Genomic DNA, 57671 nt, shown 5'->3' with positions numbered 1-57671 from the left:
GTCGGCCAGGAGCGGGGATGAACCGAGGGCAAGAAGGGAAGCAAGGGTGAGCAGGGTTAGGCGCATAGTGTTCCTCAGGCGGATCTAATGATGCTTCTGAAGGAAGAGGAAGCAATCCCGAGACCAAAAGCAAATCATGCATTTTCTTGCATATTTGCACGCTTCTTTCTTTTTTCGGCCGGGAGTGGAAAATGTTTACCCTTGCTGTGGAAAACGATTTTCAATTCGTCATACCAAGATGACCCTGCGCCGATAAGACTATAAGGAGGCCGAATGGGCGCATCGTATGAAGTATCTGTGGTGGTTCGTGCTCGATTGGCGCTGCGAAGGTGCAGCGGGGCAGCTTAGAGTGGAAGATGTGGGTTGGAGAGAACAAGGGAACAATGGTAACCATCGTGGGTAATGTTAGGCGGGCGATGGTTGTCGCCATTTTGATTGGGATCATGTCGCCTGCGGGGGACGGGCTGTTCGCACAGACTCCGAGTCAGACGCAGACACCGCCTGCCGCGCATGCCAAAAAGCCGGCGTCCAAAACTGGGACCCAGTCTTCGGCTGCGGGGGCTAAGGCGAAGGGCCCGACTGCGAAGAGCGGGGCTTCGGGTAAGGGGGCAAAAAAGAAGAGCGCTCCGACTGGGAAGAAACATATCGTTTCCCGGAAGCCGACGGCGCAGACAATTCATTTGACCAGCGCGTTCAAGGCTTCGGAGCAGCTTCGTCCGATGGCTCAGCAGTTGGCGTCGACGCGATCGCCGGCGGCCTACAGTGGCGTGCAGGCTTATGCGCGGCAGCATCCGGGGGAGGGGGCCGCTGCGGCGTACCTGGCACTGGGACATGCTGCGACGCTCGATCATCGGTACGACGATGCGGTGCACAGCTTCCTGCTGGCGAATACGAGCGGTACAGCGTTGGATGACTACGCGGATTATCTTGGAGCGCAGGCGGCGGTGCAGGCGGGACATGGAGCGGATGCGTATGGGTTGCTGGACAACTTCGCAGCGCGACATCCGGAGAGCATCTTCGATGCGAATGCTCCGGTTCTGTTGGCGAACGCTCATCTGCAACAGAACGATCCTCAGGGGGCGTTGAAGGTTCTTGTGCCGTTGGCTGACTCGGCGCAGGCGTCCCATGTAGATTTTCGCTATGCGCTGGGACGGGCTTATCAGACGTCGGGGGATACGACGCATGCGGCTTCTATCTATCGGAATATATATGTCGGCTTTCCTCTGAGTGTGGAGGCGGGGCAGGCATCGTCGCAGTTGCAGGCAATGAATATGCCGCTAACGGCTGCGGAGCGTAAGGTTCATGCCGATCAGCTGTTCAATGCCAAGCGATATGCCGAGGCAGGGGAGGAGTATCACTCGATTGAACGGGATGGTTCGTTGAGCGCGGCGGATCACGATGCTCTGCTGATCTATGCGGCGGCCTGCGATATGAGGATGAAGCATATCAGCCGGCGAGAGGTGGAGAAGCTGCCGGACACGAAAGATGACAGCGCGGCGTTGAAGCTGTATCTGCTTGCGGAGTTGTCACGGACTGAGAATGATCAGACTGCGCATGATGCGTTGATTGCGCAGATGGTGAGGGATTTTCCAAATAGCAGATGGTTGGAAGAGGCGTTGTACTCGGGCGGCAACATGTATCTGTTGAAGCACGATCCGCAACAGGCAACTTATCACTATGCTCTGCTGGTGAAGTTGTTTCCGAAGAGTACGTATGCGGCTTCGGCGCACTGGCGTGCGGCGTGGATGAACTATCGGCTCCACAACTATTCGGAAGCGGCGCGGTTGATGGATGAGCAGATTGAGATGTTCCCGGCGGGGATTGAGGCTCCGGGAGCTCTCTACTGGCGAGGGCGAATCTTCGAGGACGAAGAGAAGAACTTTGGGCAGGCGGTGAACTACTATCAGGCGCTGACGGCCTCTTATGTCAACTCGTACTATGCGGGACTGGCGAGGCAACGGCTCAGTGTGCTGAAGACGCAGGCGACGGATGTTGCTCCTGCGGCGGCTTTGAGCTCGGTGCGGGTGCCGGTGATTCCGGAGTTGACTGGAGAGTTGCCCGAGAATGAGCCTCACCTGATCAAGGCGAGGTTGCTGGCGAATGCAGCGCTTAATGAGTACATCGGGCCAGAGATTCAGGCGAGCTCCACTTCGAGTGAGTGGGGGGCACTGGCCCAGGCTGAGATCTACTCATCCTATGGTGAGACGACTCGGGCGATTCAGTCGATGAAGCATAGCGGTATCTCCTTCTTTTCGATTCCGCTCGATCAGGTTCCGACGGTGTATTGGAAGCTCTTGTTTCCACAGCCGTATTGGACGGATTTGACAGCGAACGCACAGAAGAACGGGCTCGATCCTTATCTGGTGGCATCGCTGATTCGGCAGGAGTCGGAGTTCAATGCCGGAGTTGTGAGTCATGCGAATGCGTGGGGATTGATGCAGCTGTTGCCTTCGGTGGGGAAGGCTGAAGCAAAGAAGCAGAAGATGAAGGGGTTCAATGCGAATGAGCTGTTAAATCCTTCGGTGAATCTCGAGCTGGGAACGGCGAATCTGCGACAGGTGCTGGATAGATTTGGCGGCCAGGCTGAGTATGCGCTGGCGGCTTATAACGCAGGCGATGTGCCGGTACGGCAGTGGATGGCGATCGGTGATTACAAAGATATTCCGGAGTTTGTGGAGTCGATTCCATACACCGAGACGCGGGAGTATGTGCAGGCGATTCTACGGAACCGTGAGATCTACCATGCTCTCTATGCGACGCACTAGAAGCGAACCTTGCTTGCTCCTTGTGTGCAAAATGTGGGATTGACAGGGACGGGAAATCCGTTATTCTTTGCACCAGAAGTAGTGCATGGGCGACCAGGCACCAAGTCATCCAGGAGGTCTCTTCCGCAACCTAAGTGATCAGCATTGGCGCTAGAACGTGAGTCATGAATGCAGACAACCGTTGGAAGAAGAGGCAAGCATGGTAGCGGAATTAAATCTTCTTGAAGTGTGGATCCCGGAGCAGATGCAGCCGGGTACGTTGTTTCTGCTAGAGCAGGCGGGTGACCTGGGGAAGGCGGATAACCCTTACTGGGCGGTGCTTGCGTGCCCATCTTGCGGCTCGCTGGGATTGATTACGAGACAGCAGTGTGCTGGGCTAGAGGCTATGATCTGTGGCGCTTCGGATTGCTCGGCAGAGTATTTTCTTGAAGATCAGACGATTCGGTATCGATTAGCGAACTGACGTTTTGGCCTCGATCGTGATTGTGTAGTGATCGTTGATGTCATTCGTGTCTTAGGGCGACGACGGGGTCCATGCGCGAGGCGCGCACTGCGGGGAGAAGCCCGGAGATGATGCCGACTGCAGCGAGGATGGCGAACGAGACGAGCATGATGGCCGGTGAGGCGCGAAGAACGATATCGCCTTCGTGGTTGGCGGTCTTGTAGATGTCGGAGTAAAGCGGCATCGGTGGGATCAGATACGCGACGATAACGGCGACGACCATCCCGATGACGCCTGCGAGAAAGGTCAGGGTCAGGCTCTCGAGGAGAAACTGCGTGAGGATGTCTTTGCGGCGGGCTCCGAGTGCTTTGAGAAGGCCGATCTCGCGTGTGCGCTCGGTGACTGAGACAAGCATGATGTTCATGACGCCGACGCCGCCGACGCCGAGCGTCATGGCACCGATGATGCCGAGAAGAAGATCTAGCGCAGTGCTGAACTGCATGATCTCGGCTGAGTCGGCGACTGTGTCCCAGGTGGGAACGGCTTTGTCGTCTTTGGGATCGAAGTGGTGTCGCTGGGCGAGGACGGCGCGTACGGCTTGTAGTGCTTTGAGGTGGAGTTCGGGCGCGCTGGGTTGGAAGACAATACTGCCGGGGTCACGTTCGTTGCGAAGAAGGCGCATCATGTCGAAGGGGACGAAGGCGTTTTCGTTGTCGGGGCCGTTGTTGGACGAGTCCTGGATTTTATTTTTGAGGACGCCGATGACTTGAAAGACGTGGCCTTCAATCTCGACGGACTCGCCGACGGGTGGGTAGCCGTTGAAGAGTTTTTGGGCGGCGTGTGGGCCGAAGATGACGACCTGGCGATGATCGGTGAAATCGGCAGCTTCGAAGTAGCGGCCCTGTTCGATGTTGAGTCTACGCATACCGCCGTACGGGAAGTCGATGGCTTTGCTCTGAATGTTGACGACCTTTGAGCCGTACTTGAAGCTGAAGCCATCGTCGGTCTCGGAGCTGACCGCTTTGAGGAAGGGAACTGCATCGCGCACTGCTTCTGTATCGCCATCGAGGAACTTAACTTTTTTGCCTGACCGCTCGCCGCCGGCCTGCATGCTGGTCTGGCCGCCCCATATCATGATGACGTTGTCACCAAGGCCCATGAAGCCGTTGAGCACGCCTTCGCCAAGGCTTTTGCCATAGCTGAGCAGAAGGACTACGGTCACGAGTCCCCAGACGATGCCGAGCATGGTGAGACCCGAGCGGAGGCGGTTGCGGAGGAGTGAGTCGAGGCTTTGGCGAATGATTTCACGCAGGTTCATCTCTACTCTGTCCTCAGGCATTCCATGGGGCTAAGGTTGGCGGCTCGCAATGCCGGATACATTCCTGCGAAGACGGTGATGGCTGCAAGAGTGGTGAGCGATGCGGCGATGGCCAACGGAGAGATTACCGGGTGCGGAACGAAGTCCGGGAGTGGGACGTAACGCATCACGATGCAGACGCCCACCCCTAGAGCCAAGCCAGCGAACCCGCTCACCAGGGTAATGATTGCGGACTCGACAAGGAATTGGCGTTTGATGTCGATAGCGGTGGCTCCGAGAGCCTTCCGGACACCTATTTCGCGGGTGCGTTCGGTAACTGCGACCAACATGATGTTCATGACGCCGATGCCTCCGAGAGCGAGGGTGAGGAGCGCTACTGCTCCAAAGAATAGTGTCATGACACTGAAGATGCGCTCGGTGAACTTCGAGCCTTCCAGTGTGTCCCAAACCCAGAGGGCTTCCTTGTCATCAGGGTTATAGTGGTGGCGCTCGGCGATGATTTTCGAGACCTGAGCTAGTGCTTTTTCGTGCAGATCGGGTGATATCGGTTGGACGACGATGTTGTTGACGTATCCGCGGATGACTCCGGGGCCTTCGGTCGGCGGAAAGTCGCGCGCCATGGCGGAGTAGGTGGTAAAGAGTTGCGTATTGTCGGGCCCGCTACCGTAGCTGCCATTTTGTTTCTTTTTCGCGAGGACTCCGATGACGGTGTATTGGTAGCCGCTTACCATCAGTGGTTGTCCGATGACGGCTTTACCGGGGAAGAGCTGGCGGTTTGCTTCGGCGCCGAGAAGGATGACGCGGGCTCCCTCGGCTTCATCCTGATCGGTCATGAGGCGTCCCTGCTCGACGGTGAGCGAGCGGAATTGCTGATACTGCGGCCATACTCCGCGAACTGCGCGATTGGCTGCGTTCCACTGACTGACCTCCGAGACGCTGCGGCGTAGTTCGGGGCTTACCGTCTTGACCAGGTTGGCCTGTTGTTGGATGGCGATGGCGTCATCGATGGTGAGGTAGATGTCGCGGCCAGCCGCGTATCCTCCGGCCTGGGCACCAGTCTTTCCGCCGAAGATGATGGCGATGTCGGTTCCGATGGTCCGGAGATGTTCCTTTTGGTCGATGTTGAACCCGATGCCGAGGCCGACGAGAAGGATCACCGAAGTGATCCCCCAGACGATGCCGAACATCGTCAGGAAGCTGCGCAGTTTCGTGTCCCAGAGTGCAGACAGCGTTTGCATCAGAATTTCGTGAAGAGGCATAGCTGCGGATCGACCCCGGGATAAGATGCGAGCTTCGTTGGGGAGATACGCAGGAATGGTCGTAGATGTTCCTTTGCCGGGGATGCTGGAAGAATGCGTTAAGATGGTGCAGGTGGGATAATTTCTCGCAAGCCCGGATGGTGAAATCGGCAGACACAGCGGACTTAAAATCCGCAGACCTTAACCGGTCGTGGGGGTTCAAGTCCCCCTCCGGGCACCATAGAGACTAATTAATATGAATACTTTGAGTCGACTTGTATCCGTCCTGATCACGCCCTCAGCGAGCTCATGAGACTGCTGGGGGATATAGTGGCAGGTTTCATGTTAGTGTTGACTGCTCGATATCCTGTTCACAAATGACTGTGTGTGCTTCGGGTTGCTATGCGTATATCGCGCCGAAACAGTTGTTGAGACGCTGAAGTCTTCGTGCCGGATCGTCGCGATGTGCCGAAATTCCATAGGAATGAACTGAACTATCACCGAAACGGACAAGTCCACTTTGCGATTGACACTCCGGGAGAGGCGATAGGCTCGCTGGCGAATGGGAGGATCGAAACGACTATGCCAACAATATATAGGATCATCGGAATGTTGACGGTTCGTGGGAACAGCTCACATCCTGGTGTTGGACAGACGATTTTCTTTAACTTTGAGCTTGAGTACTCGCAGGCGATTGATCCGACCGTTGTTGGAACACCGATAGTTGCTTCATTCGGTCCTCTCGGAGAATTTTCCTTAAAGACGCACTCTGCGTTGGGGTATTTCGGATTTTTCAGCCCTGTTGCGGAGATAGACTTGTTATTTAGCTCTGTGTCCCGTCGTCCGGTCATAAGTGGACAATCGTGGCTCTACAGCTGCACTAACGCGCCGACCGGTCCCTGCGCCCCTTTTTATATTGCTCCAGGCACGAATATTTACGGAACGGCCTGTGCCGAGATATTTGAGGTTCCGACACCTGAGCCCAGACCACGCTGTCTGAGTGTGAGCAGCATTTCATCTCGGTAGTTGCATCTTCAATTTTCAACCGCAATTCGGCCAGGAGCCATTCGAACCCAGCATGAAGCACGTTAGTTTTAGACTGTTTTTTGGAGCCTGCCCGGCTAATTGACTGTCCACTTTTCGAGTGGGTGGGCCGATCTACCCGCCGCTGGAATTTGAACTTGGACTATCTGCCAAAGCCTCGGTGTGACCCAAAGTCGTTTGCCAAATTCAAACTTCGAGAGATCGCTTCCAGGACTTCCTTGGGCGCCGACTGAACAAAAAAATGATCTCCGAGAAACAGTTTGGTCTCGAAGCGGGAGTTGGTGTGTGCACGCCAGCCCTCCAGGTCTTCTATCCGCAGGCCGCTATCCTCCACTCCTCCAAAGGCAGTTATCGGGCAATCGAGAGGAAGTCCGGGCTCATAAGCGTAGGTTTCAATCATTTGCACATCAGCGCGAAGCATCGGCAGCAACAGTTCCATTAACTCCGTATTGGCCAACACTTCGCGCGGGAGTCCGTTGTATCGGCGGTTAATTTCCGCGATAAACCGGGCGTCCCGGAGGAGGTGAAGCGGAGGCTGCGGATCAGCAAACTGGGGCGCCCGCCTGGCCGAAACGAAGAGATGAATTGGCCCTACCCCGTAACGACTGCGCAACAGCCGCGCCAGCTCAAAACAAAGTATCGCTCCCATGCTGTGGCCGAAAAGCACATACGGCAGGTCCAGCTGGGGTTCAAGAGCTTCGGCGGCGCGCTCAACGGCATCTGACATTCGGATGAATGGTGCCTCTCGGAGCCGACTCTCGCGACCGGGCAGTTGGATCGCGCACAATTCCATTTCGGAACCGCTGAACTCCGGCCAGCCACGATACAGCGCAGCACCCCGCCCGGCGCATGGCACACAAAAAAGGCGTAGGCGCGGCTCCGAGGCCGACCGCGAGCGAACAAGCCATGGATCGGGAGTGGGCACTCTCCTCAGCCTAACTCAAGTTAGCCATCTGCTTGAGAAGCGAATCGACCTCTTGGTCGGAGAGCTCGGGCAGCCGGTGCAGGAGCTGGTGTGCCGACTCGCTGTCAATTGCGTTCCGGGTGAGTCCGTCTCGCGAGCCATTGGCCGGTACGCCGTCAGAAGGGTCTTCCGCGGCTTCGACCAGTGTCTCGAGTATTGACACCAGGTTCGTTACGGAAGGCCCGTTCAAAATACTAACCAGCGGTACGGCTATGCCCCATTGGGTTTGCATACGATTCTTCAGTTCGAGTGCCATCAGGGAGTCCAAGCCAAACTGGTTCAGCGGACGCGTCACATCGAACTCAGCGGAGGGAAGCCGTAACACTCGCGCCGCCTCCGCCTGAAGTTTGTTAGTGAGCGTCTGACGCCGCTGCGCGGGATCCATGGCCCGGAGCAGTTCGGGGCTCAACGAGTTTTTTCCGGCGGGGGCTCGCTCGCCTTTTTCTGGCGCCCTCGCGACTAGCTCTTTGAGAAACGGGGAACGCCCCAGCGACGGAACTGCAGACTCGAGCTGAACCCAGCTCATGGGCAATACGGAAATCTGCACGGTCCCCTGCCTTATTACCTCCTCCAACGCCCTAATAGCTACGTCCGGTGGAATCGTGCTCATGCCGTGTTCACTCCAGCGGCTTGCATCGAGGTCGGTCACGCTGCGCACCATTCCCAAGTCGGCCCACGGCCCCCAGTTGATGCTCGCAGCTTTCAAGCCGATGGCTTGCCTACAGTGCGCGAGTGCATCCAGGAAAGCATTCGCCGCCGCATAGTCGCCGAGGCCGGCAGCTCCGAGTACGGACGCTCCGGACGAGAAACATACGAAGAAGTCGAGCGCCATTGAACGTGTGAGGTCATGGAGGTTCCACGTTCCCTGAACCTTCGGAGCCAGAACGCCGACAAACCGATCCCAGTCCTGCTGGAGGATGACGCCGCCTTCCCAGATACCCGCTGCATGAATGATTCCCCGCAACGGCGGCATTGAACCATCAATCTGAGCGAGAAGCGCGGTAACATCCTCTCTCCGGGCAACGTCGCCCTGGAACTGTGTTATCTCAACGCCGGCTTCCTGCATCTTTTTGATCTGTTCGTCCGCGCTGGCGGAAGCACCACGACGGCCCATCAGGATGAGGTGTCGAGCACCCGCATGCGCCATCGACTGCGCAACGTATATACCGAGGTCCCCGAATCCTCCGGTTATCAGATATGTTCCGTCGGGATTGTACACAGTTGCGTGCGGGGCAGGCGCTGTGCCAAGACTGGCACGCCTCAGCCTCGCGACATGGCGAACTCCTTTTCTAAAGGCGACCTGGTCTTCATTGTCCGTAACGAACAATTCGCGATGTAGCGAGACAACGTTCTGCTCGCAGTCGAGTGGATCCAGATCGATGCCGATACACCGCAGTTCGGGATACTCCATAGCGACGACTCGACACAGTCCGCGGAGGGGCGCCTGCGCCACTGCGACTGGCTCTGGATGTGATCCAACTGGCTGGACACCCCGCGTGACCACCCACATCCGAGGCACTTTGACGCTTGTGGCGTTTTTCAGCGACTGGATCAGGTGCAGAATGCTGCCGCAATTGCTGGTCTGTGCCTCCCGGAGCGTATCAATTGTCAGGTGATCGTTGGGCGGAGAGTCGAGGCTCCAGAGATGGACGATCCCATCCCAGGAAGAACCGTGGGCCTCGCAGATCCGGCGATACAGGAGCTGTACCTCTTCGGGTCGCGAGGGATCTGCGGTGAATATCGAAGCGTCGGAATCCGCCCCTGGACTGCACGCCATCGCCAGAACACAATCGTGACCGCTCGATTTGAGTAATGAGGCCAATGAAGCACCAAATCCTTGAGAATCGGCAAAGATCAGCCACTTCTTTGTGGGAGTGTGTGCAGAAGCCCTGGTCTCTTCAGGCGGCTGCGGCTCCCACTGAACTTCATAGAGCCAATCCTTGAATCCCGTTTCCTTTTCTTCTTTGCTCTCCCGCGATCGAGTGAGGCTTTGTTGGCCGCTGGCGATTTCCGCAACAATATTATTGTGCTCGTCGAGAAGGCGCACTACACCAAATCCACCCTCGTCGGGCGAAGCGGACCATTCGGCTCGCAACGACACTCCTTTCTGCGCCGCAGCTTGCAGCCTCTCCTTGCCTACGGGAACGCTGATGATCAACGCACGGTTGCTTGCAGATGGATGCGCTGAAGAGTCGAGAGAGAATCGGTCTCGCTGGAATGGATAAGCTGGCAAAACTACCCGCCGGCGCGAATGGTTCTTATCGACTTCAATCCAGTTGATGTTGACCCCGTTGACGTAAAGGCTTCCGAGGGTTTCCATGATTTGTTCCCAGTCGTGGTCTGGGCGGAGGGAGGGAAGCCAGAGGGTATCGCCTTGTGGGAGACACTGTGCGCCCATGGTGACCAGGATGGGCGAGGGGCCGATCTCCAGAAATACCCGGTAGCCCTGCTCGTACACGGCTGCGATGGCATCGTGGAAGCGCACTGTGTTCCTCAGGTTGTGGCGCCAATAGGCGGCGTCCAATAGCTCGTCCCCAGTCACCCATTTCAACCGCATGCTGGAGAACTGCGGGATCTCCGGCTCGCGATAGGTGGCTCGCGCCGCCGCTCGCTCGAATTCCTCCAGCACCGGCTCCACCAGCGGCGAGTGAAACGAGTTCGATACCTTCAACGGCTTGGTCTTGACTCCCTGCGCCTCGAGATGATGCAACACTTCGTGGACCGCCGTCCGCTCTCCGGAGATTACCGTGCTCTGCGGACCGTTCAAGGCCGCGATGCTGACCCGGTCGCGATATGGCTCCAGCGCCTTGGCCACCTCTGGTTCCCCCGTCATCAGTGACGCCATCAGACCGATTCGAGGAAGGCTGCTCATCAAGCGCCCGCGCTCCCGCATGATCATCAACCCGTCTTCCATGCTGATCATCCCGGCCACCGTCGCTGCCACAATCTCCCCCACGCTGTGGCCCATCACCATGCCGGGTTCCACTCCCCAGGACCGCCACAACTGCGCCAGGCCGTATTGGATCGCGAACATCGCCACATGCGTGTATTCGGTCTCGTCCAAAGGGGTCGTCTCGCTTGGCGGCGGATAGAGCACCGAACGCAGCGATCGTGCCAGATGCGGCTTCAGCAACTCGTCGCAACGATCCACCACCTCGCGAAAGACAGGCTCGCTCTCATAGAAAGACCGTCCCATGTTCAGGTACTGGCCGCCCTGCCCGGTGAAAAGAAAAACCACCTCCGGGCGGCGAGTCAGATCCGCATGTGCCTGGAAGACGCCCACCGGATCCTGGCCTTCGGCACACGCGGCCAGCCTTTCCCGCAATTGCTCAGAGGAGGCAGCCACCACCGAAAACCGATGCTCGAAATGCGATCTCCCCGAATTCGCCGTGTGGCACACATCCGCAAACGAAAGTTCAGGATGTTCTCCCAAGTGTGCCGCGTAACGCACGATGCTCTCCTGCAACGCTCCACTCGTCTTCGCAGAAAGAGTCAATACATCATGCGTCCGCTGCGCTTTTGTATTGGCCTCGCTCGGCTCGGGGTATTCGGCGACTAGGATGTGAGCGTTCGTTCCGCTGAAGCCGAACGAGCTGACCGCAGCGACACGCGGCGTGGTTCTCGCCGGCCACGGTCGTAACTGCGTTGGGACTTCGAGTGGGATCTCATCCCACTGAATGTAGGGGTTGAGGGTTTTGAGGTTGAGATGCGGCGGTATCTGCCGGGATTGCAGGGACAAAACCAGCTTCATCAGACCGGCAATCCCGGCCGCACCCTCCGTGTGGCCGATATTGGTTTTGACCGAGCCGATATACAACGGATCGCTCTTCGTACGGCCATCGCCGTAAACCGCACTGAGTGCGCCGACTTCGATTGGATCTCCCAGAGACGTGCCTGTGCCGTGCGTTTCGACGTAGTCTACTTCGTGCGGCTCTATGTGTGCCGCAGCCAGTGCTTCACGGATCACGGCCTGCTGCGCCAGCCCGTTCGGTGCCGTGATTCCGCCGCTTCGGCCATCCTGGTTCACTGCCGAACCTCGAATCACCGCCATAACCCGATCGCCATCGGCGAGCGCGTCGGAAAGTCGCTTCAGCAGCACCATACCGCAGCCTTCGCCCCGTGCGTAGCCGTCGGCTGCGGCATCGAAGGTTTTGCAGCGACCGTCCTTTGCCAGCAACCCTGATCGCGAGAACATGATGGTCGAATCAGGCGCGAGCATGAGGCTTACACCACCGGCCAGCGCCGCCTTGCACTCCCTCGTGCGCAGGCTGAGACAGGCGAGATGAACAGCGACCAGCGAAGAAGAACACGCCGTATCCAAACAGATGCTGGGACCGTGCAGACCCAGGAAATACGAGATCCGCCCAGGGATGATCGAATGCGAGGCTCCCGTAGCAAGGTACATATCCAGTTGCTCAGGGTCCAACTCGGACATCAGCCGCAAATGGTCGCTGTTGCAGGCTCCGACAAAAACGCCGACCTTCGAGCCTGCCAATTTCTCTGGCGATTGGCCTGCATTCTCCAACGTTTCCCAGGCAACCTCCAGTAACAATCTCTGTTGCGGATCCATGCTGGCCGTTTCCCGCGGCGAAATGCTGAAGAAGAGGGGATCGAACCGGTCGACAGAGCCGAGAAATCCACCGTAACGGGTGCATATCTTTCCAGGCTTCCCGGGTTCCGGATCGTAAATCGAATCGAGATCCCAGCGGTCCGGAGGAACCTCGGAAATGGTATCTACCCCGTCGCGGAGAAGTCGCCAGAACTGTTCCGAGCTATCGGCACCGCCGGGAAATCGGCAGCCCATACCGACGATGGCGATAGGCTCCCGCTTGTCTTTTTCGAGTGACTCTAACCTGTCTTGAAGCTCTTTGACCAATAGAGCCAGTTTTCTAGGTGGTAGTTTGGAGATCCTGTCGAGGAAATCGCTCATCGTATTTAGTCCGCTTTCTGCTCTTGTGAAATCATTTATTCCTCGCTGTAGACGCGATCGACTTCTTCATTCGAAAGACCTTCGATCCGATCCAAAATCCCGGCCAGAGTTTCTTCTGGCGAAGTCTCTACCTTGGGCGCCGATGCGCTGCCCCACATGAAGACCTCTTCGGCAAGATAGGTCGTAAGTGCAGCTATAGTCGGGTAGTCAAATACCAGAGTGGCGGGCAAGGTTCGCGCAACCCCTAGCTCGGTACTCAATAGGCTTTTCAACTCCACCGCCATCAAGGAATCGAGGCCAAGATCATTCAGCGGTTGGTCGGAATCGATCGGGGATGCGGGATCGAGACCAAGTACCTTCATCGCCTGCGCCCGCACATAATCGGTCAATAGTGTTTGCCGTTTGGTGGGCGGGGCTCCATTCAAACGCTGTATCACCGCCTGAGACGATTCTTTTTTCTCTTGAGACTTTGAGGCAGCGGCGAATCTCGGACGGCTGAGCTCGGAAAGGAGTGTCGAATTCGATCCGCGGGAAAAGGAATCGGAGTATTGACGCCAATCCACCGACATGACCCCGATTCGCGGCGGAGCCTGCTCCAGCAGGCGCGCGAGGATGCGGAATCCCTGCTCCGGCTGGATGGATTGAAAGCCCTTCAACCGCGCACGCTGAGTAGCGTTGCCCCGTGTTGCGGCGCCTGCTTCGGCCCATGGTCCCCAGTCAATGGTCAAAGCCGGCAATCCCAGCGCACGGCGGTAGTGGGCAAGACCATCTTGAAAGGCGCAGGCAGCCGAATGGTTGGCTTGACCCGCCGAACCTAACAACGATACCGCCGAGGAAAACATAACAAAAAAGTCCAACGGTAGGTGCTGTGTCAATTCGTGAAGGTGCCACGATCCCGCGACCTTTGGGGAAAGTACTCTGCGGAAGCGTTCGCCGTTCTGATGCAGAAGAACGCCATCATCGAGAACGCCCGCGGAATGGATTATGCCTACGAGCGGCGGTAGCGCGCTACCGAACTTTGCAAAGACCTGTTCGAGATGATTGCGATCAGAGACATCGCCCGGGGCGATCAACACCTGGGCACCCTCGCGCTCCATTGCGCGGATTATTTCAAGTGCTTGCGTGGAAGGTTCGCTTCGGCCTGTGAGGACCAAGTGACGGGCGCCCTCCCGTACCAGCCATTCCGCCGTCAGCAGACCCAGCCCTGCCAATCCGCCGGTGATCATGTAGCTGGCATCCGGGTCGAACGTGTTAGTCTTCCGTGCTCCCGTGTCCACCTTCCGTCGTACGTACGGCGCAGCATGATGTGTGAGGACAATTTTTCCGATGTGCTTCGCCTGGGCCATGTATCGAAAGGTATCCGTGACCTGCTCCATGGGAAATACAGTTACGGGCAAAGGTTTCAAAAGGCCGTTTTCGAAGTCCTTCATCAGCTCTGCCATGAGACCTTGGATGAGTTGCGGATCCTCGCGGAAAGTCGCCGCGAGGTTGATCGGGTAATAGGAAATGTTCCGGCTCAGTTGCGAGACTCGATCCTGGTCCCAGATTCCGGTCATCCCGATTTCGAGGAAGCGGCCGTTTACCGCCAGCACGGAGAAGCTCTTCTCGATGAACTCTCCGGCGAGGGAATTAAGCACGAGGTCAACACCTTCCCCAGCAGTTGCCCGTTCGATTTCGGAGGCGAAATCGAGAGATCGTGAGTCCATCACGTGAGCGACACCTAACGATCTGAGGTACTCCCGCTTTTGCGGGCTGCCGGCGGTTGCGAATATCTCCGCTCCCGCCCTTTGTGCCAGTTGCACTGCCGCCAACCCCACGCCTCCAGCCGCAGCGTGAATGAGTATTCGGTCGCCGGCGCCTATGTGCCCCAAATAGCAGAGTGCATAGTGCGCCGTAAGGAATGCGCTGGTAATGCCCGCCGCCTGGTTATCACTGAGAGACTTCGGCGCCGGCACGGCATGATCGGCCGGGACCGTTATATGAGAAGCAAAACTTCCCGGACCCAGCACCACTACCCGCTGCCCTAGATGAAGATGATGAACGTCTTCGCCCAGAGCGACGATGTTGCCGAAGCATTCGTAGCCGAACACCTGCGAGTCGCCTGGATATCGTCCCATCGCGATCAGGACATCGCGGAAGTTCAAGCCCGTCGCCCTGACCGAGACCTCTACTTCCCCAGGTGCAGGATTCCGACGTTCCAACGGTTGGAGTGCGAGATTGTCCAGAAGCCCCGGCGATAATGTCTGCAGCTGGTACGGCCGGGAAATGGCTCCGCCGCCCTGATCTATCGGAGCAGCATTCAAAAGTGCACGGTTCAGCCGCGCTATATGCCGGAGTCCGTGACGAAAGGCAACTAAGTCCTCACTTCCAGCTCGAAGTTCTGCGACGAGGTCGCTCGCTTCACCTGGCGAGTGGTCGAGATCCAAGTCGATTCTGCGACAGGGCAGTTCGGGGTATTCCAGCGCGATGGTGCTTCCCACGGCGGACACAGGAGCCTGTGAGAGCGAGACCAAGCCGGCGAATGGATCAATCGAGTGCGCGCCCCGGGTGACAATCGATAGGCCGCCCGTCTTGATCCCTTCCTGCTCCAGCGCTTTTACCAGGTGGAGCAAGGTCACGCATCCGTTTTGGATACGCGCGTTCAAATCGTCGCAGCTGTCGATCCGGCCTTCTGGAATATCGAGCGGCCATAGATAGACGATTTTTTCGATCGAGGGCCCATGCGCCAGAGCGGCCTCGCGCATCACCCGCTGAAAGTGATCTGGGTTACTGACGTTGATCTTATAGCTCGCATCAACCAGTTTTTCAAACTCCTCTCCCGGCGTTACAGTCAAGCAGTTTTCGCCGCCTTTTCTTAGAAAGGCACGAACGCTCTCTCCGAGTCCGCCGCGGTCCGCAAAGATGATCCACGGACGACTCTCTTGTCCGGCGAGCCCACGCGACTGAGTCTGCGTGGCCGCGGCACGAGGTCCACGTGAAAGGATTAACGCCTGATTCGCAAGGACGCCGTCGCTTTCGGGACTAATAATTACATCGCTGAATCCAGAGTCTGCCAGAAGCTCCTGCCATTTTCGTCCAGATATCAGCGGGTGCGAAGGGCGCAGCTCTGTGTCGGTAAACCTCCACCACCCGTCGGTGAGTCCGACGATCAAGTCGCCGAAACGAAGCGGCTGCGTGCCTTCGAGGAGCAGAAGTAAACCTTCGGAGGCGAGGAGCGTCTGCACATTCGCGAGTGTCTGACGGAGATCCTGCGTCGCATGCAGTACATTCGCGGCAACTATGATGTCATACGAATGAGCGTCGAAGCCCTGCGTGGACGGATTTTTCTCGATGTCGAGAAGCTCGTACTTGAGAAACGGATACTCGCCAAATTTCTCCCGAGCTTTTGATAAGAACAGAGGACTGGCGTCCGTGAACGCATATGCGGTATGTCCGGAAGGAAGTTCAGGCAGTACAGAGGCCGTGGTGCTCCCCGTTCCCCCGCCGATCTCGAGTATCCTCAGGGGCCGTTCGGGCGAAAATTTTGCGAGAAGAGCCTGAACCGCGGTCTTGACGAGCCCGTTGTAGAAACGCGCGAACGGTGAATCGCTGTAGAGCTTTTCGATATCCTGCGTGGAACCGTCGGGAAAGAGCAGACCCAGCGGCTCACACTCTCCCCGGATGACCTCGGCCAGATGCTCTCCGCACCGGATCGCCATCTTCAGCTCAGCGGAGCAATCCGGGTATCGTCGCAGGAGGTCATCGCCGGAGACTTCGTCTTCCTTAGCGTAAGGGAGTTGGCAGACCACCCAACCCCCATGGCCTCTCTTAAGAAGGCCGTCGGTTGCCAACATTTCCAACATTCTCGCGAAGAGCCGCAGGTACTTTTCAGGAATTCTCAGGTCGGCAGCTTTCGCTTCTGTCGTGAAACGTTCACGCAACTGAATGCTCCAGCCTAATTGCCCAAGAGCTCGACAGACATATTGCGTACTCAGTTTTTCCAGCTGCGGAAATAGAGACGCAAACTCGGCCAGCGCAGCATCACCGCGATGCTGTGCGGCATAAACGCGAAGCTCCCCGGCGATTTCGAGAGGGTTAGCGACAGTGGTAGGCCCGGCGCGCCCCGCTTCCTGCTGCAACGGCACGACTTTCCAATTCATTTCGTACAGCCAGTCTCGAAGAGGTTCCTCCTGGAGCTTTGTGAGTGCGTGTCGATCCACTCGCCGTAGCGATAGTCCCCTCAGCTCCGCGACGAGCGCGCCAGCGGAATCGAAAACTAAGGTGTCGACCTCTAGAGAGTTTGTCGAGTGTGTCATTCCGTTACCCCGCGAAACAACCACGTGACTCCACAACTTCTCGCCGGGGTCCCGATAGACCGTATAACTGGCCACTCCCACCGGCATATAGATGGCATTGCCTGACGCGAGTTCCTCGATACTCAACGCCGCGGCAGCAAACGGCTGGAGGCACGGATCCAATAGTCCGGGGTGGATTCGGTAAAACTGCGCTTCTGCCGCGATCTCCGGTACGAGTTGTACCTCGCCCAGGACTTCATTCGTGCCGATCCACAACCTATGCAAACCCTTGAAGCTAGGCCCCAGATACATTCCCAAAGCCTGAAACTGACCGTGGTAAGTCTCGATGGGAATCTCTTTCGAGCATCGGGATCTTACGTCGTTCAGTGATTCGGTACTCCCGCGTTCCTGCTTCGCGTGTGCTTCTATGTGAAGCCTGCCTGCCGCATGAACCTTCCACTTCGAACCCGCACCCGGCTCGCCGATGGCGACGCTGGCGAGTTGGAAGGACGCTTTTTCTCCGTCTTCGGACTTGATGGAGATCTGAACCTTCCGGATCATTTCATCCTCGATGACCATTGCCTCGCGAATATCCATATCGCGGATGGTGAACGCGTAGGATCCGAGGGCCTCTGTTGCTGCCGCCAGAATCATCTCCAGAAACGCGGTGGCGGGGAAGACAGTCGCGCCGAAAACCTGATGATCTTTTAGCCACGGCAACCCCGCTGTCGAAATCAGTGATTCAATCAGGATGTCTTTCAGGAACGGCGAATCGATGCGGTGGTTCAGCAGTGGATGTCCGAGGGTCTTGAGTTGCGAATCTGCGGTGTCGTTCTTTGCAGCCGCTCCTTCCGGAAGATCGATCCAGTACCGTGTCCTCTGGAATGGATACGTGGGGAATACAACAGGATGCCGTTGATAATCGCGGTCGAAACCTTTCCAGTCCACGTCGGCTCCGTGGACGTACAACGTTGCCAGGCTCTCCAATAGCTGCTGCCAGTCGTCGCGTCCTTTGCGGAGCGATGGGAGCCACGTGCCCAAGCCCTCGGGCAAGCACTTTGCGCCCATCCCCAACAATGTTGGAGCTGGCCCTAGTTCCAGGAACACCTGGCACCCTTTGTGCTGCAACGTCTTCATCGAGGTAGAGAAGTTTACTGGATGGCGGACGTGACGCATCCAGTAGCCGGCGTCTGGAATTTCATGAGGGGCGACCATCTGCCCTGAGATATTCGAGATCAGAGGAATGCGGGGCGCAACGTACTTCACGGTTTCCGCGATTTTTCTGAAGTCCTCGAGCATGGGCTCCATTAGGGGAGAATGGAACGCGTGGGAGACGGTGAGCCGTTTAGTTTTGATGCCGTCCCGGGCGAACTTCGCGAGGAGTTCTTCTACTGCTTCAGTTCGCCCCGAAATGACAGTGTTCCCCGGGCCGTTGAACGCTGCGATCGAGACATCCCTGCGATAGCCTTCCATTTCGGCGGCCACGAGTCCTTCTTCCGCAGCCACTGCAGCCATCGCGCCCTTTTCGCATTTTTGCTGCATCAGCCGGCCACGGGCCGCAATCAGCTTCAGGCCATCTTCGAGACTGAAGACTCCGGCGACGCAGGCGGCGACATATTCTCCAACGCTGTGACCCATGACCGCAGCGGGGCGGATTCCCCACGAGAGCCACAATTGCGCAAGCGCGTACTCCAGGCTAAACAACGAAGGCTGCGTGAAGGCAGTCTCATCCAGTAGCGAGATCTCACCCGGCGCCGGGTACAACACGTCGAGCAACGATGGTTGAAGCTCATCCCGCAAGATCTCGTTGCACCGGTCAATCGCTTCTCGAAATCCTGGCTGGGTGTCATACAGCCCTCGCCCCATTCCGACAAACTGTGAACCCTGGCCGGTGAACAGAAACGCCAGCTTCAGCGGCTCCGAAGTTTTCTTTTGCCCTCTGATTACTCCAGCCGGCAGGGCGTCGCCGAAAGCGACTTTGTGGAGCTTTGCGCACATCTCGGCTGTCGATTCTCCCGAAACAGCCATCCGGTGTGGCCAATGCGCCCGGCCCGAATTCGCGGTGTAGCATATGTTGCTGATGGCATCATCCGAGTGTGACTCCAAATACTCATGGCACTTTTTGACAAGCGAATGCAGCGCCTCCTCGGTCATCGCGGAAAGCGTCAGCAGGTGTTTCGGGCGCTCTACTCCGGCTCGCACGGCCTGCGGCACGGGAGCTTCCTGGACGACAACGTGAGCATTCGTCCCGCTGAATCCAAACGAGCTCAATCCTGCCATGCGCGTGCCACCGGCAGCGTCCCATAGAGTCGGTTGAGTCGTTACCTTCACGGCCAGTCCCTCCCACGGGATGAATGGATTGGGATTCTTGACGTGCAGGCTCGGCGGAATCTCTCGGTTTTGAATTGCCAAGACCAGCTTGATCAGGCCTGCGACTCCTGCCGCTCCCTCCAGGTGACCGATATTGCTCTTTAGCGCGCCGATGAGTAGAGGATTGCTGTGCGTTCGGCCCTGGCAATAAGCCACTCCAAGCGCCTGCACCTCGATGGGATCTCCGAGGGCGGTGCCCGTCCCGTGCGTCTCCACGTAGCTCACCTGTCCCGGCTCCACGCCTCCGTTGGACAAGGCGTCGCGAATCACTGACGTTTGAGCGGGGCCATTGGGTGCCGTGAGTCCGCTGCTCGGGCCGTCCTGGTTGATTGCGCTACCACGAATAAGGGCCAGGATGTGATCGCCGTCTGCACGAGCGTCCGACAGGCGTTTCAGCACGACGATCGCGCAACCCTCTCCGCGCGCGTAACCGTCGGCCGAAGCATCGAAGGTCTTGCATTGGCCGTCACGAGCCAGCATCGAAGCCCTCGACAACGCAATGAACATGTCGGGGGAGAGCATGACGTTTACCCCGCCTGCAAGGGCGAGCCTGCACTCGCCTCGTTTCAAGCTCTGACAGGCCAGGTGCACTGCTACCAGTGAGGACGAGCAGGCGGTATCGATCGTGATCGACGGTCCCTGCAACCCCAGAACGTAGGAGAGCCTGCCCGACGCCATGCTGTGTGCAATGCCGGAAGCGTGGTAGGCATCCAGTTTCGTAACATCCAATTTGCGAACTTGTAAATCTGAATAGTCGCTCGTGCAGACACCGGTAAAAACACCGGTTCGACTGCCCGATAAACTGTCTGGCGCGATTCCCGAGCGCTCCAGGGCCTCCCAGGCGACTTCCAAGAGCAAGCGCTGCTGCGGATCCATCCGACTGGCTTCGCGCGGCGCGATGCCGAAGAACTTTGGGTCGAACAGGTCTACCCGATTCAGAAAGGCTCCGTTTCGCGTATACATCTTCCCAGGCGTTCCGGGGTTGGGATCATAGAACGCGTCGATGTCCCATCGGTCTTTGGGGACCTCACGGATCGCGTTTCCTCCCGAACGCAGGAACTGCCAGAACGACTCCGGATCGTTGTTGCCGCCTGGAAAGCGGCAGGCCATCCCGACGATGGCGATGGGCTCGCACCGCGCTGCCTCGGCCGCGTCGAGTCGCGCCTGCATTTCGCTCAGCTTGAGATAAGCCTGCTTGATCGGCGAGAGTGGACTCCCTGTGGGATCCCCGTTCACAATGCGTCTCCTGTTCCCCTTAAATCGTTAGATCGTTCCCAACTTTTCAACCAAGAGCCTTTCCACTTCTTCATCCGACAAATCTTCGATATTGAGCGGTACTTGCCGAATGGCCGAGCTCTGGCCGAACGTTCTCTGCTGGGCGTCCGCGGTCTCCTTTTCCAACGAGACGTTATCCAGCGTCAGAACTTGGGAGGCAAGATACTCGGCGATCGCCTCCACGTTCGGGTAATCGAAGATAAGTGTCGCGGGAAGCGTCTGAGGCAATTCCAACTCCCAGCTCAAGGCATTTCTCAGTTCCACAGCCATCAGGGAGTCGAAGCCAAGATCCATGAGGCGTTGGCGCCTTTCGATCGGGTCCGAACGGTCGCGCCGCAGAACCTTCATGACGTGGCTCCGGACGAATTCCATCAACAGTTCGCGGTGTTCGCCAGGACCGGACAGGCGAAGCGCGTGCCGGAACTCCGCTGCGCGACCCTTCGAGTTCCGGTTCGAGTTCTCGTCAGCAGCTGCCAAATGCGCGTCCGGCGGATCGTCTGTCATCCACGGGGCGTGTCCGTCGTACCCCCGTGCGTACGCGGATGGCGCCCGCCCCACTATGCAGTGCTGTCCCAGGATTTCGGCCGGCGACCCAGCCTCCGGAAACGACGCAATATCCTCGAACCCATGCGAGCCAAGTAGTTTCTCCCACTTCTCTCGCGGCAGTAGTGGGCCGTCCTGGCGCAATTCGTCGTTGCACCGGTGCCAATCCTCCATTAGGCCGTAGGAGAATCCGATCCACGATTTCGGGCTGGTTACTTCGCATAGCACCAATACGCCACTGGGGGCGAGGAGCTTCGCAACGTTGTTAATCGTCTCGTCCAGATTTCGGGTGGCATGCAGTACGTTGCAGGCCACCACAACATCGAAGGTGTGTTCCCCGAAGCCCTGTTCGTCCGGGTTCTTCCCGATGTCCAGCAACCCGAAGCGAAGGAAAGGATACTTCTTATATTTTTCGCGCGCGTGATCAAAAAAGAACTTCGAGACATCGGTGAAGGAGTAAAGTGTCCGGTTTGCCGGCAGCACCGGCAGCACCGCCGAAGTCGCGCTCCCGATACCTGCACCGATCTCAGCAATCCGCAACTGGCTACCTTGCGGCAACGTCCTAACGAGCGATTCGACGACCGAGCGGACGATTCCATTGAAGTAACGCGAGAGGGCCCAGTGTTCGTAAATGCTTTCCGCCAGCTCGAGCGAACCTCCCCGGAAAAGGATATCGAGGGCTGACGCATCACCCCTTAGAATGGCGGGCGCCATCTCGCCGCACCGGCGCATGTACTTGAGTAGGAAGGGAACGTCCTGTAATTGTGCGGCCGCCAGATGGCAAGACGATTCAAGATCGCTGGCAAGCCCCATTGGAGCGCACCAGGCATTGCCGAACTCGAACAATATTCCTTCGGCGGCCAGGGTCTTCAGCCATTGCGCAATGAGAGGCCGATATGTGGAGAGAATCCTGAAGTCAACGAGCAATGAGTCGAGCGTGTATGATTCGTCGGGCGTTCGAAACGCGCCCAACGTGGAGAGCGTGTGAACTATACAGGCCCTGGTCAGCCCGTCGAGCGCGCTCCACTTCGCATCGTAACTCTCCAGCCGCAGGTCCATCGGGACTTGCCGGGCTTGCGTCGCGGTGGCAGTGAGAGAATCCTGCCACCGCGATTTCTCCGCCTCTCTGAACCCTCGTTGCCGTGTTCTGGCTGCTGGCAGCAGAAACTGTTTGTGGATCCACGGATTGGTCGGCAGCATGACTTTCCTGGCTGTGTGAGAGCGATTGACTTCATTCCAGTCGATGTTTGTGCCGTTGACGTACAAGGAGCCGAGAGTTTCCATGATTTGTTCCCAATCGCGGTCTGGGCGGAGGGAGGGAAGCCAGAGGGTATCGCCTTGTGGGAGACACTGTGCGCCCATGGTGACCAGGATGGGCGAGGGGCCGATCTCCAGAAATACCCGGTAGCCCTGCTCGTACACGGCTGCGATGGCATCGTGGAAGCGCACTGTGTTCCTCAGGTTGTGGCGCCAATAGGCGGCGTCCAATAGCTCGTCCCCAGTCACCCATTTCAACCGCATGCTGGAGAACTGCGGGATCTCCGGCTCGCGATAGGTGGCTCGCGCCGCCGCTCGCTCGAATTCCTCCAGCACCGGCTCCACCAGCGGCGAGTGAAACGAGTTCGATACCTTCAACGGCTTGGTCTTGACTCCCTGCGCCTCGAGATGATGCAACACTTCGTGGACCGCCGTCCGCTCTCCGGAGATTACCGTGCTCTGCGGACCGTTCAAGGCCGCGATGCTGACCCGGTCGCGATATGGCTCCAGCGCCTTGGCCACCTCTGGTTCCCCCGTCATCAGTGACGCCATCAGACCGATTCGAGGAAGGCTGCTCATCAAGCGCCCGCGCTCCCGCATGATCATCAACCCGTCTTCCATGCTGATCATCCCGGCCACCGTCGCTGCCACAATCTCCCCCACGCTGTGGCCCATCACCATGCCGGGTTCCACTCCCCAGGACCGCCACAACTGCGCCAGGCCGTATTGGATCGCGAACATCGCCACATGCGTGTATTCGGTCTCGTCCAAAGGGGTCGTCTCGCTTGGCGGCGGATAGAGCACCGAACGCAGCGATCGTGCCAGATGCGGCTTCAGCAACTCGTCGCAACGATCCACCACCTCGCGAAAGACAGGCTCGCTCTCATAGAAAGACCGTCCCATGTTCAGGTACTGGCCGCCCTGCCCGGTGAAAAGAAAAACCACCTCCGGGCGGCGAGTCAGATCCGCATGTGCCTGGAAGACGCCCACCGGATCCTGGCCTTCGGCACACGCGGCCAGCCTTTCCCGCAATTGCTCAGAGGAGGCAGCCACCACCGAAAACCGATGCTCGAAATGCGATCTCCCCGAATTCGCCGTGTGGCACACATCCGCAAACGAAAGTTCAGGATGTTCTCCCAAGTGTGCCGCGTAACGCACGATGCTCTCCTGCAACGCTCCACTCGTCTTCGCAGAAAGAGTCAATACATCATGCGTCCGCTTCTTCAACGGAAGGGCATTGTCCTTGGCGCGGGGATCGTCCGCGTCATCGGCTTGAAGTAGCGTCGGTACTCCCTCGACGCTCTCTACTACGAGGTGACTGTTGGTGCCGCTGAAGCCGAAAGAGCTCACGGCCGCGATGCGCCGGCCGGAATTCGCCGGCCATGGCATACGAACCGTAGGAATGGAGACCGCCATATCGTTCCAGGCGATGTGCGGATTCGGATTTTTGAAGTGCAAATTCGGCGGAATTTCGCCATGCAGCAGGATTAGCACGGTTTTAAGAAGCCCGGCGATGCCCGCCGCGGTCTCCAAGTGGCCGAAGTTCGTTTTGATCGATCCCAGAGCAAGGGGATACTCTGTCGATCGCCCTTCGCCGTACACTGCATTCAGCGCGTGCACCTCGATCGGATCGCCTAACGAAGTTCCGGTGCCGTGCGTCTCCACATATCCCACTTCGCTCGGGACCACGCTTGCGTTCCGCAAAGCGTCACGGATGACTTCTTGCTGTGCAGAACCATTGGGAACAGTGAGACCACTGCTCCGGCCGTCCTGATTCACAGCGGTGCCGCGAATCACCGCCAGGATGTTGTCGCCATCCGCCGCTGCGTCCACCAGGCGCTTCAACACCACTACTCCACAACCTTCAGCGCGCACGAACCCGTCCGCTGACGCGTCGAATGTCTTGCAGCGGCCGTCCGCTGCCATCATGTGCGATTTGGAGAAGTTGATCAGAAGCTCTGGCGCGAGGATAACGTTCACTCCACCCGTCAGTGCCATCCGGCATTCCCCGAGGCGGAGACTCTGGCATGCCAAGTGGACGGCCACAAGCGAGGACGAGCACGCCGTGTCGATCGCGAGCGCCGGTCCCTGAAGGCCAAGCGTGTACGCCACCCGTCCGGCAGCCACGCTGTGACACGTTCCGGTCGCGAAATAAGCGTCGATCTGGGCTGGGTCTCCGAACTGCATCTGGAGCTGGGCATAGTCGTTGCTGGCGATGCCGAGGAATACCCCGGTCGAACTGCCTTGCAGCTTTTCGGGCGACTGGCCGCCATGTTCCAGAGCTTCCCAGCACACCTCCAAGAACAGCCTCTGCTGCGGATCGAGGCTCGCTGCTTCGCGTGGAGAGATTCCGAAGAAATCCGCATCGAACTGAGCAACATCGTCCAGAAAGCCCGCCCACCGCGTGGACATTTTCCCTGGGGCGTCGGGGTTCGAATCGAAGAATTCGTTGATGTCCCAGCGGTCTCGAGGGACTTCACGGATGCAATCAGTCGCGTTGCACAACATCCGCCAGAGCGACTCCGGATTGTTGGCTCCACCCGGAAAGCGGCATCCCATTCCGATTATCGCGATGGGTTCGTCGCGAACGCGCTCCGCCTCTTTGAGCTTGGCTCGAAGTTGCCGCAGCTCTACGAGAGCTCTTTTCACCGTCGAAAGCTGGTCTGGGGTTTGCGGGTATGAGTCCATGGTTTCTCAAGGTCTATCTGGACAGTTCTTTCGCCAGAATGACCTCGGCCTCCTCTTCCGATAGTTCCGTAACTTCGATCAGGCCGGCGTTTTGCTCGTGCAGTTTCGTTGCGTGCGATGCCTCCTTCGAATCCTCCATCTCCTGCAGGACATGCTGCTCGAGATACTCCACCAGTGCGACAACGGTGGGGTGGTCGAAGACGATTGTGGACGATAGCGTTTTTCCGACACTCACCTGGAGCCGGTTCTTTAACTCGATAGTCATCAGGGAGTCCATCCCGTATGTTGCTAGTCCCTGGTTCAGGTCGAGCTTGAACGAGGGACTCAGTCCAAGCACCTTGATGGCTTGGTCGCGAATATGCGCCTCGAGGGTTTGGCGGCGTTTCTTCGCCGGCGCATGCCGGAGCCGTTCGAGCAAAGGAGGTTGCGCAACTTTCTGCGGTTCGCTCTCCAGACGCACCTCCGCGGTGCAGACCTTCGACAGCAACATGGAACGGTGTTCTGGTGTAATCAAATCGCTGTACTGTCGCCAGTTCACCGACATCACTCCCACCTGTACACGGTCCCGCAACATCAACTGATCAAGAATGCGGAGGCCCTGCCGCGATTCGATGGGGCGGAATCCCTTCGTTCGGAGTCGTTCATTCACCGTGCCCTGGGTCGCAGCGCCGATCTCAGCCCAGGGTCCCCAGTTGATGCTCAGTGCTGGCAGTCCGATATTGCGCCGGTGATGCGCGAGCGCGTCCTCGAACGCGCATGCGGCAACGTGGCTCCCCTGGCCAGCCGATCCGAGCATTGAGACCGCCGAGGAAAAGAGCACGAAGAAATCCAATGGCTGATCCTGCGACAGAGTGTGAAGATGCCATGCGCCATCCACTTTCGGCGCCATCACCTTCTCAAAGCGCTCCCAAGTCTGCTGGGGGAGCACTCCATCGTCGAGTGTTCCGGCGGAGTGCACGATCCCTCGCAAAGGAGGTAGCGAATTGCCGAAGCTCGCGAAGAGTCCGGCCAAATAGGCGCGGTCGGCAACGTCACCCCTTGCGATCGTGATCTGGACGCCTTTCTTCTCCATGCCTCGTATCGCAGCAACGGCTGCTTCCGAAGGCACACGTCGTCCCATGAGGACCAAGTGTCTCGCACCACGTTCGAACATCCACTGCGCAGCCAGCAAACCAAGCCCGCTCATGCCTCCGGTGATCAGGTACGTCCCATCCGGCGTTAGAACGATCTTTCCGTCGGCGTCGGATGGAACCTCCCTCGTCCTCAACTCTCCACCACTCGGGTGAGATAACACGATCTTTCCCGTGTGCCTGGCCTGGGCCATAAAACGGAACGCGCCAGCTGCTTCGCTAATGGGGAATGTCTTCCAGGGCAGCGGCTTCAGCAGATCGTTTGAAAAATCCGGCAGTAGCTCATCGAAGAGGCTTCGCACCAGTCCCGGACTCTTCTCGAATTCCAACGCGAGGTCAATCGGAAAATAGGACAGGTTCCCGGTTAACTGTGCTACCTGGGTCTCATCCCAAATGCCCGTCTTCCCGATCTCCAGGAACCGGCCATTGACGTCGGTAACCACCGAGAAGCTCTGCCGGATGAAATCCCCGGTCAGGCAGTTGAGTACCACGTCCACTCCGTGGCCTCCTGCGATGCCCATGATTTCGCTTGCAAAATCGAGTGATCGCGAATCCATCACGTGCGCCACTCCCAGTGACTTCAAGTAGGCCCGTTTTTCCGGAGTGCCTGCGGTTGCAAAAACCTCCGCGCCAGCGCGTTGTGCCAGCTGTACGGCGGCCAGACCGACACCGCCTGCGGCCGCATGTATCAAAACCTTATCGCTGGCCGAAATCTTAGCTAGCCGGTGGAGGGCGTAGTGTGCTGTCAGGAACGCGCTCGGAATGGTGGCTGCCTCTTCGTAGCAAAATCGCTCCGGAATAAGGGCGATCCGATCAGTTGAAATCGTCAGCAGGGAACTGAAGCTTCCGGATCCCACCGCCATTACCCTTTGTCCGACATGGAACGGCGCGGCACCGGGCCCCACTCTCGCGATCTTTCCCGCGCATTCGTACCCGAGGGTCTGCGACGTCCCGGGATATTGACCCAGGGCTATCAACACGTCCCTGAAACCCAGGCCTGTAGCGTGGACTTCGATCTCTACTTCTCCCATCCCCGGTGCTCGCCGTTCCAAAACGCTCAGACAGAGATTGTCCAGGACCCCCGGAGAAGGGATTGTCAGTTGATGCGGCTGTTTGAAGTCCCCACCCGGAGTTCTGGCAGCCTCGCGGGAAGCGGCTTCGCTTTGAACGAGCCTCATCACGAACCTTCGTCGCCCGCGAAACGCTACCAGGTGCTCCTTGTTGCCGTCACGGCCGCTAAACTCTTCGAGCAGTTCCTCGATTTCGTCGGCGGCACCGGCCGGGTCCAAATCGACGTGGGTGCAGTTAAGTTCGGGATACTCGAGCGCGATCGTTTTCCCTAGCGCCGCGACCGGATACTGGTGCAGCGGCGCTAAGCCAGTATCGGAATCCATGGGGTGGGCTCCGCGCGTTACGATCCGAAGATTCTTTGTCTGGGGCCTTCCTCCAGACACGAGGACATTCACGAGGTGAAGCAGCGTCTCGCACCCCGTTCGAATACGGTGTTTCACGGCTCGCCACTCATCGGAGGGAATCGAGGTGTCGCTGACCGACAACAAGCAGATGACTTCGTCCGGGTGCGATTCATCCCTGCTCCCGGACGACGCTAGAAGCCTCTCGAGATCTTCGAGATCGGTTCCGGAGGGAACAAGAGTGCATTCCTCTCCTCGTGACTTCAGCACCTTGTCCACGCGGCTTGCCACGCCGTTCCCATCGCCCACTACCAACCACTTCCTCCGCTTGGCCGTAACGGCCTCGCTCGGCTTACGTTCTTCACTACTCCGCACGACGTGAGACCCGCGTGCCATGATCACCTTCTGATTCGAGAGCACATCTTCTCCATCCCGCTTCGGAGAAACCGCCACTTGGCTGAAGCCGCGTGCGCTAAGAAGATCGCGCCACTTTTCTTCGGAGAGCAGTGCGTGAGAGGACCTGATCTCCTTATCCGTGAACCGCCACCAACCCTCGGTAAGACCGACGATAATGTCCACGAATCGCAGTGGCCGCGTGGCTTCGAGCAGCAACAGTAATCCCTCAGGACGCAAGAGCGTTTGGACATTTTCGAGCGCTTGGCGCAAATCGGCCGTCGCGTGCAGCACGTTAGCCGCAATCACGATGTCGAAGCTATGCGGGCTGAAGCCCTGCTCCGACGGATTCTTTTCGATGTCCAGAACCCGGTAGTTCACGAACGGATAGGCCGCAAACGTTTCCCGCGCTTTGAAAATGAACAAAGTCGAGATGTCCGTGAAGACGTACTCTGTCCGTTCCGGCGACAGTTTCGAAAGTACAAAGGAAGTTGCGCTTCCGGTGCCCGCGCCGATCTCCAGAATTCGTAGGCGCTGCCCAGCCGGGAGTCTGTTCGCAGCCTCCGACACCGCCTGCTGAATAAGTTGGTTGTAGAAGGAAAAATATGGTGAGTCCCTGTAGAGTTTTTCGATGTCGCTCAATGATCCGTCAGGGAACAACAGTTCCAGCGCTTCAATTTCGCCCCTCATGGCCTTGGCGAATTGCCGGCCGCACCGTCCGGTCAATGTCAACTCTGTAGAACAAGCGGGATATTGCTTCAACAGAACTGAGAGTTCTCCCTCTGGCTCTGTGCGGGCCGGGGTTCGCAATACCTTCCACTCGCTGCCTTCCTGCGCAACATAGCCGTCCTCGGCTAAGATTTCGAACATTCGGGCTAGGAGGCGGTGATGCCGTAGCGGAATGCGCAGGTCGCGGGCTATCGACTCCGTCGTGAAGCAATGCTTTTGCTGAGCGTTCCAGCCCAAGTCCGCCAGCGCCTGCCGGAAGTATTGCGTGCTCAACGCCTCCAGCTGCGGGAGCAGGGAAGCAAACTGTTCCAGGCCCTGGTCCTGGCGATATTGGTGGGAATGTGCCTGCAGTTCTCGCGCAATGCACGCGGGACCAGGAAGGAAGCCGGCAGATTGCGCAACCGCTGCAATGCTGGGAGGTGTCTCTTCCCAGGCTAGCTCGTAAAGCCACTCCTGCAGGTCTTCCTGTTCCGAGGAGATGATGTCGCCCCTTCGTGCCTGCCGTAGAACCAGACCGCGAACTTCGCAAACTTTCTGCCCTTCACTGTTGAGCACGTCGATGTCTGCGGTAACCGCGTCGTTATCGTCTCCCCCACTGTGGCGAAGAGTGACATGAGACCACACCCGGTACGGGGGGGGGAGAAATAGCCTGAAGGTTTCCAGCCGGTGAGGCAGATACATCTGAGCGCCGCGATCCAAAGCAGCGGCATTCGGCAGCAGCGCCCCAACCGGCTGGAGGCATGTATCCAGGAACGCTGGATGAATGTGATAAGGCTCTGTTCCAGCCAATAACGAATCGGCGGCCTGAATCAAACAGATCGCCTCCGCGTCTCGTTTCCACAGCCCTACGAGTCCTTTGAAATCTGACCCAAACTCAAGTCCTCGCAAGCGCAGCGACTCATAGAAGGTCTCTGCCTCTACCTTCTGATTGCACCGACGTTGAATTTCAGCTATGTTGCCCGGCTCCTGCATGCTGTCGCCAGATGCCACCCTAGAGATTTCTGCGGTGGCGTGAAGCACCCATTCGCCATCGTTTTTTTTGTCTTTCCTTTGGAGGCAGAATATCTGGAAGGTAGAGGCACCAGGCTCAACTTCGTTCATGACCATCTGGATCGTTCTTCGCTCGCCTTCCGGCAATATCAGAGGCCGAATCAGAACCAGGTTTTTGACCACACACTGGCGGCTATCGAACGTCTCCGCTGCTGCGGCCATCGCAAGCTCCAGGTACGCTGTAGCGGGGAGTACCGACTTGCCGAAGACGCGATGCTGCTCGAGAAACGGAATACTCGCTGCGCTCAGTTCCAGTTCGAAGACGGGAACTGCGGAACGCAACCGGAAGCCCAGCAGAGGGTGTCCTGTCGCTGTGGTCTGCGCCGCTGCACCGCCCACACGCGATGGAGAGCATGGGGGAGAATCAACCCAATACCGCTCGCGTTGGAAAGGATATGTCGGAAGCGTTACTTTCCGGGCTCGGCGATTTTGGTAGAAACCAAGCCAGTTTACGGAGACGCCGTTGACATAGAGCTGCCCCAGGGTTTCCAGCAACTGTTGCCCGTCGTCGCGATCCTCTCGAAGAGAAGGGAGCCAGGTGCCTTCTCCGACCGGCACGCACTGGCTTCCCATTCTGACCAGGATCGGTGAGGGGCCCATCTCCACAAACATGCGATGGCCTAGTTCGTAAAGCTTTCCGATCGCGCTGGAGAAGCGCACCGTGTTCCGGAGATTGTGCCGCCAGTATGAAGCATCCAGCAGGTTGTTCCGGCCCACCATCTCCAGCCGCATGCTGGAGAACAGCGGAAGTTGCGGGGCTGAGTACTGGACTTCTTTTGCCGATGCTTCGAACTCCGCCAGCACGGGCTCAACCAGCGGCGAATGAAAGGCATTGGACACCTTCAAGACTTTGACCACTGTGCCCGCGTCCTCCTGTTGCCTTAGGATCGCCTCCACCGCCAGACGCTCGCCCGAAATCACGGTGCTCTCCGGGCCGTTGATTGCGGCGATCGATACGCGATCGCGGAACGGCAAGATGGCGTTCGCTACACGTTTTTCATCTGCCATGAGCGACGCCATCATCCCTGTCGCGGGAAGGCTCTGCATCAGGCGGCCACGCTCACGCATCAGCTTGAGTCCGTCCTCGAAGCTCATCTGTCCGGCCACCGTGGCGGCCACGATCTCTCCCACGCTGTGACCCATGACCAGCGAAGGCTCGACGCCCCACGAACGCCACAACGCTGCCAGCCCGTATTGCACAGCAAACATTGCCACGTGCGTGTATTGGGTCTCGTCCAGCGGCGTGGACTCGCCCTTCTCCGGGTATAGCACCGACCGTAACGATCTCGGCAGGTACGGCCGTAGCAATTCATCGCACCGGTCGAGGATTTCCCTGAAGATCGGCTCGCCGTCGTATAGCTTGCGAGCCATGTTGACGTATTGACCGCCCTGCCCGGTGAAGAGGAACGCTACTTTGGGCTTCTGATCTCCAGAACACTTATTGTGCGACAGCCCTGCACAATCCTCGCCGGCGCGGTACGCGGTCAGGCGCTCCCGCAACTCCTCAGGTCTCGAGCTTACGATTGCGAGCCGGTGATTGAAGTGCGCCCGCCCGGCATCTGCGGTGTAACAAATGTCCGCGAGCGAATCCGTCGGGTGATCCGCGAGCCGGCGCTCATACCGGTCGGCAAGCGTATGTAACGCTCCCGGATCTTTCGCCGACAGACAGAAGATCTGCGAAGTTCGAAAGTCCCGCTCCACTGCGGGTGACGCTTCCGGGGCTGCCGCCACAATCGTATGGACAATCGTTCCGCTCCCACCAAAAGAACTGACCGCGGCCATGCGGGCCTTGTTGGTCCCTGGCCAGGGCATCGGCTGAACGGGTATCACGGCAGGTATGTCATCAAGCGAGATCGCGGGATTCAACTTTTTGAAATGCAGATGGGGAGGAATGATGCCGTGTTCGAGCGAAAGCACAGTTTTGATTAACCCCGCGACGCCGGCGGCGGATTCGAGATGGCCCACGTTGGTCTTCGCGGTACCGATGATCAACGGCCGGTCCACAGACCGGCTCTTGCCGTAGACCGCAGCCAAGGCCCGCACTTCAATGGGATCTCCCAAAGTCGTCCCGGTTCCATGGGCCTCGACATAGTCCACCTGGTTCGGTTCGATGCCGGCCCGCTCCAGCGCCTGGCGTAGTACCTCCGCCTGCGCCGCTTTATTAGGGACCGTAATCCCGCTGGTTGCACCGTCCTGATTCACCGCCGAACCGCGAATCACGGCACGAATGCGATCTCCGTCCGCTAACGCGTCGCAGAGACGCTTCAGGACGACAATTCCGCAGCCCTCTCCGCGAACATAACCGTTGGCGCTGGCGTCAAAGGTCTTGCAGCGTCCATCGGGGGAAAGGGTCCTCGCTTTGGTGGACGTGATGCTGATCTCGGGCGACAGGATCAGGTTTACGCCGCCTGCCAGTGCCGTATTGCATTCGCGGTTGCGAAGGCTTTGACAGGCAAGATGCACGCTGACCCCGGAACTCGAGCAGGCTGTGTCCACAGCAAGCGCCGGTCCGTGGAATCCGAACAGATAAGCAATCCGGCCAGCAGCGAAGTTGAGGCAGTTACCGGTAAGGTGGTACGCATCGATGGATTCGAGACCTGCACGCTCCACAACCCGGGCATAGTCGCTATTCGTGATACCGAGAAACACACCGATCTGGGCTCCAGATAAGTCCTTGGGATTGATGCCGGCATCTTCCACCGCCTCCCAACTCACTTCCGTTGCCAACCGCTGTTGGGGATCCGTCTTCAGCGTTTCGCGTGCAGACATCCCGAAGAAATACGCGTCGAACTTATCCACCTCCTCCAGAAAGCCGCCCATGCGGGTGTACATCTTCCCTGGGCAATCGGGGTCGGGATCGTAGAAAGCGTCGATGTCCCATCGATCAGGCGGCACTTCGCGAATGGCGTCCCCCCCGTCCCGCAGGAGATTCCAATAAGCCTCCAGACTCGTAGCTTGGCCCGGAAACCGGCAGCTCATTCCGATGATTGCGATGGGCTCCCGCTTCTCCCGTTCCAGTGCATCCAGTTTCGCCTGCATCTCTCCTATCGTCCGGACCGCTCGTTCCAGCACGGCTCTCCGGTCCTTGGAATCCAATGCGTGGTTCATCAATGGATTCTCTTCGCCGCTGGTCATCGGATCTGTTCCAATCTTCGCTCGAGTAATGCAACGAGTTCTTCTTCGGAAAGTTGTTCGCACTCGGTGTCCACGTTACTGAATTCCTGTTCTTCTGGTGCGTCGACCTGACGAATGGCAAGTGCCTCGGGTTCCAAAATCATCCCGGCGATGAAATCTACCAGCGAATCGACCGTTGGATACTCGAAGGCGACCGTCGGTGGCAGAGAATGGCCCAGGGCGGTTTCGAGACGGTTCCGCAACTGCATCGTCATGATGGAGTCCATCCCCATCCTGAAAAAGCCTTGTCGCGGGTCAATGCCGTCCAACGAGCGAAACCCGAGGATCTCCGCAACTTGAGTGCGGATGTAATCGTGCAAGAGCGGCTTCCGTTCGATCGGTGATGCCTGCTCAATCTCCTGAAGTGGCCCATGCCGCTTCTCCAGGGCCTTCACTGGTTCGGTCTCTTTTGGCGGCGCTGACAGGTTCTCTAACAGTGGCCGTTTTCTCCTGGCCTCAAAGATGGGTCGGAATACACTCCAATCAATGTCGGCGACGGTCCTCTGCGCCACACCAGTCTCCAGCAGGTGCGCGAGCGCCGCGAGGGCTCCATCCGCCGGGAGACCCTTGATCCCGATGTTTCGGAAACTAGCGGCCAACTCCTCCGACACCATCCCCTCACCTTCCCACCATCCCCAATTCACGCTCAGCGCCGGAAGTCCAAGTGCTACGCGATGTTGGGCCAACGCATCGAGGAAGTGATTGGCTGCGGCGTAGTGCGCCAGACTTTGCGAACCCCATACGGACGCGCCGGAGGAAAACAGGACGAAGAAGTCGAGCGCGTTAGCCCGAAATGTGGTTGCCTGGACTAGCTCGTGGAGCAAGGAGGCACCGCTCATCTTGGATCGGAGGACATCATGAAATTCGTCCGGTTCCAGATGAACGAGCGCCCGCGGCCGTAGTATGCCGGCGGCATGAATAATTCCTCGAACTGGTGGGTGGTGGTGCGCATCCAGTTTGGTCCAAAGCTCCGACATCTCTCGCCGATCGGCGGTGTCGGCCTTGGCGATATGAATCGTCGTTCCGCTCTTCTCCAGCGCCCGAACTGCCGTGACTCGCTTTCCGATTTCGGTCTCGGCAGGAATCGACGTCCACGTGGATCTCTCTGGCAGCCCGGTCCGACTCGTTAGTACCAGATGCCGTGCTCCTTGCGCAACAAGCCAGCGGGCGAGATGGAGTCCCAGGTTGCCCAGGCCCCCTGTGATCAGGTAGGTCGCTTCAGGCGACACGGTGAATGGCTTCTTCACGGCGGCGGGACGAGTCCTCTCCAGACGTAAGATATAGCGCCGGTTCCCGCGTAGCGCCACTTGATCCTCACCGTCGGAAGCAAGTAGCTCTTCGCAGAGCCCCGCTATCTCCGCGTTCGCCAGTGTGGGATCTCCGATTCGAGGCAGATCGATCATCCCACCCCACAAGTTCGGTTGCTCAAGAGCAACAACCCTTCCCAGGCCCCACAATGGAGCTTGGTCGAGTGAAAGGGATTCGCCGTCCGTCGGCTCGACGGATTGCGCTCCCGCAGTTGCCACCCAGAGGCGCGGCCCATTCTTCCATTCCGTTTGTGCGAGCGACTGGATCAAACGCAATACGCCATCGCAACCGGCAGCCAGTGAATCCAACCCCCAAAAATATACGAAGCCCCTGCAAGGTGGTTGCCCATCTTCCGCCAGCAGCTTGAGCAGTTGCCGAATGTGATCCGGCTTCTGGGCCGCGATACAAAAGCGAGCCGGCGCTTGAACTTCAAACGAGTCACCGGCGAAGACGAGCACGCAGTCCTGTCCGCGTGACGTCATCGTGCTCGCTGCGGCGGCACCGACTCCGCCGCGATCGGCAAAGATCAGCCAACGTCCTGCCGGAGCCTCAAGCTTACCGTGGTTGAGGGCTTTCTCCTTCCAGACGAGTTCGTATATCCAGTTCGCCTGCGCCTCACGCGACTCAATCTTTCCGGAGGCGTACTTCGTCCATTCGCTGCTTGGTTCGGCGCCTTGGCAAAATAGTTGAAAGGACGTCGGCTTGGGCCCGCCGGTATCCAGAATGAACTGCGTCCGCGGTGCTGAATTCGCAGCCACGCCGAACGTCAGATCTGTCTTGAGATCCGATATACGATGCAGCTTCGGACCAAATACCTCGGTCGCTGCTGCGTCAGCCATGTCGATACATGCCGTCACTGAAGGGAGCGAGGAGCCTTCGCCGGTACTATTCTGCCAAACGATGCTGCCCGCCAGCGGCGCCACCTCTGGCAAGCGGATGCCCAGCAGAGGATGATTCTTACCGGGTGTCGAGAGGAAAGATTCGCTGCTGCTTTTCGGTTGTTGAGGTTTCGACTGCAGCCAGAAGCGCTGGCGCTGCCACGGATATAGCGGAAGCGGAACGACCTTGCCGGGAAACGAGAACAGCCGCGGCCAGTCTGCCGAATATCCCATCGTGTAGAGCCGGCCGACCGAGTTCCGTAGAGTCAACTGCTCATCCGTTTCCCTCTCGAGGGAAGGAATGGCACGGAGTTTTCTGTTCGCGCCGGTAACGGTCTCTTCGATAGCCGCCGTCAGCACAGGATGCGGGCTCAGTTCGATGAATACGGTATGTCCGTCGTCGGCTAGCTTTTGGACAGCGCTCGAAAACAGCACCGGGCAACGCAGGTTGCGTACCCAGTAGCCCGCGTCGAGCTGGGCTTCGTCGATCTGCTCCGCAGTCACCGTTGAATACATCGGAACTTTTGTCTTACGTGACTGAATGATGCCCAGCTCGCGGAGAAGGTCGTCGGTCAGAACATCGACTTGAGGGCTGTGGGATGCCACATCTACCTTCACAGGGCGACAGAAGACGTTGCAGGTCTGGAGTTTCTCGACAATCTCCTGCATCGCGGAGGGATCGCCCGATAAGACTGTGGAGTGCGGGCTGTTGCTGACCGCGACAGACACGTGGCCCTCGAAGCCTGCCAGGCAATCCTGGGCTTGATCCACGGTGAGTGCCACCATGGCCATCGTTCCTTTGCCGCTGATTCGCCGCAATAGCCTAGCGCGTGTGCAGATTACGCGTGCCGCATCCTCCAGGCTGAGCGCTTCAGCGACGAAAGCCGCGGCCACCTCGCCCATGCTGTGTCCCACGACCGCGTCTGGCTCGACGCCCCACGAACGCCACAAAGCGGCCAACGCGACCTGAATCGAAAACAGTGTCGGCTGGATGACATCGATTTCGTTTAGCCGGAATTCGTGTGCGCTGGGATTGAGATGCAATTGTTCCTGGAGGGACCAATCGACATAAGGCTGCAGCGCAAGCTCACAACGCTGTAGCCATTCGCGGAAAACCGCCTCTTCGCGTAGGAGTTGGCGTCCCATCCCGATCCACTGCGAGCCTTGTCCTGGACAGACGAATACGACTTTTGGTTTAGATTCCGGGTCCGCCTTTTCCGTCCACACCCACGAAACGCTCTCCCCACGCAAAAAGGCAGCCAAATGCTCGATTAGGTCCGCGCGGTTGCCGGCAGTGACTGCGAGACGGTGTTCGTGATGAGTGCGCCGCAGTGCGCTGGTATAGCAAACGTTGTAGAGCGAAGGACTGACCTCTTCCTCGAACGCGGAGACATATGCGCGAGCGAGTGAGGCCAACGCCTCAGGTGAACGCGCCGAAAGAGTCAGGATGCATGCCCGATCAGCATGCGGTTGCACGGCGTCATCAGCGCTCTCCCTGTTTGGTGCCTCGGTGAGGACGGCGTGAGCATTGGTTCCGGCAATGCCAAAAGCGCTCACGCCTGCAACTGCCGGCCCGGAATCCTGCGGAAGGTGGGTCAACTTGCGGGGGATTACAAACGGATAATCATTCCAGGCAATGGCCGGGTTAAGTTCCTCCAGGTGGAGATTTGCGGGAACCCTGCGATGCTTGAGGACAAGCGCTGCCTTGATCAGTCCCGCGATTCCCGAAGCTCCTTCGGTGTGTCCGAAGTTAGTTTTTACTGAGCCGATGTAACAGGTTTCTCCTGGTAGGCGGTCGGGCGAGAGCACGTTGCCTAGTGCGGCAAGTTCAACGGGGTCACCCGCAGTCGTCCCGGTGCCATGAGCTTCGACGTATCGCACTTTCGAGGGGGACAATCCAGCGTCGCGGTAGGCCAGACGAAGCAGTCTCTCCTGTCCCGTCCGAGACGGGGTCGTCATGTAGCCGCTGGTGCAGCCGTCGTTGTTAACCGCACTGCCCCGAATTACTGCGTAGATAGGGTCGCCGTCTGTCAATGCTTTGGAGAGCGGCTTGAGAACGACTATTCCGGCTCCCTCGCTGCGAACATATCCATTTGCCCGAGAGTCTCCGAACTTGCACCGTCCATCCGGCGCCATCATTCTTGATTGGGAGTAGGCAATTGAAATGTGGGGTTGCAGTATTATGTTTGCTCCCCCCGCCAGTGCTAAAGAACATTCATTTCGACGCAGACTTTGGCAAGCTAAATGGACAGCCACCAGCGATGAAGAACAGGCAGTGTCGATGGTTAAGCTTGGGCCTTCCAACCCCAGAACATAGGACAGGCGACCGGAGGCTGAATAACGACCCGTTCCTGTCGTCATATAAAAGTCCATGGCTGCAGGGTCGGCGAAAAGGCGGGCCTCATAATCGTTCAGCCACAAGCCTATGAAGACACCCGTTAAGCTACCCTCTAGCCGCTCTGCGGGCTGGCCGGCATCCTCAAGCGCTTCCCACGCAACCTCCATCAGCAGCCGCTGCTGCGGATCCAGTCGGTCGGCCTCCCGCGGGCTGATACCGAAGAAGGCGGCATCGAACATCTCGATCCGATCTAATAAGCCACCCCATCTGGTGCTCATTTTTCCCGGTTGGGCCGGGCGCGGATCATAGTAGGTGCTGATATCGATGCGATCTGAAGGTATTTCCGCGATCGCGTCGATCCCGTCACGCAGAAGGCGCCAATAGGACTTCGGATCAGCTACTGCCCCCGGAAAGCGGCAACCGATCCCCACAAGCGCGATCGGAGGGTTGGACCCCCCATTCGCATCGCCACTGAAGTCCTCTTCGTGAGATGACATATTCTCCGCAAGATCGCTGCGCATCCCCGCGATTCCCCATTTACTCCGACTCGAGTCGATCGTGCGCAAACTTCACCACCGACGCAGCACATGGTGGTCTCAGCGGCCGACCCCCTGTATCCCGCTGTTGATTGTGGAGTGGTCCCTGCATTTCAATAACCACTTTAGCTATCGGCAGGCAATCATGGGCAGGGAGGGGAGAAATGCTAATTGATCGGTTGGCACCGTCACGAGCGAAACTCCTAAAGAGAAGTCGCGAACTAGCATAGGATCTCTTAAATCTGGGAGATTCCCGAGCACCTTGGCGATATACAAGATAGCCCGATCTTTCATAGAGGAGATTCGCATGGCAGCTCGGTTGACCAGCATTGTTGGTCTGACCTACTCGTCTGGGGTTTACTTGGTGAGGCAACGCTACTATTAGATCGCAAAATTTTGTTACTTTTTGGAACACATTTTCCGCACCAGCAACTTATCCGTTACAAATCCGTCGTTTCGTCACTAGAAGTCCGGCAAGGATTTCCCTAAATAACCTGCCGATTTCTTTGCTGCGAACCAGAATTGGCCGCGGTATCAATAAAAGTTCAATACTCACGGGAAGTTGGAAACAGAATTGCTATGGTTCCCGTTTGGTATCTCTCAAATCTATTGACAGTTAGAAGTTCAAACAGGACCTTATGCCTCCCGGATTTCCCCTCATACTCAAGCTGACGATCCTTGCTGACGAAGGTTTCAGAAGTTTCTAGTTTTAATCGCCTACACGGACCGAGAATATGAGTGAACATGTCGATCTGAGTAAGCTCGCCGGAATGGATGCCAGAGCGAAACGGGAACTGCTTTCACAGTTGCTTCGAGAGGCGGCAGGGGCTGCAAACGACCCGTTCAAGCTCTCGCTCGGGCAGGAGGCACTCTGGTTCTTACATGAGCTTGCGCCCGAAAACGCGGCGTATAACGTTGCCTTCTGCGTCCGCTTGCGCGCTGATGTCAATTACGAGCGCCTGGAGCGATCTATTCGAACGCTGATCGAGCGCCACCCGATGTTGCGATCGACACTCGGGCTCGATACAAATGGGCTGGAGCAACATGTCGGCCCGGTTTCGGAACGCCCGCTCGAAGTGGTAGGAAGTTTCAACTGGAACGAAGAAGAGCTAGCACTCAGGGTAGACACGTTCTATCGGCGTCCTTTCGATCTCATCAGGGGGCCGCTGTTCCGCTGTACGTTGTTCCTCCGTTCCGATACGCACCATATCCTGCTCATCTCCGCGCATCACATTGTCTTTGACGCGTGGTCGCTTGGAATTGTCCTTTCGGATTTGACATTGATCTACGAGGGTGCTGATCCCGGCTCTCTGCAACCGCCGGGATCGTATGCCGACTATGTCAGGTGGCAGCGAACTATGATTGAATCGGAAGAAGGATTGGAAGCTTGGCGTTACTGGAGTTCCCGGCTAAGCAACCTACCATCCATTGATCTGCACACTGATCACCGGCGTCCCACCGTCCAAAACTTTCGGGGTGCCACGTTCGATTTCGCGCTGCCGGCCAGCGTAGCCATGCAGATTAGGGCCTTGGCCCAGGCAGAGAATGCCACCACATACACGGTGCTAGTGACAGCGTTTCATGCCTTCCTGCACAGGTACACAGGCGCGCCAGAGGTGCCCATTGGAACGCCCCTGATCGGACGGAGTCGTCCAGAGTTTGAAAACATCGTCGGCTACTTCGTCAACCCCGTTGTGGTGTGCGCACCGATTGAAACGGGCACCACATTCCGCCAGCATTTGGCGGCCATGCGTGAGGTGACTATTGAGGCTCAACGTTACGGAGACTTCCCGTTTCCGGAACTCGTCAAGCGTTTGCAACCGGAGCGCGAACCCAGTCGCATGCCCTTGTTCCAAGTAATGTTGAATCTGATCAAAACTGCGCATGTAGGCTCCGGGGGAGAGGTGCTACAGCCACACACCAGTACTCCTCTCCAATTAGGCTCCCTCGCCGTCGAAGCTTACCCGCTGAGCCAGCAGGAAGGACAATTCGACCTCGACTTGACCCTTCTGGATACAGGTTCAGCGATGCCTGCATCGCTTAAGTACAGCACCGATCTGTATGAGGCCGCGACCATTGAGCGCATGACCGGGCATTTCATCAACATATTATCCGCTGGAATCCTGACTCCCGACAGGCCGATTGCCGAACTGCCCATGCTCAGCGGGCCGGAATGTGAACGCCTTCTTGCGAACGCCCAAGGTCCGCAAGTTGCCTATAGCTCCGACCTTTGCGTCCATAACCTGTTCGAGCAGCAAGCTGCCGCAACGCCCCGTGTTGTCGCAGTGATCTGTCGCCGCGATCAAGCCACTTATGAGGATCTCGATCGCCGAGCGAACCGGCTCGCAAATTATCTTAGATCGCTAGGTGTTGGGCCGGAAGTTCTGGTCGGAGTTTGCCTTGAACGGTCGATTGATTTAGTCGTCGTCTTATTGGGGATCATGAAGGCGGGAGGGGCATATGTACCTCTCGACCCGCGATACCCCCCAGACCGCGTCGCCTTTATGCTAGACGACTCCGGTGCAAGGGTGTTGGTAACGGAGCAGCAGTTTCTCCTTAATCTGTCGACGACGATGACCAAAGTGGTCTGCTTTGATCGGGATCGCAATCTAATTGAACGCCAGAGTTCCGCTGTGCCGTCAAGCGGCTTGAAGCAAAATAATCTGATGTACGTGATCTATACCTCGGGATCAACCGGTAAACCCAAGGGTGTTCAGATCACGCATAAGTCCGTCGTGAATTTCCTTGCCTCCATGCGGAGTGAGCCTGGGATATGCGAGAGTGACCGCTTGCTCGCCGTCACCACAATATCCTTCGACATCGCCGGCCTGGAGGTCTACCTGCCGCTTACATCTGGGGCCAATGTCATCCTTGCAACCACCGACATCGTCGGGGACGGGATAGCATTGGCCGGGTTGATCAAGAAATCCCGCCCAACTCTCATGCAGGCAACACCTGCGACGTGGCGCATGCTGTTGGAATCGGGATGGACGGGGTTTGACGGGTTGAAGATATTGTGTGGTGGTGAAGCGCTTTCGCGCGAGCTGGCCAATCGACTGCTGACCGTCGGCGGTGAGGTTTGGAACCTGTACGGGCCAACCGAGACTACTATATGGTCGGCCGTACACAAAGTCGACAACCGGGAAAGCGCCGTTCCTATCGGCAGGCCTATCGCGAACACTGCTTGTTATCTGCTCGACGCGGTTGGGCAGCCGGTCCCAGTAGGAACGCCTGGCGAACTCTTTATTGGTGGAGACGGCGTTGCTCGGGGGTACTTGAATCGACCGGAACTGACCGCCGAAAAATTTGTCCCCAGCCCGTTTGATTCCGACCTCCGCCTGTACCGCACGGGTGATTTGGCGGTCTATCTGCCGGACGGCAATATCGAATTTCTCAGACGTATCGACAATCAGATAAAGCTTCGCGGGTTTCGCATCGAACTAGGTGAAATCGAAGCCGCTCTGGAGGAGCAGCCTGGAGTTTGTCAGGCCGTCGTAGTAATTCGCGAGGACGTTGCCGGCGATCCACGCCTAGCTGCATACGTTACAGCACGGGAAGGTGAGGAAGTGAATACTGAGGAGTTACGGTATGCACTCGCCACCAAGATCCCCGCCTATATGGTGCCGTCCGCCTTCATGGTACTGAATGCTTTCCCTCTGACTAATAACCGCAAAGTTGACCGCCACGCGTTGCCGGTTCCCGACGATCACTTATATCCACATGAAGACTACGTGCCGCCTGGAACTGCGATGGAATGCAGGGTTGCCGAAATTTTTGAGGATCTACTTGGCATCGAGCGGGTCGATATCATGGAGAACTTCTTCGAGCTGGGTGGGCATTCACTGCTAGCCGCGCGGCTGCAGCGACGTTTGCGCGAGAGATTCGGCAAGGAACTCGCACTGATGGAATTGCTGGAGCGCCCAACTGTGGCGGCAATAGCCGATCTCCTCGGCGCGGCGGATAGCGTAGCACCGGAACATGCTCCATGGCAATGTCTAGTCCCTGTTCAAAGGCGGGGCACGCGCGCACCCCTTTTTCTTGCGTGTGGCTATGGCAACGACGTGAACGAGACCCCACTGATCCTAGCGAGACTGGCAGCGCACTTCGACGGGGATCAACCCGTTTATGGTCTGCGGCCCAGATGGGTTCGCGGCGGTGCCAGCGGTTACCTGAGCATCGCTGAAATGGCGCGTGAGTGTCTTTCAGAAATGCGGACAGTTCAACCTGCTGGTCCATACCTCGTCGGAGGATATTGCTTTGCTGGTTCAGTGGCAATTGAAATCGCCCAGCAACTGCTCCGTGAAGGTGAAGATGTGCGGTTGCTCGCTCTCATCGATAGCTTGCGGCCCAACGCTCTCCACACGTTCCTAGTCAATCTCATCAACTACGGCGGCTATCTCAGGCGAAGAGGGCAACACATAGGCGAAGTTCTCCGGGGGCTGCTGATTGCCAGAGGCGGCTCCAGGAAAGCTCGCCTTTCTGAGCTAATGGCACGTAAGCTTGAAAACCTTCGGTCGCAGTCCGGTTCGAACGGGCTCCTGAGTTCCAGAGATCTTTTCGAACATCATCGGCAACTCCTGCTGCGTTACCGACCCGAGCCATTCATGGGACCGATAGGTCTTTACGTGTGCGAGAAGTGGTACGACTCAATCGTTGCCAGTAAGTGGCGTCGCCTCTTCGAGCGGTATCTGGGTTGGCAAGGCATCGCGAGGGGCGGCCTGAGTGTTTACAAGGTGTCAGGAGATCACCATGCGCTGCTAACGGTGCATTCCGACGAGCTTGCACGATTCTTGGCGGACGGCATCAACGCCGCATTGTCCGGGGCGTCGGAGAAGAAGGTGGGTCTCGTATCATGAAACAGTTGTCTAGCTCCAGCCCTCCCGCTGTTGTTCAGCTGCTACCTGTACCAGAAGCGCCGATTATCTCGGTAGTCGACGTCACGATGAGTTTTCCCATTGTGAAGCGATATCGAGAAATGCTGTTGCACCCCCTCCGACCGCGGCGCGTGCACACAGCACTGTCCAGCGTTACCATCGAAATCCAGAGGGGCGACCGTGTCGCGGTAATGGGACCAAACGGCGCGGGCAAAACGACGTTGTTAAAGCTCATAGGCGGCCTGATACTTCCAACCAAGGGAGACGTTGTCGTTGATGGGTTCAATACGAACTACGACAGTGGCGCCGCTCGAAAATCTGTAGGCTTCGTCCTGAACGAGGAGCGAAGCTTTTTCTGGCGCCTGACCGGTGCCCAGAATCTTGAATTTTTCGGCACCTTGGATAATCTCGGTGGGGTGGATCTCCGTAATCGTATTCAGGAACTAACCAGTTTGGTTGGGCTGGAGGAAGCGGCGGCGCGAGTTGTGGAGGGCTACAGTTCTGGAATGAAACAGCGGCTTGCGCTGGCGCGCGGGCTAATTACTGCGCCTAGCGTGCTGATTCTCGACGAACCGACCCGTGCCCTCGATCCAATAGCTTCCGACGAGATGATCGATCTAATTCTTAGCCGTATATATGTTGACTCTCGCAAAACGCTTTTGATCGCCACGCACCGGATGGACGAAGCGCTCAAACTCTGCAACAAGGTGCTCGTCATCGATAAGGGGCGTGTCCAGGCCTTCGACACGATATCGGATCTGAAGCGGGACAGAATTACGCTCCCGCAGTATTACCGTAGAGCGCTTGCGGTGGGGGAAATATGATTCCATTGCTGCGCAAAGCCTGTGCATTCGTCGTACGGGACTTCCGCATAGAGTCCGGCTATAAAACCGCATTCCTGATCCGCATTGTTGACTCAATGATGCTCCTGGTTCTGTTCTACTTCCTGAGCCAACTCATCACGCCGCGCACCTCGCCCGGGTTAGGCGAGCATGGGTACGGCTATTTCTCCTTTGCGCTTATCGGGCTGGGATTCGCGCGCTACTTTGATTTGACGCTGCGCATGTTTTCGGAATCCATCCGCCTAGCCCAAGTGACCGGATGCTTTGAGGCAATGATGAGCAGCCAGACCGGATGCATCGCGGTCGCCCTCATGTCCTCACTTTATGGCCTCATTTCGGGGGGAGTGCAACTGGTCCTGATTCTCGCGGCGGGAGTCGTGGGGTTCGGGCTGGACTTGACCCACTTGAATCTTCTAGCAACCGCATTGGTTCTCGTCCTGTCTCTCACGATATTTGTCGCTTTCGGCGTTCTGTCGGCTGCTGCTGTGGTCTGGCTCAGGAAGGGAGATCCGATTACGTGGATCCTCGGCGGTTTCGGTACGATCGTAGGGGGAGCCTACTTTCCGGTCAATATGATGCCGCCCTGGATGCAGAAGATCGCTCTGGTAAATCCGATCACCTATTGTCTCGAGGCTCTCCGCATGACGATGCTTCAGGGATATTCTGTTGTCATGATCGCAAAGCCTCTCGCCATATTGCTGGGGATTGTGGCGATTTTCCTGCCGGTCAGTCTTGGATTGTTTGCCGCGGCAGTCCGAAAAGGCAGAAGAGAAGGAACGCTGACGCAGTATTAGCGACTCGCTATTTCCGGAGTGGATATCTGTAGGCCTTGCTGAGGGCCTTTTAAATTAAGAAGCAGAGACTTTCATGTGTGGTCGGTCCGCACAGATTCCGGTGAGGCCGAGCCACCCGCTTTCGGCTCGTTCTATCGCCACCGGAACGAAACCGCGCCGGGAAATTTCGCTTCGAGGGTCTCCTGAATGCGGTCATCCTAGGCCGCGACACTTCGCATTGCGCTTCCATGCTAATCGGTTGAAACGGCCTTAAAATCCACAGACCTTACCGGTCTTGGGTGTTCCAGCCCCCCTCCGGGCACCAAGATCCAACAGCTTAACGGAGTAGAGGCCATCTCGCACGAAAGGCTTTTTTTAGTGTTACCAAGAGCGATTTATGCGCTCAGTCTGTGCTGCTGAATCTTGTACAGCAGGGTGCGATAACTAATATTCAGGTTCACTGCAGCTTTTCTGCGATTCCATCCTGAGGCCGACAAGGCATCTTGAAGGATGCGGATCTCTGTCTCATTCTTGACTTCATTTACTGCGTTTTTCATGCTGGCGGCAATCGGCGATTTGTTTATCGCCGCCTCTGTATTGGTGTCTTCCCTGGAAGACAAGACTTTGGTTCGCGTCTTGGCTCGCAAGTCGTTGTAGGCAGATTCCTCGTCCCTCAAAATGAGTGTGCGAGTAACGAAGTTGCGTAACTCGCGAAGATTCCCCGGCCAGTGATATTCCTGTGCCGCTTCAACGAGCCGCCTGGAAAGAATAATTGGCTTTCCGAATTCCAGCGCTCCCCGGAGAAACATTTGTTCCATCAGCAGTGGTATTTCTTCGCGACGTTCGCGAAGCGGTGGAACAGTGATCGTCAAGATGTTGAGGCGATAGTAGAGGTCTTCACGAAAACGCTTTTCAGCGATCGCATCCTGCATATTAATATTCGTTGCGGCCAAAACGCGGACATCTGCTCGAGATGGCGAACGCGCCCCCAGGCGGCAAAACGATCCATCTTGCAGCACATGGAGCAGCTTGGCTTGCATATGCGGGCTCATCTCACCGATTTCGTCCAAGAGGAGAGTTCCTTTATTTGCCAGTTCGAACAAGCCAGGCTTGGATCTTAATGCGCCGGTAAAAGCTCCTGCTTCGTAGCCGAATAATTCACTTTCGAGGAGTTCTGTGGGCAGGGCAGCGCAGTTAATATTGAGAAATTTACCCTCCGGGTTTGGGTAGTACTTGTGAAGCAGCATCGCCACAATTTCCTTCCCAACTCCACTTTCGCCCAGAATGAGCACGGGAACGTTAACCGGAGCGAGAAGCCGGACGTCCCTGTAAAGCTGCATCATGATTGGGGACGCCGCCAGAAAGAAACGGTCGTTGTCCAACTCTTCCATGTGGTAGTGAGGAACATTTATCGACGTGTTGGCGGCGGGACTTGCGGGCCCTGCTGTCTCGAGGCTCTGCGCGATTGTGTCGAAACTAGGTTGGGTTCTGAGCTTTTCGATGTCCTGCCTCAAAAGCGGCATGGTCAACACCGTATCAATCTTCCACTTGGCTGCATGGTGTCTCCATGATGTGTCTCCGGCCTCTGCGAGGATGCACAGCTTTTCTCTCGAGAAGTTTTGCAAAAGCGCAACGGCAAACAGATTTTCATTTGAACGATTTCTTGTCGCGTGAATCAGGAGAAAATTCGCCACCAATCCACGATGCAAAAGCTGGAGCGCCTCCAGAGGGCAGGAAACGCAGACTGCGCTATTACCTTCAAACTCAAACGCACTGTGAATCAAGTTGCAGACCTCAGCGTCGTCACTAATCACCAAAATTTTCACAGCGCCTATCATCAAAACACCTCGTTACCCGGGTAGGAAGCTGAGTGGACAAAGTCGAGCCGCGTCAAAAGCGGACTGCAGGAGCAGCCGCCTCCTCAAGGTATGTGTTGCTAGGACGGTTTGTAGAAACCCAAGAGAACCTCTTGCAAAACTATCTGCCGTGACCGATTGGGATCTGGCATGTAGCGAACGAAGTAGCGAAAATCTTGCAGAATCCGTAGAAAATAAGTGCCAAAGCATCACAAATTTTCAGGTAACGCCGAGCTAGGTTACTTGCTCTGTTTGAGGGCCAAGGCTAAAATCGGTCTCAGTCGCTGCTGAAGTGGACAAAATTTATCGCCGGCCCTTAGAAGTGTCAAACAAAAAAATAGGAAACTCCATTCATACTTCTTTGCATAATTTTGCTATGCAATCTAAGTCATTGAAGATGAACGATAGCGATGGCTATTCAAGCGTGAGAAGTATTTAAGTGGTCCGAGAATTGATAGTTTCGTCAATGGATCAACTGCATATGAACGAGTTACGAACTCGCGTACCGGTAACTTCCAGGTACCCATTGGTGGGTTGGGAGAGCGATGTTAGTTGTGAAGGACCGAAATCGAGAATCACCCGTTCCGAATCAGTCTCCTGCGAAATGGGAAGAAAAGTCCCAGTCTTTGAGCACCACTTGCGTGTCACAGATTTACAGGTTAGAACAATCGCTCCGGACAACTCACCCGGTGACATGGCGTCACCGGGTGAATTGCTTGCGCGCCACTGCGCAACATTGTCAATTCCGTTATTCGATATTCAGCAACCATCCGCTGTCGGTAGTATCGGAACGCTTGGAGTCGACGACGTTCGGTACGAGTGTGCGGTTTACGGCACTTTTGCGGTTATCTGATTGGAATAGGTACTTTGCGCTCCGCTTGGTGACGTTGCGGTGACGACATAGTAGTAAGTGGTCCCCGAGGTTACAGTACTGTCGGTATATTTCGTTGGGACTACCGCCGCGCTGTTGACCTTGGAGTAAGAGCCTCCGGAAACGGTGGAACGGTATACGTTATAGCCAGCGATTCCGGTCCCCGTGTCACTCCATGAAAGTGCCACAGAGTGTTGTGCGGCAGTTCCTGACAGGGGCACCGACAATGTTTTGTTCGAAGCGTTGCTTGTGATGGTCAAGGTTCCCGAAGCAGAACTACTTGCTTTTGGGGCGAAGGTGACTGTCAATTGCACAGATTGTTTGACTGCAAGGGTGAGAGGGGTCTTCACGCTAGTAAGTGAAAAGCCTGTTCCTGCCACGCTGACGGCAGAGACGGTGACAGATGCTGATCCTGAGTTGGTGATCGTCGCGGTCAGTGAACTTGTGCCGTTGAGGGTTACATTTCCGAAACTCAACGTGGTGGGACTGGAGGCCAAAGTTCCCTGCGTGGCGGAAACGCCAGTGCCGGTGAGCGAGACCGTTAATGGCTGAACAGACGAGACGGTGCTGGCAAAGTGGATGCTACCGGTCGCAGTACCGGTCGCAGTGGGTGAGAAGACAGCCGTGTAGCTCTGTGTTTTGCCGGGAGCCAGCGTAAACGGTGTTTGAAATCCCGAAATGCTGAATGGCGCTGCAGGATCCTGGACAGAATCTATGGTGACGATCGTCTTGCAGTTGCTTGTGAGAGCAACAGAAGAGGAGATCTGGAATCCATCGGTAGTGTTTGGGAAAGTGATCGTGGCTGGAGTCTGCGACAGTTGGCATGCGTATGAGGTTGATTGCGCCGGGACTGTAACGGACTGCCCATTGACGGTGATGTTCTGGGCCGTCGCCTGCTCCTCCACCTGCACGGTCTTATGCACACCGGGATCTGGGTCCACATTGCCGAATGCAGCTTTGCCGATGACTATGCTGACGGTGGTCGCAGATGTGGCGGGAGTGAAGGTCTTGGGAGAGGTCCACTCTGCGGGTGCTGGCGCGCCAGCGCCTGCGCTGCATGCGCCGGGCGTGGCATGTGCGGCGCAGGTGGAAGCTACCTGGCCGAAGCGAAGAGTAATCGATCCTGTTGCGGTGACTGTCTGTCCCTCTTGGGCGTTCAGAGTGAACCAGACTGGAGTGGTCTGAGAGTGGCTGAGTGCGGGAAAAATGAAAGAGAATGCGGTGAGCGTTACCGCCAACAGTCTGTGCATCAAGCGTTTGTTCCTACCTTATCTGGGGGATCTCTAAAAACCAGAAGAGGCAGGTGAGGTAAAACACTTGATAGATCGGGAGCCGTTGCACCAGGACTTGGGGAGGTCAGGTGTTTTGGTAAAGAATTACTTTTTCCACGATAAAGGAGCGCGGTAGACCCAGTATACTCGATCAATTGCCGATCGCCGGTCCGAAGTTGTTTGACGATTTGATGAATTGTGGGCGAAGTTTGCTCTCACGAGTTCTCCGATAGTCTCTCTTCTCTGAATCCAAAGGATCTGCAAATCAGGCTAACAAATTGATCGCACCAGGATTATGACTCCAGAACCGTTACAAATCCTTTGTAGCGAGGGCGATGAATTGATCTCCGATGTCGTATGCAGAATCCGCATTTTTTTTTGCTGTGGATTGTATTGGCAACTCAACGGCCCAAGCGACGGGACCGTCATACCCAATTCGTGTTATTGTCCTATTTTGTGAATGGATAATACCCTTCAACCTAAGACATGAGGTCATTCCCCACTCCCCTGGCCTTATAGGTTTGATTCTAAACGAACGTTTTCGTTTCAGCGAAAACTGGGAATGAGTTAAGCCTCCGAGCAGCTGCGATCTGCCGGACTAGGCAACCGAGCCCCGTTGTGCAAAACCCTTTTCCTTTTTTTATCTGCCTCTGATTCGTGCATGTTTGCAACTTTCAAGAGGTGATGTTGGTGTCAGATATCTACGCGATTTTTTTGCTTTCGGGCCTGGGTGTATCGGTACCCGCTGTCCTCTTGAAGGACGCGTCTTCGAGACGGAATGGATATCGAGTCCGATCTGGAGCAAAGACTCTCTGGCTCGGCGGATTGGGAAAAGCTCTACTGTTTGCCCTGGCATGCTGCCTGACGATGGTGGTGTCGGGTTGTGGGTCGGGTGCGATCGATCCAAATGCTGGAGGTGGTGTTTTTGTATCGCCCGGCAGCGTCAACTTTGGAAACGTGCCTGTTGGTCAAGAGGTTGATAGCAGCGTACAGGTGACGAACGGCGGTTCTTCGTCAATAGCTGTCTCTCAAGTAAACGTTTCAGGCCAGACGTTTGCCCTCGTTGGCGGGGCTAATATGCCGATGAGCATTCCTGCTGGTGGTAGCTACACTCTAAAATTTGGCTTTACGCCTTCCGCCGCCGCCAATTATTCCGGGCAGGCCACGCTTATGGGTACGGCGGGGCAGATGGTGGCGCAAGTCCCCTTGCAGGGGCAGGGGACATCTCAGACTACTCCCCAACTGACGGTGAGTGCTGCGAGTCTGGGCTTTGGCAGCATAACAGTGAACACGGCGACGACGCAGACGTTGACTTTGACATCGACTGGGACCTCTCCAGTTACGGTGAATTCTGCAGCAATTACTGGGGCTGGCTTCACCATCGTAGGAGGTAGTTTTCCAATTACGCTGAATCCGGAACAGGCTGCGACGTTGCAGGTGCAGTTCGATCCAACATCTTCTGGGGCGGCTAGTGGCCAGATCACAATTAGTAGTAATTCTGCGAGTAACAACACGACGGTAGTGGCGCTGACCGGTACAGGGGCCGCCGTATCGAATCCTCAGACAAGCCCTCACCTGGCGGTGAGCGCTACCAGTCTGAGTTTCGACAATGTGACGGTGAACACAGCTACGACGCAATCGTTGACGTTGATGTCGACGGGGACTTCACCGGTTACCGTGAACTCGGCTGCGATCACCGGCGCTGGATTCGCCATCGTAGGGGGCAGCCTACCAGTGACCTTGAACCCAACCCAGTCGATGACGTTGCAGGTGCAGTTCCTGCCGACAGCAACTGGGACAGCGAGCGGTGAGATCACAATTGGCAGTAACTCGACCACGAGCAGTACGATCTTAGTTGCTCTCAACGGTATGGGAACAGCCGCGCCGAGTCCGCAGTTGACTGTGAGCGCTGCAAGTTTGAGCTTCGGCAGTGTGACGGTGAACACGGCGACGACACAGTCGCTGACGTTGACTTCAACTGGGACTTCACCGGTCACGGTTAGCTCTGCGACGATTACTGGAGTTGGTTTTGCGATCGTCGGGGGTAGTTTGCCGGCGACATTGAACCCGCCGCAGTCGATGACGTTGCAGGTGCAGTTCCTGCCGACAGCAACAGGGAGAGCAAGTGGTCAGATCACAATTGGCAGTAACTCGTCGAGCGGGAGCACGAATCTAGTCACTCTGGGTGGTACGAGCACTGCGACACCGAGCCCACAGCTGACGGTGAGTGCTGCAAGTTTGAGCTTCGGCAGCGTCACGGTAAATACGGCGACGACACAGTCGTTGACGTTGACTTCGACTGGGACTTCGCCGGTCACAGTGAGTTCTGCGACGATCAGTGGAGCTGGTTTTGCGATTGTCGGGGGCAGTTTGCCGGCGACGTTGAATCCAACGCAATCTGTGACGTTGCCGGTGCAGTTCCTGCCGACGGCAACAGGATCAGCCAGCGGTCAGATTACGATCAACAGCAATTCATCGACCGGGTCCGCTGCGCAGGTGACTTTGGGCGGTACGAGCATAGCGGCGCCGAGCCCGCAGTTGACCGTAAGTGCTGCGAGCTTGAGCTTCGGCAGCGTGACGGTGAACACGGCGACGACACAATCGTTGACGCTGACCTCGACGGGAACAGCGCCGGTGACAGTAAACTCGGCGGCAATCACTGGTGCTGGCTTTACGATCGTTGGTGGAAATTTGCCGGTGACGTTGAATCCGACAAAGTCGATGACATTGCACGTGCAGTTCTTGCCGACAGCAGCAGGGACAGCGAGCGGTCAGATTACGATCAACAGCGACTCGTCGACCGGCTCTACTGCACAGGTGACTCTGAGCGGTACGAGCACTGCGGCGCCTAGCCCGCAGTTGACGGTGAGTTCTGCGAGCTTGAGCTTTGGTAGCGTGACGGTGAACACGGCGACGACACAGTCGCTGACGCTGACCTCGACGGGGACTTCGCCGGTGACGGTAAGCTCTGCGACGATCACTGGTGCTGGCTTTACGATTGTTGGCGGTGGTTTGCCGGCGACGTTGAATCCAACGCAGTCGATGACTTTGCAAGTGCAGTTTCTGCCGACGGCGACAGGATCAGCCAGCGGTCAGATCACCATCAACAGTGACTCGTCGACCGGCTCCACGGCGCAGGTGACTCTGAGTGGTACGAGCGCAGCGGCGCCTAGCCCGCAGTTGACGGTGAGCGCTGCTTCCTTGAGCTTCGGTAGCGTGACGGTGAACACGGCGACCACACAGTCGCTGACGTTGACTTCGACCGGGACTTCGCCGGTCACGGTTAGCTCTGCGACCATTACCGGTGCTGGCTTTACGATCGTCGGTGGAAATTTGCCGGTGACGTTGAATTCGACGCAGTCGATGACGTTGCAGGTGCAGTTCCTGCCGACGGCGATAGGATCAGTGAGCGGTCAGATCACAGTTGCCAGTAACTCGTCGAGCGGGAGCACGAATATAGTGACTCTGAGTGGTACGAGCGCAGCGGCGCCTAGCCCGCAGTTGACGGTGAGTGCTGCGAGCTTGAGCTTCGGTAGTGTGACGGTAAACACGGCGACCACACAGTCGCTGACGCTGACCTCGACGGGAACTTCACCGGTTACGGTAAGCTCTGCGACGATCACTGGAGCTGGCTTTACAATCGTCGGCGGTAGTCTGCCGGAGACGTTGAATCCTACGCAGTCGATGACGTTGCAGGTGCAGTTTCTGCCCACAGCGACGGGATCAGCGAGCGGTCAGATTACGATCAACAGCGACTCGTCGACGGGTTCCACTGCGCAGGTGACTCTGAGTGGTACGAGCACAGCGGCGCCTAGTCCGCAGTTGACGGTGAGTGCTGCGAGCTTGAGCTTTGGCAGCGTGACGGTGAACACGGCGACGACACAGTCGTTGACGCTGACCTCGACGGGGACAGCGCCGGTGACAGTGAACTCGGCTGCAATCACTGGCGCTGGCTTTACGATTGTTGGCGGTAGTCTGCCGGCTACGTTGAATCCAACGCAATCTGTGACGTTGCCGGTGCAGTTCCTGCCGACAGCGACAGGATCAGCGAGCGGTCAGATTACGATTGACAGCGACTCGTCGACGGGTTCCACTGCACAGGTGACTCTGAGTGGTACGAGCACAGCAGCGCCTAGCCCGCAGTTGGCGGTGAGTTCTGCGAGCTTGAGTTTTGGCAGTGTGACGGTAAACACGGCGACGACACAGTCGCTGACGCTGACGTCGACGGGGACAGCGCCGGTGACAGTGAACTCGGCTGCAATCACTGGTGCTGGTTTTACGATCGTTGGGGCTAGTTTGCCGGCGACGTTGAATCCAACGCAATCTGTGACGGTGCAGGTGCAGTTCCTGCCGACAGCGACGGGATCAGCGAGCGGCCAGATTACGATCAACAGCGACTCGTCGACGGGTTCCACTGCGCAGGTGACTCTGAGTGGTACGAGCACAGCAGCGCCTAGTCCGCAGTTGACAGTGAGCGCTGCTTCCTTGAGCTTTGGCAGCGTGACGGTGAACACGGCGACGACACAGTCGTTGACGCTGACGTCGACAGGGACTTCACCGGTTACGGTTAGCTCTGCGACGATCACTGGAGCAGGCTTTACGATTGTTGGCGGTAGTCTGCCGGCTACGTTGAATCCGACGCAGTCAATGACGTTGCAGGTGCAGTTCCTGCCGACAGCGACAGGATCAGCCAGCGGTCAGATCACCATCAGCAGCAATTCGTCGTCTGGTAGCACGATGGCGGTGACTCTGGGCGGCACTGGCACGACGGCGCCAAATCCGCAGTTGACGGTGAGTGCCACGAGCTTGAGCTTCGGTAGTGTGACGGTGAACACAGGGACGACGAAATCGTTGACGTTGTCTTCGACGGGGACATCGCCGGTGACAGTGAACTCTGCGACCATCACTGGAGCGGGTTTTACAATCGTCAGCGGTAGCCTGCCGGTGACGCTGAATCCAACGCAGGCTATGACCCTGCAAGTGCAGTTTCTGCCCGCGGCGACAGGATCAGCGAGCGGTCAGATTTCGATTAGCAGCAATTCGTCGTCTGGTAGCACGATGGCGGTGACTCTGGGCGGCACGGGCACGGCAGCGCCAAATCCACAGTTGACGGTGAGTGCTACGAGCTTGAGCTTCGGTAGCGTGACGGTGAACACAGCAACGACGCAGTCCATAACGCTGACGTCGTCTGGGACGTCGCCCGTGACGGCGAACTCTGCGGCCATCAGCGGTGCTGGCTACTCAATCGTGGCTCAAAGTCTCCCAATAACATTGAATCCGACCCAGTCGGTGACGCTTCAGGTTCAATTCGATCCGACAGCAACTGGGAAAGTCAGCGGTCAAATTGTTGTCAGCAGCAACTCGACCAGCGGCAGCACGACCTCAGTTACGCTGAGCGGTACCGGCACGGCGGCAAATCCGCAACTGACGGTGAGCGCTGGTAGTTTGAGCTTCGGTAGTGTGGCTGTAAACACAGCGACGACGCAGTCCTTAACCCTGACTTCGACGGGCACGACGCCTGTGACGGTGAACTCTGCAACGGTCAGTGGAGCTGGGTTTACCATCATTGGCGGAAGCTTTCCGGCAACACTGAATCCTAATCAGACTCTGACGCTGAAGTTACAGTTCGAGCCAACCACAGCCGGAGCCCTTACTGGACAGCTTACGATCAGTAGCAACTCGACCAGCGGAAGCACGGCAACAGTCTCTCTATCAGGTACAGGTACCGCGGTTGCACATCAGGTCACTCTGACTTGGAATGCACCGCCCAGTTCTCCCGATCCTGTAGCGGGGTACAACATCTATCGGGCGACCAGCAGCGGATCCTTTGCGCGCATAAACTCCTCGCCTGACACGGCTGTCACCTACGTGGATACCACAGTGACAAGTGGCACTACGTATAGCTATCAGGTAACGTCCGCTGATGTCAGTGGTCGGGAGAGCGTTCCAACAAGCCCGGTAACAGTAACAATCCCGTAGTTTTTTCATAAAGCTGGTTGCTCCATTGGTAAGCCGATTGGGGGAGTGCGTTGAGGTCAGCGGATCGACATGGCGCTTTGGAGGAATGAAATGGCATCGGCATCAGATTTCGATTCGGCTGCTGAGAAGATTTTTTGCTGTATGCGAAGTTCCGTCACTTCCAGGCGGAGACTTAGAGGGAGTTGGGGAATTCTTTCATGCGGCAGAGTGCTGCGATGATTGAGAGGCTCTCGGGGGGGCGAAGGTGCTTCATGTGACTTTGAAGATATTGGGCGTGACTGGTGCCTAGGTTGGCATCGTGAGTTGTTGAAGTTTGTACCATTTTTACTTACAATTAAATAGATAGAAAAAAGATGTTATACTAAGTCTAATCGCCATTCGAAATACGAAAGTAGCTCGTGGCAAATTCTTGCGTTTTGGATGGCCTTTGTTTTTAGCGAACGAAGTTAGAACCGAAGCTGTATAGCATCGCCTCTTTGTTCTTTTTGTTATTTTTTTCTCTTTTTGTCCCATTTTTTCTTTGTTCTGCCTTGAATTTAGGATGGTTGTACCTATTCAAGAGGTGATGTTGGTGACCCGTAGTAGATTTGTTTTTAGGCCCCTAGGCTCCATAGTTTCCTTCGTATTTGGCAATCAGGCCCTCAAATCCTCCTCTCAAAAAAGATTACATTTCCGGACTATTCCGACCCTGCCTGGCACTTGGTTTGGCGTGCTTCTGCTCGCAGTTTGCTGCCTGGCGTCATGGACCGGTGCCGACGCACAGTCGAGTGCGATCAGCTTTGTACAAGTAAACTCAGCCACGCCGCAGTCGCCAACTGCAACAGTGCGCGTGGGCTACCAGGCAGCGCAGACGCCGGGCGATCTTAACGTGGTCGTGGTGGGATGGAACGACACCACGGCGGCGCTACAGTCGGTGAAGGACAGTGCAGGGAACATTTACAGCCTGGCGATCGGACCGACAAGCGGGACGGCGTTGCGACAGTCGATCTACTACGCAGCAAACATTGCGGGTGTCAGCAGCAACACGGTGACGGTAACGTTCAGCCAGGCGGCAGCGTCTCCGGATGTGCGCATTCTGGAATATCGTGGAGTGACGGCGCTGGATGTGACGGCTGGGGCGAGTGGGAATAGTACGAGCGCGAGCAGTGGTGCTGCGACGACGAGGAGCGCCAACGAGTTGATCTTTGGCGCGAGTACAGTAGCGACAACCACCAAGGCGGCGGGGAGCGGCTTTACGTCAAGGGTGGTCACAACGCCGGATGGAGATATTGCTGAAGACAAGATCGTGACGACGACCGGGAGCAACAGCGCCAAAACGTCGCTGACCTCCTCCGGTCCCTGGGTCATGCAGATGGTCACGTTCGGAACAGGTGCGGTGGCCGCGACTCCACAGTTGAGTGCGAACACCGGCTCGTTGAGTTTTGGCAGTGTTACCGTGAAATCCTCCGGGACGCAGTCGTTGACACTTACGTCGACGGGCACGGCGCCAGTGACGGTGAGTTCGGCGTCGGTCTCGGGCGCGGGCTTCTCTCTCGTTGGAGGCACCCTACCGGCGACATTGAGCCCCAATCAGACTCTAACGCTGCAAGTAAAGTTCGCGCCTACCGCAACCGGATCGGCGTCGGGAAGTCTGACGATCAGCAGCAACTCTGCCAGTGGCAGCACGACGGCGGTGTCTCTCAGCGGCACGGGCACGGCAGCGCCAAATCCACAGTTGACGGTGAGTGCTACGAGCTTGAGCTTCGGTAGCGTGACGGTGAACACAGCAACGACGCAGTCCATAACGCTGACGTCGTCTGGGACGTCGCCCGTGACGGTGAACTCTGCGGCCATCAGCGGTGCTGGCTACTCAATCGTGGCTCAAAGTCTCCCAATAACATTGAATCCGACCCAGTCGGTGACGCTTCAGGTTCAATTCGATCCGACAGCAACTGGGAAAGTCAGCGGTCAAATTGTTGTCAGCAGCAACTCGACCAGCGGCAGCACGACCTCAGTTACGCTGAGCGGTACCGGCACGGCGGCAAATCCGCAACTGACGGTGAGCGCTGGTAGTTTGAGCTTCGGTAGTGTGGCTGTAAACACAGCGACGACGCAGTCCTTAACCCTGACTTCGACGGGCACGACGCCTGTGACGGTGAACTCTGCAACGGTCAGTGGAGCTGGGTTTACCATCATTGGCGGAAGCTTTCCGGCAACACTGAATCCTAATCAGACTCTGACGCTGAAGTTACAGTTCGAGCCAACCACAGCCGGAGCCCTTACTGGACAGCTTACGATCAGTAGCAACTCGACCAGCGGAAGCACGGCAACAGTCTCTCTATCAGGTACAGGTACCGCGGTTGCACATCAGGTCACTCTGACTTGGAATGCACCGCCCAGTTCTCCCGATCCTGTAGCGGGGTACAACATCTATCGGGCGACCAGCAGCGGATCCTTTGCGCGCATAAACTCCTCGCCTGACACGGCTGTCACCTACGTGGATACCACAGTGACAAGTGGCACTACGTATAGCTATCAGGTAACGTCCGCTGATCCCAGCGGTCAGGAGAGCGTTCCGACAAGCCCGGTAACAGTGACAGTTCCCTAGTTTTCTTACAAAGCTGGGTGCCCTCCATTGGTAAGCCGATCGGTGGGAGTGTCGCGGTTTGAAATTCTCAAATCTGCACCACCGTCCTATAGGTGCAGAGCGTTACTCCACGGCCTTTCGCAAATGATCCATACGATCGATCCCACAAAAAAAGCTGCCTCGTGAGAGGCAGCTTTGGGTCGAATGGCATTGAGTTGTGGATAATCGTCTAAAACCGGGCAGGGATACTAGGTCGAGAAGTCCAGGCAACGATGCATTACTTACATTTATTGGTTAACTGGCCACGTCTAATGCTTAGAGTATTAGTTCGCTTTTGGAGCAAAGACTCCCAGGTCTTGCGGCGTGCTGCGCAGAGGCATTTGCTAATATTCAAGCAGAATGCCCTCTCAAATCAATGTAGCAATCATCGGCGGCGGAATTGTCGGCTTGGCTACAGGCCTCGAAATCCTTAGCCGTTTTCCAGGGATGTCTCTCGCCGTAATTGAGAAGGAATCCGAAGTGGCTGCTCACCAGACGGGCCACAACAGCGGCGTCATTCACTCGGGAATTTACTACAAACCTG

19 protein-coding genes and 1 tRNA gene (2 of these 20 cut by a window edge) are annotated in these 57671 nt (G+C 57.1%); 9 read left to right on the top strand and 11 right to left on the bottom strand.

Annotated elements, in window-relative coordinates:
* On the bottom strand, nt 1-66 hold the start of the coding sequence (locus RBB76_RS03145; protein WP_429628869.1) for a PEP-CTERM sorting domain-containing protein. It extends 573 nt beyond the left edge of the window; only the first 66 of its 639 coding nucleotides appear in the window; its start codon is at nt 64-66; its stop codon lies beyond the left edge, outside the window.
* 317 nt (nt 67-383) lie between these two features.
* Here RBB76_RS03145 and RBB76_RS03140 point away from each other — a divergent pair, with 317 nt between their 5' ends.
* On the top strand, nt 384-2765 hold the full coding sequence (locus RBB76_RS03140; protein WP_429628870.1) for a transglycosylase SLT domain-containing protein: 2382 nt from the start codon (nt 384-386) through the stop codon (nt 2763-2765).
* 199 nt (nt 2766-2964) lie between these two features.
* The gene (locus tag RBB76_RS03135; RefSeq protein WP_183978996.1) at nt 2965-3228 is read left to right on the top strand and encodes a hypothetical protein; all 264 of its coding nucleotides are present in this window, start codon (nt 2965-2967) and stop codon (nt 3226-3228) included.
* A gap of 40 nt (nt 3229-3268) precedes the next feature.
* Here RBB76_RS03135 and RBB76_RS03130 read toward each other — a convergent pair whose 3' ends face one another.
* Nucleotides 3269-4525: an ABC transporter permease gene (locus RBB76_RS03130; RefSeq protein ID WP_429628871.1), complete on the bottom strand. Its 1257-nt coding sequence runs from the start codon at nt 4523-4525 to the stop codon at nt 3269-3271.
* Between the two features lie 2 nt (nt 4526-4527).
* On the bottom strand, nt 4528-5763 hold the full coding sequence (locus RBB76_RS03125) for an ABC transporter permease (RefSeq protein ID WP_429628872.1): 1236 nt from the start codon (nt 5761-5763) through the stop codon (nt 4528-4530).
* Between the two features lie 152 nt (nt 5764-5915).
* On the opposite strand from RBB76_RS03125, the gene RBB76_RS03120 reads away from it, so the two are divergent.
* Nucleotides 5916-6004: transfer RNA gene (locus tag RBB76_RS03120), tRNA-Leu, on the top strand.
* A gap of 945 nt (nt 6005-6949) precedes the next feature.
* On the opposite strand, the gene RBB76_RS03115 is transcribed toward RBB76_RS03120, so the two are convergent.
* The 6 genes from RBB76_RS03115 to RBB76_RS03090 all read right to left on the bottom strand — a co-directional run bounded on the left by RBB76_RS03115 (nt 6950) and on the right by RBB76_RS03090 (nt 38017).
* Nucleotides 6950-7663: a thioesterase II family protein gene (locus RBB76_RS03115; RefSeq protein ID WP_433963555.1), complete on the bottom strand. Its 714-nt coding sequence runs from the start codon at nt 7661-7663 to the stop codon at nt 6950-6952.
* Nucleotides 7664-7742: 79 nt separating this feature from the next.
* Nucleotides 7743-12701: a type I polyketide synthase gene (locus RBB76_RS03110; RefSeq protein ID WP_429628874.1), complete on the bottom strand. Its 4959-nt coding sequence runs from the start codon at nt 12699-12701 to the stop codon at nt 7743-7745.
* 35 nt (nt 12702-12736) lie between these two features.
* Nucleotides 12737-20581, bottom strand: coding sequence for an SDR family NAD(P)-dependent oxidoreductase (locus tag RBB76_RS03105; RefSeq protein WP_429628875.1), 7845 nt, complete (start codon nt 20579-20581; stop codon nt 12737-12739).
* A 27-nt stretch (nt 20582-20608) separates the two neighbouring features.
* A complete protein-coding gene (locus RBB76_RS03100; RefSeq protein ID WP_429628876.1) occupies nt 20609-25108 on the bottom strand; it encodes a beta-ketoacyl synthase N-terminal-like domain-containing protein in 4500 nt (1499 codons plus the stop codon).
* Nucleotides 25109-25121: 13 nt separating this feature from the next.
* Nucleotides 25122-32930, bottom strand: a complete 7809-nt coding sequence (locus RBB76_RS03095) for an SDR family NAD(P)-dependent oxidoreductase (protein ID WP_429628877.1) — start codon at nt 32928-32930, stop codon at nt 25122-25124.
* A 23-nt stretch (nt 32931-32953) separates the two neighbouring features.
* Nucleotides 32954-38017 (bottom strand): type I polyketide synthase, encoded by a 5064-nt coding sequence (locus tag RBB76_RS03090; protein WP_429628878.1) that lies wholly within the window; start codon nt 38015-38017, stop codon nt 32954-32956.
* A 773-nt stretch (nt 38018-38790) separates the two neighbouring features.
* On the opposite strand from RBB76_RS03090, the gene RBB76_RS03085 reads away from it, so the two are divergent.
* From RBB76_RS03085 to RBB76_RS03075, 3 genes are read left to right on the top strand one after another with little or no spacing between them, the layout of a single operon-like run.
* Nucleotides 38791-42912, top strand: a complete 4122-nt coding sequence (locus RBB76_RS03085; RefSeq protein ID WP_429628879.1) for a non-ribosomal peptide synthetase — start codon at nt 38791-38793, stop codon at nt 42910-42912.
* Nucleotides 42909-43754, top strand: coding sequence for an ABC transporter ATP-binding protein (locus tag RBB76_RS03080; RefSeq protein ID WP_429628880.1), 846 nt, complete (start codon nt 42909-42911; stop codon nt 43752-43754). Before RBB76_RS03085 ends, RBB76_RS03080 begins: the two co-directional genes overlap by 4 nt.
* Nucleotides 43751-44566, top strand: coding sequence for an ABC transporter permease (locus RBB76_RS03075; protein WP_429628881.1), 816 nt, complete (start codon nt 43751-43753; stop codon nt 44564-44566). Before RBB76_RS03080 ends, RBB76_RS03075 begins: the two co-directional genes overlap by 4 nt.
* A gap of 374 nt (nt 44567-44940) precedes the next feature.
* Here the strand turns inward: RBB76_RS03075 and RBB76_RS03070 are convergent, their stop codons facing one another.
* Nucleotides 44941-46383: a sigma-54 interaction domain-containing protein gene (locus RBB76_RS03070; protein ID WP_429628882.1), complete on the bottom strand. Its 1443-nt coding sequence runs from the start codon at nt 46381-46383 to the stop codon at nt 44941-44943.
* A gap of 846 nt (nt 46384-47229) precedes the next feature.
* Nucleotides 47230-48522: a choice-of-anchor D domain-containing protein gene (locus RBB76_RS03065; protein ID WP_429628883.1), complete on the bottom strand. Its 1293-nt coding sequence runs from the start codon at nt 48520-48522 to the stop codon at nt 47230-47232.
* Nucleotides 48523-49233: 711 nt separating this feature from the next.
* Between RBB76_RS03065 and RBB76_RS03060 the strand changes: the two genes are divergently transcribed.
* The 3 genes from RBB76_RS03060 to lhgO form a co-directional block, all read left to right on the top strand.
* Complete coding sequence (locus RBB76_RS03060) at nt 49234-54522, top strand: beta strand repeat-containing protein (RefSeq protein WP_433963514.1); 5289 nt, start codon at nt 49234-49236, stop codon at nt 54520-54522.
* 709 nt (nt 54523-55231) lie between these two features.
* Entirely contained in the window at nt 55232-57109 is a 1878-nt protein-coding gene (locus RBB76_RS03055; protein ID WP_433963513.1) for a choice-of-anchor D domain-containing protein, read from the top strand.
* 378 nt (nt 57110-57487) lie between these two features.
* Nucleotides 57488-57671, top strand: the 5' end (the start) of a protein-coding gene (lhgO, locus tag RBB76_RS03050) for an L-2-hydroxyglutarate oxidase (RefSeq protein WP_429634939.1). 1043 nt of this gene lie beyond the right edge of the window; only the first 184 of its 1227 coding nucleotides appear in the window; its start codon is at nt 57488-57490; its stop codon lies beyond the right edge, outside the window.

Origin of the sequence: Tunturiibacter psychrotolerans (genome assembly GCF_051013365.1) — a bacterium.
In the GTDB taxonomy this organism is placed as follows: Bacteria; Acidobacteriota; Terriglobia; order Terriglobales; family Acidobacteriaceae; genus Edaphobacter; species Edaphobacter psychrotolerans_A.
Note: the sequence above shows the minus strand (reverse complement) of the source record. Positions and strands in the feature narration are given on the sequence as shown.

What these genes read in the sequence shown, in the direction of transcription:
- RBB76_RS03085 (WP_429628879.1), top strand. Translation starts at nt 38,791, where the DNA reads ATGAGTGAACATGTCGATCTGAGTAAGCTCGCCGGAATGGATGCCAGA.
- RBB76_RS03130 (WP_429628871.1), bottom strand. Translation starts at nt 4,525, where the DNA reads ATGAACCTGCGTGAAATCATTCGCCAAAGCCTCGACTCACTCCTCCGC.
- RBB76_RS03070 (WP_429628882.1), bottom strand. Translation starts at nt 46,383, where the DNA reads ATGATAGGCGCTGTGAAAATTTTGGTGATTAGTGACGACGCTGAGGTC.
- RBB76_RS03075 (WP_429628881.1), top strand. Translation starts at nt 43,751, where the DNA reads ATGATTCCATTGCTGCGCAAAGCCTGTGCATTCGTCGTACGGGACTTC.
- RBB76_RS03110 (WP_429628874.1), bottom strand. Translation starts at nt 12,701, where the DNA reads ATGAGCGATTTCCTCGACAGGATCTCCAAACTACCACCTAGAAAACTG.
- RBB76_RS03090 (WP_429628878.1), bottom strand. Translation starts at nt 38,017, where the DNA reads ATGTCATCTCACGAAGAGGACTTCAGTGGCGATGCGAATGGGGGGTCC.
- RBB76_RS03135 (WP_183978996.1), top strand. Translation starts at nt 2,965, where the DNA reads ATGGTAGCGGAATTAAATCTTCTTGAAGTGTGGATCCCGGAGCAGATG.
- RBB76_RS03065 (WP_429628883.1), bottom strand. Translation starts at nt 48,522, where the DNA reads ATGCACAGACTGTTGGCGGTAACGCTCACCGCATTCTCTTTCATTTTT.
- RBB76_RS03125 (WP_429628872.1), bottom strand. Translation starts at nt 5,763, where the DNA reads ATGCAAACGCTGTCTGCACTCTGGGACACGAAACTGCGCAGCTTCCTG.
- RBB76_RS03100 (WP_429628876.1), bottom strand. Translation starts at nt 25,108, where the DNA reads ATGGACTCATACCCGCAAACCCCAGACCAGCTTTCGACGGTGAAAAGA.
- RBB76_RS03140 (WP_429628870.1), top strand. Translation starts at nt 384, where the DNA reads ATGGTAACCATCGTGGGTAATGTTAGGCGGGCGATGGTTGTCGCCATT.
- RBB76_RS03080 (WP_429628880.1), top strand. Translation starts at nt 42,909, where the DNA reads ATGAAACAGTTGTCTAGCTCCAGCCCTCCCGCTGTTGTTCAGCTGCTA.
- RBB76_RS03095 (WP_429628877.1), bottom strand. Translation starts at nt 32,930, where the DNA reads ATGAACCACGCATTGGATTCCAAGGACCGGAGAGCCGTGCTGGAACGA.